The organism is Herminiimonas sp. CN (assembly GCF_000622895.1).
Lineage (GTDB): Bacteria > Pseudomonadota > Gammaproteobacteria > Burkholderiales > Burkholderiaceae_D > AVCC01.
Genome location: NZ_AVCC01000002.1, coordinates 1 through 54882, shown reverse-complemented (window position 1 = coordinate 54882; position 54882 = coordinate 1). Strand labels below are relative to the sequence as shown.

Annotated in this window: 62 protein-coding genes and 1 pseudogene (1 of these 63 only partly in view); 39 read left to right on the top strand and 24 right to left on the bottom strand. The window is 58.9% G+C overall.

Translation table 11 applies throughout. The features are described 5' to 3' along the window. On the bottom strand, nucleotides 1–755 hold the beginning of the coding sequence (gene mgtA, locus HMCN_RS0101015; protein ID WP_025915620.1) for a magnesium-translocating P-type ATPase. Its footprint begins 1957 nt before the window's first position; 755 of the gene's 2712 nt are visible here — the first part of the coding sequence; the start codon lies at nucleotides 753–755; its stop codon lies beyond the left edge, outside the window. 61 nt (nucleotides 756–816) lie between these two features. Here mgtA and HMCN_RS0101010 point away from each other — a divergent pair, with 61 nt between their 5' ends. The 7 genes from HMCN_RS0101010 to HMCN_RS0100980 all read left to right on the top strand — a co-directional run bounded on the left by HMCN_RS0101010 (nucleotide 817) and on the right by HMCN_RS0100980 (nucleotide 9155). Next, on the top strand, nucleotides 817–1407 hold the full coding sequence (locus HMCN_RS0101010; protein WP_025915619.1) for a hypothetical protein: 591 nt from the start codon (nucleotides 817–819) through the stop codon (nucleotides 1405–1407). Next, nucleotides 1404–1646 (top strand): response regulator, encoded by a 243-nt coding sequence (locus tag HMCN_RS0101005; protein ID WP_025915618.1) that lies wholly within the window; start codon nucleotides 1404–1406, stop codon nucleotides 1644–1646. Before HMCN_RS0101010 ends, HMCN_RS0101005 begins: the two co-directional genes overlap by 4 nt. Nucleotides 1647–1711: 65 nt before the next feature. Continuing rightward, on the top strand, nucleotides 1712–2803 hold the full coding sequence (gene ychF / locus HMCN_RS0101000; RefSeq protein ID WP_025915617.1) for a redox-regulated ATPase YchF: 1092 nt from the start codon (nucleotides 1712–1714) through the stop codon (nucleotides 2801–2803). A gap of 170 nt (nucleotides 2804–2973) precedes the next feature. Further along, nucleotides 2974–4251 (top strand): tyrosine-type recombinase/integrase, encoded by a 1278-nt coding sequence (locus HMCN_RS0100995; protein WP_238551895.1) that lies wholly within the window; start codon nucleotides 2974–2976, stop codon nucleotides 4249–4251. 71 nt (nucleotides 4252–4322) lie between these two features. Beyond that, a complete protein-coding gene (locus tag HMCN_RS0100990) occupies nucleotides 4323–5894 on the top strand; it encodes a site-specific DNA-methyltransferase (RefSeq protein ID WP_025915615.1) in 1572 nt (523 codons plus the stop codon). 10 nt (nucleotides 5895–5904) lie between these two features. Continuing rightward, nucleotides 5905–6459 carry a hypothetical protein gene (locus HMCN_RS0100985; RefSeq protein ID WP_155837301.1) on the top strand — a complete coding sequence of 185 codons (555 nt, stop codon included), beginning with the start codon at nucleotides 5905–5907 and terminating at the stop codon, nucleotides 6457–6459. After that, nucleotides 6453–9155: a DEAD/DEAH box helicase gene (locus HMCN_RS0100980; RefSeq protein WP_025915613.1), complete on the top strand. Its 2703-nt coding sequence runs from the start codon at nucleotides 6453–6455 to the stop codon at nucleotides 9153–9155. Before HMCN_RS0100985 ends, HMCN_RS0100980 begins: the two co-directional genes overlap by 7 nt. Nucleotides 9156–9317: 162 nt before the next feature. Here the strand turns inward: HMCN_RS0100980 and HMCN_RS0100975 are convergent, their stop codons facing one another. Beyond that, nucleotides 9318–9932: a hypothetical protein gene (locus HMCN_RS0100975; RefSeq protein ID WP_025915612.1), complete on the bottom strand. Its 615-nt coding sequence runs from the start codon at nucleotides 9930–9932 to the stop codon at nucleotides 9318–9320. Between the two features lie 164 nt (nucleotides 9933–10096). Here HMCN_RS0100975 and HMCN_RS0100970 point away from each other — a divergent pair, with 164 nt between their 5' ends. The 5 genes from HMCN_RS0100970 (at nucleotide 10097) to HMCN_RS0100940 (ending at nucleotide 14386) form a co-directional block, all read left to right on the top strand. Next, nucleotides 10097–10339, top strand: coding sequence for a helix-turn-helix domain-containing protein (locus HMCN_RS0100970; protein WP_025915611.1), 243 nt, complete (start codon nucleotides 10097–10099; stop codon nucleotides 10337–10339). A gap of 747 nt (nucleotides 10340–11086) precedes the next feature. After that, complete coding sequence (locus tag HMCN_RS0100955; RefSeq protein ID WP_025915610.1) at nucleotides 11087–11389, top strand: hypothetical protein; 303 nt, start codon at nucleotides 11087–11089, stop codon at nucleotides 11387–11389. Nucleotides 11390–11782: 393 nt separating this feature from the next. Further along, nucleotides 11783–12046 carry a type II toxin-antitoxin system HigB family toxin gene (locus tag HMCN_RS0100950; protein ID WP_025915609.1) on the top strand — a complete coding sequence of 88 codons (264 nt, stop codon included), beginning with the start codon at nucleotides 11783–11785 and terminating at the stop codon, nucleotides 12044–12046. 8 nt (nucleotides 12047–12054) lie between these two features. After that, nucleotides 12055–13269 carry an ImmA/IrrE family metallo-endopeptidase gene (locus HMCN_RS0100945; RefSeq protein ID WP_025915608.1) on the top strand — a complete coding sequence of 405 codons (1215 nt, stop codon included), beginning with the start codon at nucleotides 12055–12057 and terminating at the stop codon, nucleotides 13267–13269. 1 nt (nucleotide 13270) lies between these two features. Further along, the gene (locus tag HMCN_RS0100940) at nucleotides 13271–14386 is read left to right on the top strand and encodes a beta family protein (protein WP_025915607.1); all 1116 of its coding nucleotides are present in this window, start codon (nucleotides 13271–13273) and stop codon (nucleotides 14384–14386) included. 62 nt (nucleotides 14387–14448) lie between these two features. Here HMCN_RS0100940 and HMCN_RS0100935 read toward each other — a convergent pair whose 3' ends face one another. Further along, nucleotides 14449–15477 (bottom strand): hypothetical protein, encoded by a 1029-nt coding sequence (locus HMCN_RS0100935; protein ID WP_025915606.1) that lies wholly within the window; start codon nucleotides 15475–15477, stop codon nucleotides 14449–14451. A gap of 132 nt (nucleotides 15478–15609) precedes the next feature. On the opposite strand from HMCN_RS0100935, the gene HMCN_RS0100930 reads away from it, so the two are divergent. The 17 genes from HMCN_RS0100930 (at nucleotide 15610) to HMCN_RS17020 (ending at nucleotide 28570) form a co-directional block, all read left to right on the top strand. Continuing rightward, nucleotides 15610–16506 (top strand): ArdC family protein, encoded by an 897-nt coding sequence (locus HMCN_RS0100930; protein WP_025915605.1) that lies wholly within the window; start codon nucleotides 15610–15612, stop codon nucleotides 16504–16506. Between the two features lie 69 nt (nucleotides 16507–16575). Then, nucleotides 16576–17538, top strand: a complete 963-nt coding sequence (locus tag HMCN_RS0100925) for a hypothetical protein (RefSeq protein WP_025915604.1) — start codon at nucleotides 16576–16578, stop codon at nucleotides 17536–17538. 376 nt (nucleotides 17539–17914) lie between these two features. Beyond that, nucleotides 17915–18775, top strand: coding sequence for an integrase arm-type DNA-binding domain-containing protein (locus tag HMCN_RS17030; RefSeq protein WP_238551894.1), 861 nt, complete (start codon nucleotides 17915–17917; stop codon nucleotides 18773–18775). Further along, the gene (locus HMCN_RS19710; protein WP_369792127.1) at nucleotides 18772–19194 is read left to right on the top strand and encodes a tyrosine-type recombinase/integrase; all 423 of its coding nucleotides are present in this window, start codon (nucleotides 18772–18774) and stop codon (nucleotides 19192–19194) included. The genes HMCN_RS17030 and HMCN_RS19710 overlap by 4 nt, the downstream gene beginning before the upstream one ends. Next, the gene (locus HMCN_RS0100915) at nucleotides 19191–19766 is read left to right on the top strand and encodes a hypothetical protein (protein WP_025915603.1); all 576 of its coding nucleotides are present in this window, start codon (nucleotides 19191–19193) and stop codon (nucleotides 19764–19766) included. Before HMCN_RS19710 ends, HMCN_RS0100915 begins: the two co-directional genes overlap by 4 nt. A 115-nt stretch (nucleotides 19767–19881) precedes the next feature. Continuing rightward, entirely contained in the window at nucleotides 19882–20100 is a 219-nt protein-coding gene (locus HMCN_RS0100910) for an AlpA family transcriptional regulator (protein ID WP_155837298.1), read from the top strand. A gap of 11 nt (nucleotides 20101–20111) precedes the next feature. After that, complete coding sequence (locus HMCN_RS18105; RefSeq protein ID WP_025915601.1) at nucleotides 20112–20990, top strand: hypothetical protein; 879 nt, start codon at nucleotides 20112–20114, stop codon at nucleotides 20988–20990. Continuing rightward, nucleotides 20987–21784, top strand: a complete 798-nt coding sequence (locus HMCN_RS0100900; RefSeq protein WP_025915600.1) for an ATP-binding protein — start codon at nucleotides 20987–20989, stop codon at nucleotides 21782–21784. Before HMCN_RS18105 ends, HMCN_RS0100900 begins: the two co-directional genes overlap by 4 nt. Continuing rightward, nucleotides 21784–22566 (top strand): helix-turn-helix transcriptional regulator, encoded by a 783-nt coding sequence (locus HMCN_RS0100895; RefSeq protein ID WP_025915599.1) that lies wholly within the window; start codon nucleotides 21784–21786, stop codon nucleotides 22564–22566. Before HMCN_RS0100900 ends, HMCN_RS0100895 begins: the two co-directional genes overlap by 1 nt. Nucleotides 22567–22579: 13 nt before the next feature. After that, nucleotides 22580–22834, top strand: a complete 255-nt coding sequence (locus HMCN_RS0100890) for a hypothetical protein (RefSeq protein ID WP_025915598.1) — start codon at nucleotides 22580–22582, stop codon at nucleotides 22832–22834. 77 nt (nucleotides 22835–22911) lie between these two features. After that, nucleotides 22912–23565, top strand: a complete 654-nt coding sequence (locus tag HMCN_RS0100885) for a hypothetical protein (RefSeq protein ID WP_025915597.1) — start codon at nucleotides 22912–22914, stop codon at nucleotides 23563–23565. 125 nt (nucleotides 23566–23690) lie between these two features. Beyond that, nucleotides 23691–23885: a hypothetical protein gene (locus tag HMCN_RS0100880; protein WP_155837296.1), complete on the top strand. Its 195-nt coding sequence runs from the start codon at nucleotides 23691–23693 to the stop codon at nucleotides 23883–23885. Next, the gene (locus HMCN_RS0100875; protein WP_025915595.1) at nucleotides 23885–24673 is read left to right on the top strand and encodes a hypothetical protein; all 789 of its coding nucleotides are present in this window, start codon (nucleotides 23885–23887) and stop codon (nucleotides 24671–24673) included. The genes HMCN_RS0100880 and HMCN_RS0100875 overlap by 1 nt, the downstream gene beginning before the upstream one ends. Further along, a complete protein-coding gene (locus HMCN_RS0100870; protein WP_025915594.1) occupies nucleotides 24670–24984 on the top strand; it encodes a hypothetical protein in 315 nt (104 codons plus the stop codon). The genes HMCN_RS0100875 and HMCN_RS0100870 overlap by 4 nt, the downstream gene beginning before the upstream one ends. A 13-nt stretch (nucleotides 24985–24997) precedes the next feature. Beyond that, on the top strand, nucleotides 24998–27754 hold the full coding sequence (locus HMCN_RS0100865; protein ID WP_025915593.1) for a transglycosylase SLT domain-containing protein: 2757 nt from the start codon (nucleotides 24998–25000) through the stop codon (nucleotides 27752–27754). An 8-nt stretch (nucleotides 27755–27762) separates the two neighbouring features. Then, on the top strand, nucleotides 27763–27987 hold the full coding sequence (locus tag HMCN_RS0100860) for a hypothetical protein (RefSeq protein WP_155837294.1): 225 nt from the start codon (nucleotides 27763–27765) through the stop codon (nucleotides 27985–27987). Beyond that, nucleotides 27971–28570 carry a hypothetical protein gene (locus tag HMCN_RS17020; RefSeq protein ID WP_025915591.1) on the top strand — a complete coding sequence of 200 codons (600 nt, stop codon included), beginning with the start codon at nucleotides 27971–27973 and terminating at the stop codon, nucleotides 28568–28570. The genes HMCN_RS0100860 and HMCN_RS17020 overlap by 17 nt, the downstream gene beginning before the upstream one ends. A gap of 119 nt (nucleotides 28571–28689) precedes the next feature. Here the strand turns inward: HMCN_RS17020 and HMCN_RS0100850 are convergent, their stop codons facing one another. The 3 genes from HMCN_RS0100850 to HMCN_RS0100840 are packed head-to-tail and all read right to left on the bottom strand — an operon-like array spanning nucleotide 28690 to nucleotide 29983. After that, on the bottom strand, nucleotides 28690–29418 hold the full coding sequence (locus HMCN_RS0100850; protein WP_025915590.1) for a hypothetical protein: 729 nt from the start codon (nucleotides 29416–29418) through the stop codon (nucleotides 28690–28692). Then, nucleotides 29415–29780, bottom strand: a complete 366-nt coding sequence (locus tag HMCN_RS0100845) for a hypothetical protein (RefSeq protein WP_025915589.1) — start codon at nucleotides 29778–29780, stop codon at nucleotides 29415–29417. Before HMCN_RS0100845 ends, HMCN_RS0100850 begins: the two co-directional genes overlap by 4 nt. Further along, nucleotides 29777–29983, bottom strand: a complete 207-nt coding sequence (locus HMCN_RS0100840) for an AlpA family transcriptional regulator (protein ID WP_025915588.1) — start codon at nucleotides 29981–29983, stop codon at nucleotides 29777–29779. Before HMCN_RS0100840 ends, HMCN_RS0100845 begins: the two co-directional genes overlap by 4 nt. Before the next feature lie 111 nt (nucleotides 29984–30094). Here HMCN_RS0100840 and HMCN_RS0100835 point away from each other — a divergent pair, with 111 nt between their 5' ends. The 3 genes from HMCN_RS0100835 to HMCN_RS0100825 are packed head-to-tail and all read left to right on the top strand — an operon-like array spanning nucleotide 30095 to nucleotide 30993. Then, on the top strand, nucleotides 30095–30307 hold the full coding sequence (locus HMCN_RS0100835; protein ID WP_025915587.1) for a hypothetical protein: 213 nt from the start codon (nucleotides 30095–30097) through the stop codon (nucleotides 30305–30307). Between the two features lie 48 nt (nucleotides 30308–30355). After that, nucleotides 30356–30712 (top strand): type II toxin-antitoxin system RelE/ParE family toxin, encoded by a 357-nt coding sequence (locus HMCN_RS0100830; protein WP_035625222.1) that lies wholly within the window; start codon nucleotides 30356–30358, stop codon nucleotides 30710–30712. Then, the gene (locus HMCN_RS0100825; RefSeq protein WP_025915585.1) at nucleotides 30709–30993 is read left to right on the top strand and encodes a DNA-binding transcriptional regulator; all 285 of its coding nucleotides are present in this window, start codon (nucleotides 30709–30711) and stop codon (nucleotides 30991–30993) included. Before HMCN_RS0100830 ends, HMCN_RS0100825 begins: the two co-directional genes overlap by 4 nt. Nucleotides 30994–31170: 177 nt before the next feature. Here the strand turns inward: HMCN_RS0100825 and HMCN_RS18100 are convergent, their stop codons facing one another. Continuing rightward, nucleotides 31171–33681 carry an EAL domain-containing protein gene (locus HMCN_RS18100; RefSeq protein WP_162174108.1) on the bottom strand — a complete coding sequence of 837 codons (2511 nt, stop codon included), beginning with the start codon at nucleotides 33679–33681 and terminating at the stop codon, nucleotides 31171–31173. Nucleotides 33682–34685: 1004 nt separating this feature from the next. On the opposite strand from HMCN_RS18100, the gene HMCN_RS0100815 reads away from it, so the two are divergent. Continuing rightward, nucleotides 34686–35537, top strand: coding sequence for an MOSC domain-containing protein (locus HMCN_RS0100815; protein ID WP_025915583.1), 852 nt, complete (start codon nucleotides 34686–34688; stop codon nucleotides 35535–35537). 81 nt (nucleotides 35538–35618) lie between these two features. On the opposite strand, the gene HMCN_RS0100810 is transcribed toward HMCN_RS0100815, so the two are convergent. From HMCN_RS0100810 to HMCN_RS0100790, 5 genes and pseudogenes are all read right to left on the bottom strand, one after another. Next, nucleotides 35619–35879 carry a YfhL family 4Fe-4S dicluster ferredoxin gene (locus HMCN_RS0100810; RefSeq protein WP_025915582.1) on the bottom strand — a complete coding sequence of 87 codons (261 nt, stop codon included), beginning with the start codon at nucleotides 35877–35879 and terminating at the stop codon, nucleotides 35619–35621. A gap of 64 nt (nucleotides 35880–35943) precedes the next feature. After that, nucleotides 35944–36440 (bottom strand): annotated as a pseudogene (gene coaD / locus HMCN_RS17010) (pantetheine-phosphate adenylyltransferase). Between the two features lie 62 nt (nucleotides 36441–36502). After that, nucleotides 36503–37162 carry a 16S rRNA (guanine(966)-N(2))-methyltransferase RsmD gene (rsmD, locus tag HMCN_RS17005; protein ID WP_051566652.1) on the bottom strand — a complete coding sequence of 220 codons (660 nt, stop codon included), beginning with the start codon at nucleotides 37160–37162 and terminating at the stop codon, nucleotides 36503–36505. A 109-nt stretch (nucleotides 37163–37271) separates the two neighbouring features. Continuing rightward, nucleotides 37272–38597 (bottom strand): pitrilysin family protein, encoded by a 1326-nt coding sequence (locus HMCN_RS0100795; protein WP_025915581.1) that lies wholly within the window; start codon nucleotides 38595–38597, stop codon nucleotides 37272–37274. A gap of 41 nt (nucleotides 38598–38638) precedes the next feature. Then, nucleotides 38639–40000, bottom strand: a complete 1362-nt coding sequence (locus tag HMCN_RS0100790; protein WP_025915580.1) for a pitrilysin family protein — start codon at nucleotides 39998–40000, stop codon at nucleotides 38639–38641. A 71-nt stretch (nucleotides 40001–40071) separates the two neighbouring features. On the opposite strand from HMCN_RS0100790, the gene ftsY reads away from it, so the two are divergent. From ftsY to rpoH, 4 genes are all read left to right on the top strand, one after another. Then, a complete protein-coding gene (ftsY, locus tag HMCN_RS0100785; RefSeq protein ID WP_025915579.1) occupies nucleotides 40072–41130 on the top strand; it encodes a signal recognition particle-docking protein FtsY in 1059 nt (352 codons plus the stop codon). Nucleotides 41131–41159: 29 nt separating this feature from the next. Then, nucleotides 41160–41831 (top strand): cell division ATP-binding protein FtsE, encoded by a 672-nt coding sequence (locus HMCN_RS0100780; protein WP_025915578.1) that lies wholly within the window; start codon nucleotides 41160–41162, stop codon nucleotides 41829–41831. Beyond that, a complete protein-coding gene (ftsX, locus tag HMCN_RS0100775) occupies nucleotides 41828–42742 on the top strand; it encodes a permease-like cell division protein FtsX (protein ID WP_025915577.1) in 915 nt (304 codons plus the stop codon). The genes HMCN_RS0100780 and ftsX overlap by 4 nt, the downstream gene beginning before the upstream one ends. Nucleotides 42743–43024: 282 nt before the next feature. Further along, nucleotides 43025–43933 carry an RNA polymerase sigma factor RpoH gene (rpoH, locus tag HMCN_RS0100770; protein WP_051566650.1) on the top strand — a complete coding sequence of 303 codons (909 nt, stop codon included), beginning with the start codon at nucleotides 43025–43027 and terminating at the stop codon, nucleotides 43931–43933. A gap of 51 nt (nucleotides 43934–43984) precedes the next feature. On the opposite strand, the gene HMCN_RS0100765 is transcribed toward rpoH, so the two are convergent. From HMCN_RS0100765 to HMCN_RS0100745, 5 genes are read right to left on the bottom strand one after another with little or no spacing between them, the layout of a single operon-like run. After that, a complete protein-coding gene (locus HMCN_RS0100765; protein WP_025915575.1) occupies nucleotides 43985–44617 on the bottom strand; it encodes an SCO family protein in 633 nt (210 codons plus the stop codon). A gap of 4 nt (nucleotides 44618–44621) precedes the next feature. Next, complete coding sequence (cyoE, locus tag HMCN_RS0100760) at nucleotides 44622–45506, bottom strand: heme o synthase (RefSeq protein WP_025915574.1); 885 nt, start codon at nucleotides 45504–45506, stop codon at nucleotides 44622–44624. A 10-nt stretch (nucleotides 45507–45516) separates the two neighbouring features. Beyond that, entirely contained in the window at nucleotides 45517–46629 is a 1113-nt protein-coding gene (locus tag HMCN_RS0100755) for a heme A synthase (RefSeq protein WP_025915573.1), read from the bottom strand. A 9-nt stretch (nucleotides 46630–46638) separates the two neighbouring features. After that, nucleotides 46639–47247 carry a cytochrome c oxidase subunit I gene (locus HMCN_RS0100750; protein ID WP_025915572.1) on the bottom strand — a complete coding sequence of 203 codons (609 nt, stop codon included), beginning with the start codon at nucleotides 47245–47247 and terminating at the stop codon, nucleotides 46639–46641. Continuing rightward, entirely contained in the window at nucleotides 47222–47947 is a 726-nt protein-coding gene (locus tag HMCN_RS0100745; RefSeq protein ID WP_025915570.1) for an SURF1 family protein, read from the bottom strand. The genes HMCN_RS0100750 and HMCN_RS0100745 overlap by 26 nt, the downstream gene beginning before the upstream one ends. Before the next feature lie 80 nt (nucleotides 47948–48027). Between HMCN_RS0100745 and HMCN_RS0100740 the strand changes: the two genes are divergently transcribed. After that, on the top strand, nucleotides 48028–48228 hold the full coding sequence (locus tag HMCN_RS0100740) for a twin transmembrane helix small protein (protein ID WP_025915569.1): 201 nt from the start codon (nucleotides 48028–48030) through the stop codon (nucleotides 48226–48228). A gap of 85 nt (nucleotides 48229–48313) precedes the next feature. On the opposite strand, the gene HMCN_RS0100735 is transcribed toward HMCN_RS0100740, so the two are convergent. From HMCN_RS0100735 to HMCN_RS0100705, 7 genes are all read right to left on the bottom strand, one after another. Next, nucleotides 48314–49186 carry a cytochrome c oxidase subunit 3 gene (locus tag HMCN_RS0100735; protein ID WP_025915568.1) on the bottom strand — a complete coding sequence of 291 codons (873 nt, stop codon included), beginning with the start codon at nucleotides 49184–49186 and terminating at the stop codon, nucleotides 48314–48316. Nucleotides 49187–49215: 29 nt separating this feature from the next. Then, nucleotides 49216–49431, bottom strand: a complete 216-nt coding sequence (locus HMCN_RS0100730; protein WP_025915567.1) for a DUF2970 domain-containing protein — start codon at nucleotides 49429–49431, stop codon at nucleotides 49216–49218. Nucleotides 49432–49459: 28 nt separating this feature from the next. Next, complete coding sequence (locus HMCN_RS17000; RefSeq protein ID WP_035625213.1) at nucleotides 49460–50017, bottom strand: cytochrome c oxidase assembly protein; 558 nt, start codon at nucleotides 50015–50017, stop codon at nucleotides 49460–49462. 2 nt (nucleotides 50018–50019) lie between these two features. Beyond that, nucleotides 50020–50127 (bottom strand): cytochrome oxidase small assembly protein, encoded by a 108-nt coding sequence (locus HMCN_RS19705; protein WP_238551890.1) that lies wholly within the window; start codon nucleotides 50125–50127, stop codon nucleotides 50020–50022. A 38-nt stretch (nucleotides 50128–50165) separates the two neighbouring features. Continuing rightward, nucleotides 50166–51761 (bottom strand): cytochrome c oxidase subunit I, encoded by a 1596-nt coding sequence (gene ctaD / locus HMCN_RS0100715; protein WP_025915566.1) that lies wholly within the window; start codon nucleotides 51759–51761, stop codon nucleotides 50166–50168. Between the two features lie 22 nt (nucleotides 51762–51783). Next, the gene (gene coxB / locus HMCN_RS0100710) at nucleotides 51784–52941 is read right to left on the bottom strand and encodes a cytochrome c oxidase subunit II (protein WP_025915565.1); all 1158 of its coding nucleotides are present in this window, start codon (nucleotides 52939–52941) and stop codon (nucleotides 51784–51786) included. 349 nt (nucleotides 52942–53290) lie between these two features. Further along, nucleotides 53291–54241: a methyltransferase domain-containing protein gene (locus HMCN_RS0100705; RefSeq protein ID WP_081801354.1), complete on the bottom strand. Its 951-nt coding sequence runs from the start codon at nucleotides 54239–54241 to the stop codon at nucleotides 53291–53293. Between the two features lie 76 nt (nucleotides 54242–54317). Between HMCN_RS0100705 and HMCN_RS0100700 the strand changes: the two genes are divergently transcribed. Continuing rightward, nucleotides 54318–54882: ComF family protein (locus HMCN_RS0100700; protein ID WP_025915563.1), on the top strand; the 565-nt coding region annotated here is incomplete at its 3' end.

The window sequence follows — 54882 nt, the reverse complement described above, 5'->3', positions numbered from 1 at the left end:
ACCACATTGGTGCCCATGAAGCACAGGTTGTCGAGCTCCAGCGGATTGCTGGACAAGGCACCGCGCTGCTCCGGATACTTCTCCACCGGCAGCGATTCGCCGGTCAGCGCGGCCTGGCTGATGAACAGATCCTTGGCGCCGAGCAGACGCAGATCGGCCGGGATCATGTCGCCTGCCGACAGCACCACCAAGTCGCCCGGCACCAGCTGCTTGATCGGCACTTCCACCTTGCCGGAGGAGTCTGCAACGCGGCGCACTACGGTGGCGGTATTGCTGACCATTTCCTTGAGCTTGTCGGCCGCGCTGTTCGAGCGCTTTTCCTGCACGAAGCGCAGAATCGTCGACACCACCACCATGGTGCCGATCACCACCGCCGCCTTCATGTCTTCGGTCAGATAGGAAATCAGCGCCAGCAGGGTCAGCAGGATGTTAAACGGGTTGCGGTAGCACAGCCACAGATGGACCCACCACGGCATCGGCTTTTCGTGCTCGACTTCGTTCAGGCCGAGTTGTTCGCGCCTGACCTCGACCTGCTCCTCGCTCAAGCCGTCTTCGCCGGCCTCCAGCCGGCCCAGTACCGCCGCCGGTGCCATGCGCGACAGCGCCACCATCTGCTCGGCCAGCTGCTCCGGCATTTTCTTGCCGACAGCGGTGCCGCGCAGCAGGTCGAGCAGCGCGGTTTTTTGGTAGCGCCGGGCCGACAGCCCTTTTTGGATGAATGCCAACAGGCGCAGCTTGAAAAAATCGAAACCCATGCACTTCCCCCTGCAAGGCGCGCAGCAGCGCGCCAGTTCAAATTAGAATCAGTTGCGGCGCATGCCGCCGGCCAATACGATAGATCGCCACATCACGCTACACGCGGAATATGACAAGCGATCGCTGGATGCGACATGCATCGCAAAAAATGAGGAAAGAGGGAAAATGTCGAACCGAATGATCCGGCAAATGCCGCTCCCCGCCAAAACGGCAAGGGCAGCGGCTGAAAATGCGGGCGTTGACCTTACCGTGAAGAATCGATCACTGATCGACTACAAGAACCACTGTCCACGTAGGGACTCCACGAAAAAAAGATTGGCGAAAGATACGCCTATTCATATCGATTGTCCATTCCGATCGAAAATTTTCATGCATGGGCAGCCGGCCAGTCAGGGCGACGCTGGCGGCGCGCAGGGCCGCGGCGCTATCGATGCGGCAAATCGGGTAAAGCAGGCAAGAATGACAGCACTGCACATCATCCGGCAGGAACGCTTGCCTGAAGTCTTGCCAAATGACGCGAAACATATACTCCATGCAAAACGCACAAAATTCACATTTTTCCGCTTGCATTTGCTGCGGCAACAAAAATACTATATTAGAGTATTGCAGGAACACCGGATTTCTGCCCCCTGGGCACAGCGCAAGCCATGAAAATTTCACTGGCGGAAGACGGTTCCATGATCGGCGAGGCGGCCAGGCAAGGTCTGACCAATGCCGGCTTCAGCGTCGACAGGGCGCAGGACGGGCGCGCGGCGGATGCCCGCTGCTGCGCCGCCATGCCGGCATCGAACTGGCCGCCGGTTTGCCGAACCGGGAGGGCGGCGCGGGCCTGGCGGTGCGGGTCCGGTTCGCCAAATCTGCTTGAAGCTTCAGCAGTAATCACCCGATAAATCAGTTGGCCACCCGCATCCGGTAAAATAGCCGGTTAATTCAAATCCATTGCAAAGCACACACCATGAGTCTCCAATGCGGCATCGTCGGTCTGCCTAACGTCGGCAAATCCACCCTCTTCAACGCGCTTACCAAAGCCGGCATTCCGGCCGAGAACTATCCGTTTTGCACCATCGAACCGAACGTCGGCGTCGTCGAAGTGCCTGATCCGCGCCTGGCCGCGCTGTCGGCGATCGTCAAGCCGGAACGGGTGCAAAACGCGATCGTCGAGTTCGTCGACATCGCCGGCCTGGTGGCGGGCGCATCCAAGGGCGAAGGGCTGGGCAACCAGTTCCTCGCGCACATCCGCGAGACCGACGCGATCGTCAACGTGGTGCGCTGCTTCGAGGACGACAATGTGATCCACGTCGCCGGCAAGATCAGCCCGCTGGACGACATCGCAGTGATCCAGACCGAGCTGGCGCTGGCCGACATGGGCACGGTCGAGAAAGCCATCCATCGCGAAAACAAGAAAGCCCGCTCCGGCGACAAGGATGCCGCCAAACTGGTCGAACTGCTGGAACGCATCATGCCGCACCTGAACGAAGCCGAACCGGTGCGCGCCATGGGGCTGGACGCGGAGGAAATGCTGCTGATCAAGCCGCTGTGCCTGATTACCGCCAAGCCGGCGATGTATGTCGCCAACGTGTCCGACACCGGCTTCACCGACAACCCGCTGCTGGACCAGCTGACTGCCTATGCAGCATCGCAGAACGCGCCGATCGTCGCCATCTGCGCCTCGATCGAATCCGAGATCGCCGACCTGGACGAAGCCGACAAGGCCGAATTCCTGGCCGACATGGGGATGGAAGAGCCGGGCCTGGATCGCCTGATCCGCGCCGCCTACAAGCTGCTCGGCCTGCAGACCTACTTCACCGCCGGCGTCAAGGAAGTGCGCGCCTGGACCATCCACGTCGGCGACACTGCGCCGCAGGCAGCCGGCGTGATCCACACCGACTTCGAGCGCGGCTTCATCCGCGCCCAGACCATCGCGTTTGACGACTTCATCGGCTACAAGGGCGAGGCCGGCGCCAAGGAAGCCGGCAAGATGCGCGCCGAGGGCAAGGAATACGTGGTCAAGGATGGCGATGTGCTGAATTTCCTGTTTAACGTCTAAGTAGCAGTAGCTGTTTTCTGGTGTTCGCCGACGTTCGCTCGCTCGGCTAACTCATTGAAAGCAATAGGTTGATTGTCCGTAGATGTACTAGTGTGTACGTGGGCAATCTTCTTATATAGGGGCATGGAATGGGGCATGCACGGTGTATGCCCCTCCACCAAGGAGAATATATGCCCCTGCAATGCCCTGAAACCCGCATGGATGCTAGCGATAGCGTCAAAAATCATGCCCCAGAATCCTCCCAAAAACCTGCCCCGAAACGCGGGATTTCCGATTTAACCCTGCGTAACCTAAAGGTCAAAGACAAGCCTTTCAAGAAAGCCATTGAAAACGGGCTTTATCTTGAAGTGATGCCCAGCGGCTCCAAGCTCTGGCGGTTCAAATATCAGTTGTTTGGCAAGGAAAACCGCTTCGCATTGGGCAGCTATCCTGAAACCTCACTCAAGGTTGCAAGGGAGAAAGCAGAGGCCGCCCGCAAACAAGTCAAGCAAGGTTTGCACCCGGCGCGGGAGCAGCAACTTGTTCGTTTAAAGTCCGCCCACGAACAGACCAATACCTTCGAGGCCATTGCCAAAGAATGGATCGTCCGGAAAGACTGGGAAGAGATCACCAAGAAACGCAGGCTGGACATGCTTCAGCGCGTCGTATTCCCAGCCATCGGCAAAATGCCGTTGAAGGCAATTACACCGCCCATCGTGTTGTCAATTCTCCAAAAAGCTGCTGAGAAAAATGGGCCGACTGTCATGGCGGAGGCCAAACGCACCATGTTCGGCATCTTTGAATTGGCGACCGAAACCTTCCGTGTCGATGTCAACCCCGTGCATCGGTGGCGCGAAGCATTGCCGAAAAACAAGACCCAGCACAAAACACCCTTGGAAGTCGGGGAAATCGGGCAACTCTTGCGCGATGTCGATGGGCATGGCGGCAACCACCAAACGCAGTGCGCCTTTATGTTGATGTGGCTGACGCTCGCCCGCCCGTCTGAAGTGGTTGAGGCCGAATGGGCTGAGTTCGACCTTGACGCCGCCATTTGGCGTATTCCGGCAGCGCGCATGAAGAAGCGTAAGGAACACCATATTCCCTTACCCCGTCAGGCGTTGAAGTGGCTGCGCGGAATGGCAACGCTTACAGGCGACAGGAAACACCTATTCCCGCACCGTGACGATAGAGCCAGGCCGATGGTAACTGCCTCGTTCCGGCAAATGTTGAAGGTCTTGGGCTGGTCAGGCAAGTTCAGCCCTCACGCGACGAGGACGACGGGAAGCACGCGTCTCAATGAGCTGGAATATTCGTCGGACTGGATCGAGCGGCAATTAGCACATTCAGAACCCAACGGCGTACGGCGCGCATATAATCACGCTGACTATTTTGCGCACCGTGCCACGATGATGCAGGAGTGGGCGGACTGGCTGGACAAATGGAAGAGTGAAAAATCCAATAATGATTGACTGAGCCTTATCAGCCGCACACAGCCTGCCACAGGCTACAGGTCTGCCACTTCACTAACAGAAAAACGAACATGCCATTTTTAGACTGGGTAAATAAAAATCAAGCGAAGGAAGCCGTAAGAGAGGTGCCCTATCACTTGATTCAACATGAGTCGGTTCACGGCGATATCACTGGTGCCAACGCCGATAACCTGCTAATTCAGGGTGACAACCTATTGGCGCTTAAAGCCTTAATCCCGTTCTATGCGGGCCGGGTCAAATGCATCTTCATCGATCCGCCATACAATACCAAGACAGATTTCGGCCACTATGATGACAGGCTTGAGCATAGTCAGTGGCTTTCAATGATGTATCCACGGCTGGTACTGATGCGGGAGTTACTTGCCGACGATGGAAGTCTTTGGGTAACCTTGGACGACAACGAGGCTCATTATTTTCGGGTAATGGCGGATGAAATCTTTGGGCGAGACAGCTTCATCATTGATATTTCTTGGCGCAAGCGGGATGGCCCACCGAATGACCGTAAGGTAGGTCTGGTACATGACCATATACTAGTGTGGGCGCGCCGCAAGGATGCAAACACAAAAAAATCTCGGGCAGAACTTTCGTTCAACCTGATGGAGCGGACCGACAAGGCAAACGCTCAATATCAAGCGTTCACCGAACCTGGTGGACTTGATCCGCGCGGGGCCTTTCGTAAGATTGATACGACAGCCAATGGAAAAGGCGGGAGATTCGTTGAAAGTCTTTACTACGGAGTAGTCAATCCATATACGGGGGAAGAGGTATTTCCCAGACAGGGTACGTGTTGGCGTCATAACAAGGAAGAGATGGCGCGCCTCCAGGCAGACCGTCGGCTGTATTGGGGAGTCAAAGGCACTGCCAAAACGCCAATGCGCAAACTGTTTGAGTCCGAAGCAAAGCAAGGGATGTCGTCTCCGAGCATATGGGATGATCTCGCGTTAAATCAGCACGCAAGCGCGGAAATCGAAAAGCTGTTCGGCGCAAAGGCTGCGTTTGAGACACCCAAGCCAGAAAAACTGCTCGCCCGAATCATTCATATTGCCAGCAGCGAGGGCGATATCGTTTTGGACTCGTTTCTTGGCTCGGCGACCACCGTTGCAGTGGCGCATAAAATGGGGCGGCGTTACATTGGAATTGAAATGGGGGATCATGCCCGCACGCACTGTTTGCCGAGAATGCTAAAAGTCGTCGAAGGCGAACAGGGCGGTATAAGCAAAGACGTTGATTGGCGAGGCGGCGGGGGATTCCGATACTGCGTACTTGGCGCACCAGCTTTTGACGAGGATGGCCGCATCAGTGACGAAGTAAAATTCGCTACACTAGCTGCATATGTTTGGCACTTCGAAATCGGTGAGCCGGGCCACCAAACATTTGACAAGCCGCTACTGGGCCTTCATAACGGCACTGCCTACTATCTGCTATACAACGGCATCCTGGGCGACCGACGCCCGGCAGGTGGCAACGTCCTGACGCATGCCGTTCTGCAATCTATCAATGATATATTCCCACATGCTGGGCCAAAAGTAGTTTATGGGGAAACTACGCGACTTGGTGCTTCACGCCTTGCGGTAGAGGGTGTCACGTTCAAGCAGATTCCGTATGATGTGAAGATTCGATAGGGCCGATGGCATGACCGAATCAGCTGAATACCGCAAAGCACTTGCCGAACGTTCCTCATATGTTGAAAACGTGCTGGTGCACCGCATGGTGGCTGACCTTGCCGGAGAGTTGTGGCGGCGTGACCCCACTATGCCGCTGAACATCTTCAACTCGGAAGTGGACGACTCTGGCTTTGACTTGGTGCTCGGATGCGGTTCCAAGCTGCGATACATACAGGTCAAGCAAGTACACGCGAAGGGGGCCGCGAGCAAGTTTTCCGTGCGTCTCGACTTCACCCGCATGCATGGTAGCTGCGTAGTTGTCGTGGTGCACACCGAAGACGAGTTGCTGATAGATCATTTCCTATTCTATGGAGGCATGGCCCACGAGCCGATGCCCAGTGTAGAGGATAACAAGGCTTCTATTACGCCGGGCAGGCGAGACAGCGATGGCAACCGCAAGACCCGGCAGCATTACCGCGATGTGAAGCGTAACAAGTTTAAGGGGCCGCTTACTACGGCAGAATTGCTCGACACACTATTTGGCGTGGCGCACGAAGGACAGACAGAACAACAAGCATGCTGACACTCAAAACCTACCAACAGAGCGCCTTGACGGTGCTCACGCAATTCCTGACCGACACGCGCAGCAAGCCCGTAACCGAAGCATATAGGGCAACGCTGGCGACACAAAACCGCATCGGCGAAACCTACGCCCCGTTGTTTGGCGACATCCCGTGTGTCTGTCTGCGCGTGCCAACTGGCGGCGGGAAAACAATCATGGCCGCGCACGCCGTTGCCTTGGCTGGCAAGGCGGTGCTCGATAGCGATGCGCCGATTGCCTTGTGGCTTACGCCGTCGGATACGATTCGCACTCAGACCCTTGAAGCATTGGCGAATGCGCGCCATCCGTACCGTCAGGCATTGGCACATTATTTCGGTGATCGCGTCCAAGTGTGCGACTTGGAAAGCCTGCAAACCGTCAGCCCGCACGATGTCGGAAAAGCCGCCATCGTGATCGTCGCCACGATCCAGTCGTTCAACGTGACGGACACGGCTAAGCGAAACGTCTATTCATTCTTTGAAGAGCTGGCCCCCCACTTTGACAATCTGGCCCCGCACCTGACGACCGGGCTAGAGAAAGTGTCGGAGGCAGACTTGCAAACGCAACCCTACCTGACGGCCAAGGACTTGGGCCGAGTGAAGTATTCCGTCGCCAACTGGATGCACTTGCAACGCCCCATTGTGATCGTGGACGAGGCGCACAACAACCGCACTGACCGCTTCTTTAAATCGCTGGGGCGCGTGAATCCAAGTTGTGTGATCGAGATGACTGCCACGCCAGTGCCGGGCAATAACGTCCTTTATCACGTTGCAGCCGCCGAGCTGAAGGCCGAGCAAATGATCAAGCTGCCGATAGTGTTGGCTGAGCATCCACAAGGTTGGCGTGAATGCTTGCGCGATGCGGTGCTTACCCGCGACCGTCTGGAAATCGTCGCTCAGCGTGAGACTGATTATGTCCGTCCTATCGCGTTGGTGCAAGCCATGCCGATCAATGGGGAGGCAACGGTGGCTGTCGTTCGCCAGCACTTGATCGAACAGGAACAAATTCCCGAGAACCAGATTGCCGTAGCCACCGGCACGCAGAAGGAACTGGATGGCATCAACCTGTTCGACCGTGCGTGCCAAATCCGCTACGTCATCACCGTTGAAGCGCTTAAGGAAGGCTGGGACTGTTCATTTGCTTATGTGCTCGCCAGCTTGCAATCGGTGAACTCGGCGAAAGACGTAGAGCAATTGTTGGGTCGGGTGCTTCGCATGCCGTATGCAAAGAACCGCTCCCAGGACGACTTGAATAAGGCATACGCCCACATCGTTGCCGACAATTTCGCTCAGGCAGCTGCCACCCTCAAAGACCGCATGGTGCAAAACATGGGCTTTGAAAGGCTGGAAACGGCATCGCTCATTGTTCAGCAGCAGGCATTGCCGTTGGTTGGCGGTGAGGGTGGCACGGCACCGTTGGCCCGGACTGGTGGCGCAGTCGCCCCAGCAATACCAGACTGCCACATCGATCTGCCGCAAGTACCTGACATTCAGCATTGGCCGGATGAATTGAAGCAGGCTGTGCGAATTATGCCGACCACCCAAGGCGCAACCGTCTTGTTGAATGGTGAGGTCAGCAGCGAGATACTGACGCAAGCTGAGGCGTTTATCAGCAGTGCCATGCCCGCAAAGGTGCGTGACAAGGTCAAGGAACAATTCGACGCCCACCGAGCGGTGCGGCAGGCCATGCGAGCCCCGGCGCAGTTAGGGTTGGCCTTCGCGCCGATTCCTCAGCTTTGCCTGGACTTGGGCAATCATCTTGAAGTGGTGGAGCGTGAAACGCTGTCCAGTTTGGGCGACTGGAGTTTGTTGGATCATCAAGTGCAGCTAGCCGGGTTCAGTATCACCGAGACCGTCAACTCGTTCGAGATTGATGTCAATGGCGAGAAGGTTACTTATCGACATACCGATGTGCAGCAACTGCTGCTTAACGACACGGTAAGCCACACCAGCCAGCAGGACTTGATTCGCTGGTTGGACGTTGAGGCGCGCCAGTCCGATATTGGGCAGGCACAAATGCAGGCGTATCTGGTGAAGATGGTCACGCACCTTATCGCTGACCGCCACTTCACGCTTACCGCGCTGGTGCGCGCGCGCTTCCAGTTGGCGCGGGCTCTGACCAAGGAAATTGGACGACTGCGCCAGTTGGCAATGGCTAAGGGCTTTCAAGGGAGGCTCATGGACATGGCCGTTCCCGGCATTGAGCAGTTGGCGCATTACAGTTTTCACTACCAAGCAGGCCAATACCCTGCGCGTCAGATTTATCAAGGTAGCTACGAGTTCAGCAAGCACTTCTACCCGATGATCCATGACCTGCGCGAGAAGACGCAGGCGGGCCAAGTGGCTGAGGAATTCCGCTGCGCGCAAGCCATCGATGCCCATGCCAAGGTCAAGCAGTGGGTGCGCAACATTGAACGGCAAGAGCGGTTTTCGTTCTGGTTGCCGACATCCACGGATTACTTCTACCCGGACTTTGTGGCCGAGTTGGTTGATGGCCGCGTTCTGGCCGTCGAATACAAGGGCGAGCCTTATAAGACCAACGACGACTCACGCGAAAAGCAGCAGGTCGGCCACCAGTGGCAACAGTCCAGCGGCGGGCGCTGCGTGTTTCTGTTTGCCGTCGAACGCGACGATCAAGGGCGGAACGTTTTCCAGCAAATCGCCGACAAGTTGGCATGATTTCCTGTTTGTAATGTTGTTTTTCCTCATGGGTAACGAGTCTCCATAGCCCGGACTCGTTACGCTGGAATTCGTGCCGCCCTTAATTGCTCATGACGGAAAATGGGGGGCGTGGTACGCACGGAGCAGGCCGCTGTGCCTCGAAGTGAATCACCCAATACGCTATTGGATGACCCAACCCTTTTCCGATTTAATCATTGTGAAATTGGCTGACACGTCAATGACATCGCCCTTTGCCAGCGCGTAGGGGTTCTTTCCATTTTTCCGGGCAAAGTTGAACAATGGCATCGCCAGCTGCATGCAATTTTTTTCGTAGAACTCTTTCGCCTGCTGATGGGCTGCAAGATATGGAGCTTTGCGTGCTTCCATCCTCTTTTCTATCGATGCGCGATTAGCCACCGCTTGCTGTGTCTTTGCATATTCAGCCTTCAGCTCTGGAGTTGCATCGTCTGACGGGGCTGCTGCTGGAGAAATGCTGGACATTGATTGCAGCTCGGCGTAGTCGGCGTCATTCAATCCGGCAGGGACTTCTGGCTGCAAAGGGTTTCCCTTCGGGATTTCTTTAACGACTTCTATCTTGTATGTTGCGGCAATTTCGTAGCTATTCCCGTTATCGACCCCGTTTGTCTTCTGGAAGTCAGTGGGTTTGACAATATCACACGATTTCCATGCCTCGACAACTTGATCCTGTACGTCACCAATTCCTGGCTTGCTGGAGCAACCTGCTAGCAAGCTCACGCTGAAACACAGGGAAATAGCTAAATTCGTTTTGTTCATACGTACGTTCCTCACTGATGGATTGGTTGGTTGCTGGTAGGGTAGGTCATTGACTTGGACGCCACATCTCAAGGCCCAGAACATTCTATCTGTGAATGAGATTCAAAGCCAGTAGAGTCATGCGCTGTAGATTGATAGACAGTAGAAGTGCACTCTCCTGCCTCATGAAAGCTAGAAAAAATCAGCCAGGTGATGCCCGTGTGCGAATCGCTACAAATTTGAAGCGGTTGCGAGCCGAGCGGCAATGGAGCCAGGAATACATGGCAGAGCTTGCGGACTTTCACCGCACATATGTCTCCCAACTTGAGCGTTGCGTGACCAACATCTCGATCGATGGGCTTGAGAAATTGGCTATGGCCCTCGGGGTGGATGTTGTGGAATTGCTCACGATCGTGGAAGAAGCTTAGCCGTCAGAAATCGCTTCGCCCGGACTCGTTTGCCCTTTTTGCGCAGGCAGGATTGGCCCATTTGTTTAGAGTTTCAGCCCAGTACCGCGCTGGGTCTGACGAGCTTTTTGCGCCATTCTTGATGTACGCCTGAGCCATCCGAGGCCTGCGGAATGAATCTATCTAGCAGACGATGCGCTATTTCCATATATCACTGCACCATCAACTTGCAGGGAGCGAAATATGGATCAACAGCAATCAGTACCAAGCGCAGGCGGCGCATTTTCAGTCGATGACTTTTGCCGATGGGCAGGCGTTGGGCGCACAGCGGCCTACGCCGAAATGAGTGCCGGGAAACTGGCGGCGAAGAAGCTGGGGCGTCGTACCATTATTCTTCGGACTGAGGCCGAGCGTTGGCTTGCGTCACTGCCACCCCAACGGCGCTGTTGACGACGGCACTGCCTCCGCCATTCAATTGCGAGGATCAAATTTCAGCGGCATTGACCAATTGGCGATGCCGCTTTTTCTTTGGCGCACGATTAGTCCAAAGAATTTTCAAGTTGAACTAAGAAGCCGGAATCGTTGCCGGGATATCGAACTGCCCACCCACCCACCCACCCCCTCGCTTCCCCAGTGCCCCGGCCTTCCCTCCCGGCCTGCTTTGCCTCCCGCTCTGCCTTGCCGCTCTCCTGAGGCCGCATCCCCATACCACCAGCGCGGGAAATGGATTGAGCTATCGATCTTGATTGACCAACCAAAGGAAACGAAATGACGCTATTTACAAGAGGGAAGCACGATACGTGCGCGGCGGCGATGCAGGGCGCTCGCGCATGGCTTGAAGGGCGCGGCATCCACTATCTTTATCTGCCACCGCACCAGCTTAAGATCGGCCCGCTGAATTTCTGGCCCGGAACCGGAACCATCACCGTTGATGGCGAGGGCGGGCGACGGTCAGAAAAAGGGCTGGAAGGATTGAAGGGCATTCTATCCGCCGATTGTGAAGAGGGTAGCGGCGTCGCTGCCGCCGCTTCGCGCAGCAGTGCCGGTGCGGTTTTCCGTTTGATGAAGTAGCCGCCAGAAAGCGGGTTCAAATGCTAGTCACGTCCCCTTGCTGAGATTACTCGGTAAGGGCATGATTTTTAAGGGAATTTCCATCTGGCTGACGATTCAAATCTGGGGTTTAGACGGACGAGTGTGGGAGCTGAAACACTTCGGACGAGGCCGTCGGGACTTAAGCAGCGTCCACGCGGCGGTGCTGATAGAACGTCGCCTTACACCCATAGTCTGGATATTTCTCTTTATGGTATCAATAGGTTGCTTATTTGCAATTCCAGCAAACAACCACGAATCAGCTTGTGTGCTGGGTATTTGTACAGTAAAATTCATCCTGTGTTCTCGATTTGGGAACTTGACAGTTTATGTTGGTGGTCGTATATTGCTCCCATAACGTGAACTGTTGAGAATATGAAACTACTTGGAAGGGGTAGGCTGCAAGCGTTGTACGGGCTGGACGACCAGACCGACAAGTGGCTTCGTAGCTGGATTTCGGAAATGTCGCAAGCTAATTGGAAGCAGGCTAAGGATGTGCTTCGTCAGTTCCCGCAGGCGCGGAATGTGACGGATTGCATCTTTCAGTTCCGTGTCGGGCTTCATCCTCAGTGCATTGAAGTGTCAATGACATTCCCGCAAGCTGTAGCGCTCGTAACCGATCTGAAACGCATAAATTGATGATGCTAATGGAAGCCAAAGTAATTCGCTCTGAAGAGCAGCATCAAGAGTATCTCCTTGAGATGCAGAACTTGATTGCAAGCAATCCTGGGCCGGGGAGCCCGGAGGCGGAGCGACTAGAGTTGTTATCCGTATTGATTGAAGCATATGAGAATAAGAAGTATCCAATCGAAGTCCCAGACCCGATTGATGCAATCCACTTTCGTATGCAGGAGCAGGGATTAAAACAAGCAGACCTCGTACCGTACTTTGGAACAAGGAGTCGTGTGTCGGAGGTGCTTGGCAGAAAACGTCCTCTAACGGTCCACATGATTCGGGCCCTAGCTAGTGGTCTTGGCATTTCAACCGAAACGTTGGTGGGCGTCGATCCGGTGGAGTCTATGAAACCCCGGAAGGAAGAAATCGATTGGAGCGGCTTTCCGGTCAAGGAAATGCTTGCAAGAGGCTGGTTGCAGAAATTGACTAATAAGGCCGCTGAGACGACGGAAGACCTTGTAAGGGGCTTTATTGCTAATGCTGGGATGCAGTTTGGAACTGCGGCCTTTAGACGCTCGCTGCACGGGGACGCTTGCTCGCCAGCTACAACGTATGCCTTGTTTGCGTGGCTGGCACGTGTAATTCAAAAAGCGAGGGAGAAGAGGCCAAGCTTAGGGACATTTGACCAAAACGCCTTTTCACCGGCATTCTTGCGTGAGCTAGTACAACTTAGTTGGTCAGATCAAGGGCCGGCTATCGCGGTCGAGTTTTTGGAAAAGCACGGGATTGTTGTTGTTATAGAACCGGCTCTCAAGGGAACTTTGTTGGACGGCGCTGCTTTGCAGGATTTGGATGGGATGATGATTATCGGGCTAACTTTGCGGTTTGATCGGTTGGATAATTTCTGGTTTACCTTACTGCATGAAGTCGCTCATTTGTGGAAGCACGTCAATCAGGAGGCGACATTCTTAGATAATTTGGATTCGTCGTCGGAGGATCGCAGGGAACTCGAAGCGAACCGTATTGCAAAAGAGGCACTGATTCCAAGGGTAGCGTGGAAGCGTAGTGAGGCCCACTTAAATCCCAGCAATGAGACGATAGATAGACTGTCCAGAGAGCTAAAGATTCACCCTGCCATCATTGCTGGTAGGCTTAGGAAAGAGCGAGAAAATTATACTTTGTTCAACGATTTAGTTGGCCATGGCCAGGTGCGGAAGCACTTTAATTTGACAGGGGTAGAGGTCTAAGATGAGTCTTCAATACGTTCCGGTGATGCCTGCTAAGCGCGGTGAATTTACTGCAATCACCAATCTCCAGCCGTTGGTTTCTGCAAATATTCTGCCACTCTTCGAATTGCCGAGGAAGGCTGACGCGACAGTATTTGAGCCTTCGATTACCCGGACGGCGAAAAGCGCAGGGAAGGCATGGGCTAACCGTGCTGCCTTCCTGGATATCTCGAAGTGGACTCCAAACGCGCGTACTGAGAGCGGTATCCATGTATTGGAATATGCTTTCTCGCAGTTTCGATCCATGGGCGTAATGATGCACCCTGTTGTTGGCTATGACCGTTGGGACGATCCAGATTACAGCCAAGCGTTGAAGAACGTTAGGAAACTGTACTCGGTCACGCCATGCCTCCGACTTGATCGAGAGGCAATCAAGGAAGATATGCGCGATCTTCCGTACTTCACGGGCAAGATGAATGACATCATGGATGCCCTTGATGTAGGCGTGAACAACTGCTATGTAATGGTGGACTTTGGCGATGTTTCTAAGAGCGCCGTCCCGGACATTATTGAAGATACCGAAGTGGCCATTGAAGCCCTGCGCTCAATGGGCTTTGGAACTGTAATTGTGGTTGGCGGTTCAATGCCTTCTGGAGTGAATAAAGCTGTTAATGCTCCGGATGCAGAGGGCTGTATCCCCAGAATCGAAATGATGGCGTGGAAGGCCGTGTTTTCAAAACTGAAGGATCGCGGCATCGTTTTCGGTGACTATCTGATTAGGAATGCAGACGCGGTAGACGGCGTGATTGCGCCAGATGCGAACGCAAAAATTCGCTATACGATTGAAAATCAGTCCTTTATCGTTCGTGGTCATACCAAGCGGCTGGATTCATTGACGGCGCAGCATAAAGTCCTTGCTCAGAAATTGGTGGCATCAGCCCACTACATGAATCCATCGTTCAGCTGGGGCGATGCTGAGATTTTTAATTGCAGCGTGGGCATCAAGGAATTGCGGGATGCTACGAGCATGATCTCAGTTGATAGCAATCATCATATCCATGCCGTCATGGCAGAGGTATTCGAGCATCAACGCCAAGTGACAGCAATCGGCGTTGTTATTCCTGAGAGTGCGGAATAGTTTAGCGCGAGAAAAAGCGGCGATCCTGGTCGCCGCTGCTATTTGTCAACACAGAGCAGACCTTACAGACTCAAGGCTCGCAGTGCCAGCCAAACCTCGTAATCGCTACTGGGCATTGGTGTAGCTTTGTTTCCATACAGTGTAGAAACGTTGAACAGGCCGCGTTCCATTTGCGATCTATAGCCATCGCGGCATCTGGCCTTGCTGTCGATGTTGTGAGATATCCCGCATCTACGCTTGCAGGTAACGTCGCCTGGGCTCTCATAGCCGAAGCGGATCAGGTCCGCCACAAACACTTTATCGCTACCGTTGGCATGTTGAAGTTGTGCATTCGGATCGACGCCCTTGCAGAGGTATTGAACCCGCACCCACTGCCGCTGGATATTTTGCCCACGCGGCGCGGACACTTTGAACGCATGCGGCGGCGGCGTGGCATTGCGATTGATCTTCCGCATGCGCTTCCCAACAAACTTCTTGAACTGCTCTAGCCACGCGTCGGGAATCGATGTCAAAAAGTGTGTATGCAGTCCCACCGTGCTACTCGACTCATTTGAATAAATCCAAATGCAGTCGATGTCTTTATGGCGACACCATTCTGTATATTGCTGGATGAACTTACGATACAGGCGGGACTCGGCAGCAGCATCAGCCGTTTGCCCCAGATCGCGCCAGTTGATCGTCAGGTGCGCGTTGAATACCGCGCCCTTTGTGTTCGCGTAGGCGACGCCGCTGTACAGGTTGACGAAATCAGCGGGTTTCATGTGGCGGGGAAGTACATCCGGGTCGGCAAGCGTAATCTCAGAAACACCGTACTTACGAGCATCAAGTTCGCGCATGCGGCGGCGCTTTCTGGCCGCCCGAATCTTGTTCTCATAGATGCGAACTCGCCATGGGTCGGTGGCGGAATGTGCCCCGGCCTCTTCGTGAATCCTGCGGGTGCTGCCCATTGCGGCTAACCAAATTTGCCCAGCCAGAGTGCAGCCGCCCACACTTGGATAGTGCTCACCATAGCGATATCCCATATCGCCGCTCTCCATCAAAGCACGAACTTTATCGCATTCGGCGTTGAAGTTGTCGTCATCATTTTTCATCAGGTACTTCCAATCGTTGGTCGGACTACATATAACGATTTGACCGGGAATCTTCTACGGAACCTTGCAACAAATTGGATGAAGTTCGCCACGAGATCATTGAACCCCGGCAATTACAGCCGGGAGAGACCAATGCAGACCGAACAGAAGGGCGACCTTCACCAGCGCATCACCGATCAAATCATCGCCGCCATCGAATCTGGGGCGGGTGACTGCCAGATGCCGTGGAACCCGAAGCTGTGCACCGGTGCCGTCATCGGCCTGCCGCATAATCCTGTCGGGAGGTATGGCTATCGAGGCGTCAACATCCTGTCTTTATGGGCCAGCCAGCAGAGCAACGCCTATCCCACGGCCACATGGGCGACGTTCAAGCAATGGCAGTCCGCTGGCGCGCAAGTGCGCAAAGGTGAAAAGGGAACCGTCACCGTATTCTATAAGGCGACCGAATCCCGCGACGACGCCACGCATGACGACTCGGGCCAGCCGAAGCGCCATTTAGTCGCCAGGGCCGCATACGTTTTCAACGCGGCGCAGGTCGATGGATATGAACCCCTGGCCTCGCCAATGTTGCCGCCGATTGAACGACACGCTGCCGCCGATGCGCTGATCCATGCCTGCGGCGCACGCATTTATCATGATGGAGAGCATGCCTGCTACATTCCAAGTCGTGACGAAATCCACCTTCCTCCCGCTGGGGCATTCTACGAGCCGCAGGGCTACTACAGCGTGGCCTTGCATGAGTTAGTTCACTGGACAGCGCATGCCGACCGTTGCGACCGTGATCTACATGGACGTTTTGGCAGCGACTGTTATGCCGCCGAGGAATTGGTCGCCGAACTGGGGGCGGCATTTCTCTGTGCCGAAACGGGCATCTCCGCTGAGCCCCGGATCGACCATGCCCGCTATATCGAATCGTGGCTCAAGATATTGAAGGGAGACAAGCGCGCCATCTTCACTGCCGCCGCGAAGGCAAGCCAAGCTGCCGCATTCCTTTCCCAGCGCCCCGGCACACCCATCATCTCGGGATAAATTCAACGCAGCCTTCGTTGAATCTGTATGCGAAGGCCACCCCGGCCTTCACCATACAAGGAGTAGACTATGCTGCAAAACCGATTGCCCGTCGTGCCGTCGCACATCTTGAAGGCCCACAAAGTCGATGAACCGAACGACAGCCGTTTCATGTGCGCAGCACGCTTGCTGCAAGCACTGTGGCGGGAAGAGAAGGGCTTGCCGATTGGGACGCACCGCGACATCAAGGGAAAGTGCCGTAAACTCGGCAGCCGACTCGACCCGCAGAGCGCCAAGAACGGCAACAACTTCCTCTCGCCAGAGATTGCCAAGCTTACCTATCGTGAATGCGTTTATCGAGAGATCGGCGCGCTGATCGATGAAGAACGGCTGTGGACAAATATGCTTTCCAGCCAGCCCCTATGCTTCAATCTGTTCGGCCCGTTGAAGCTGGACATCGAGCAAGCCAATCGGTACTTCCGGCATCTTTTCCCGGACTATGTGGAGTCCGTCGATGGCATCTACTTCGAGCATTCGCCCGGACGCGGAAAGCCTGACTTCACCGATGACTACACCGCGTTCGATGTGTTCGTGGTGGTCCAAACCGTGGATGGTCAGAAAGGCTTTATCGCTATCGAAGTCAAGTACACGGAATCGATGAGCGAGCCACCGGCTACGCTTCGCCCCCGGTACGACGAACTGTCAGGCCGCATGGGCGTTTACAACGTGCCGGGCGCAGCCGCTTTGCGCCGCAATCCGCTCCAGCAATTGTGGCGCGAACACATGCTCAGCCGGACGATGATTGAAAACGGGCTGTATCAATCCGGGCGCTTCCTCGTCATCTACCCAAGGCAGAACAATCAGTGCGCCGGAGCGATGCATGCCTACCAGTCGCATCTGGTGTCAGACGATCCTGCTGTCTCCGGTTTTCAGGCCGTCACGCTGGACCACTGCATTGAAGCATTCCGTGCCATTGGCGATGCGGACATGGCGACGGCACTGCATAGCCGCTACCTTGATTTTGAGCGTGTGGAGCGCGTGATATTTGAGTAGAATGATGGGGGCCGGAACAAGCGTTCTGGCCTTGATTTAATCTGAGACCATGCCCCAGTGTTCGCAGACGTTCACCAGCAGTCGCGCCGTTTCGGGGCATAAAAAGGGGCAAGTTATGAGCAGTACAGATACCTTGCCCATTAGAATCAAGACCTTATGCCCCCAATTGCTGTTTAACGTCTAGCCAGACAGTAGATTGTCAGGAGTTCCAAGGAATTCCACAACGCCCCGTATATCCACAGATTACGGGGCGTTTTTGTTCCCATTAGTTCCACCGGATTCCATTGTCTTGCCAGTGAAAAGCGGGTATTTTTGCGGGTATGACCTCGAAACCCGCCTTCTGAAAAGCGGGTATGGAAGAAAGTGAGACGTACCCGTGCTTACCGATACCAAGTGCAGAACCGCGAAAGCTCAAGAGCAACCCTACAAACTGACCGACGGCAAGGGCCTGTACCTGGAAGTCAAACCCAGTGGCGTGAAGGCATGGCGCTATCGCTTCAAGCTCGCCAGGGAGGGCGCCGTCAAGGAGAGCGTGTTCGCCATCGGTGAGTACACTACGGCCCCGAATGGGGAGATGCCGGAGGCAGCCCAGGCTCGGCGCGCTGGTGGCCGCCTCACCTTGGCCGAAGCGCGCGACGAGCGGGCCAAGGCGCGCGCCCTAGTCAAGCAAGGCATCAACCCCGCCCACAATCGACAACTGGAGCGGGTGAGGCGGGAGCAGGACAGCGCTAACACCTTCGAGGCCGTGGCCCGTGAGTGGGTGGCACTGAAGACGTGGGAGCCGATCACCAAGAAGCGCCGGCTCGACATGCTGACCCGTGTGGTCTTCCCGAAAATCGGAGCGCTGCCAGTTAAGCAGATCACGCCGGCGCACATCCTCGACGTGCTGAAGACCGCCGCCAAGAAGAACGGGCCGAGCGTGGCCGCCGAGGCCAAGCGCACCATGTCCGGCGTGTTCGAGCTGGCCGTTTCCACCCTGCGCGCCGACACGGATCCCACCTATCCAGTGCGCAAGGCACTTCCAGCCAACAAGACCCAGCACAAGCGCCCCCTCACGCCGGATGAAGTCGGGAAACTGCTACGCGATTTCGACGGACACGGCGGCAAGTTCGAGACGGCGTGCGCGTTCCGCCTCATGTGGTGGACGCTGTGCCGCCCCATCGAAATTGCCGAAGCCAGGTGGGAAGAGTTCGAGACTTGGACACCTCCGTGTGGCGTATCCCTGAAGGTAGGATGAAGATGCGTCGGGAGCACGCCGTACCACTTCCCACGCAAGCGGTTGAAATGCTGCGCGTCCTGCACGGCGTGACGGGCCGCCATGCGTTGCTCTTCCCCAATCGTGACGACCGCACCAAAGCAATGGCGACTGCCTCTTTCCGGCAAGCCTTGCTGGTGCTGGGCTGGGCCGGCAAGTTCAGCCCCCACGCGACCCGCACCACGGGCAGCACGCTACTGAACGGCATGGGATACACGGCAGACTGGATTGAGCGCCAACTCGCGCACGCGGAACCCAATGCCGTGCGCCGCACCTACAACCATGCGGACTACCTGGCCGACCGGGCTAAGATGATGCAGCAGTGGGCCGATACGCTCGATGCGTGGCAGAAGAGCGAGCCGGGGAAGGTAGTGCCGTTGCGCGCGGGGGTGGCAGCATGAGTGCGTTGGTGGATAAGGCCGCCCGCCTGGCCGCAATGGCGAATCTGGCAAAGCATTTTTTGTCGCAAACCTATGAAGGTGGGAACACCGCTGCGGAGCGTGAGGCGCGCCATGAAGCGATAAAACGTGAAGTGTCCCCATGCGGCCTATTTGATGCGCACGATGTCGTGTGGCTCTTCTACCTTCTCGAAGAGCGCGCGCTCACAGAGATAAACAAGTTCGCCGCTTTGGCCCAGACGACAGACCCAGACGCGGTGCTGAAGTATGGGGTTCCGAGCGAGATCGTGGAGAACGCCAAGCTGCTGAAAGAGCACCATGTCAAGGCGACCAAGCGCGCAGGAACCGCGTCGGCGCGTGCCGCAGCCCCCGGCGGAGATAAGGATAAGGAAGAATGTCGGGGATGGTTGAAGACTGCAATCAGCATGGAAGATTCAGGGGTGATTAATTCCGTGGACATAACGGGCATGAAAGGCTTCAATTGGGGAGGGCGCGACAACAAATGGTTGAAGGCCCGAGTGAAAGAAGTCTTCCCCAAGTTTGAGTTCAGGCGGGGGCGAACAAAAGAAAAATAGGCATTGCTGTCAGCAAATACTATTTCCTGACAAGGGCGGGAATTTTCATCCCGTCAGCAACAATTCAAAGTTCAGTCATCCGGCAACTAGCTGGAATTCCTTGGAAGGAATGAATATGACTGAACAAACGAAACCCGCGCCGCGCATCCTCCGGCGCCCCGAAGTCGAAACCAAGACGGGTCTCGGAACGTCCGCGTTATACAAGCGGGTGAAAGATGGCTTGTTCCCCGCACCCATTCGCTTGGGTAACGGCGCGCGTTCCGTCGGCTGGGTTGAGGCCGACGTGGATGCCTGGATCGAAGAACAGATCAGCCGTAGCCGCGTGGCTGCGTAACCAGGCTGGCCGTGCAACTCCCTCCCTACCCCGCGACCACCAAGGCCGGCGGCTTCAAGTTCGAGCTGGATTGCGAGCGCATCGCCCAGTCCGACACCTGGGCTCTCGCCGCCACGCGCCAGCGCCCGCTCTTGCTGATGCTGTGGTTCATCGCGTGGCAGCAAACGCCTTGCGGCTCTTTGCCGGCTGGCGACACGCTGATCGCGGCCCGCTTGGGCATGGATGCCGAGGCGTTCCAATGTGACAAAGCGATCCTGCTGCGCGGCTGGTGGGAAGCCAGCGACGGGCGCCTGTATCACCCCGTGCTCACCGAGCTGGTGCTGGAAATGATGAGCCGCAAGGCAGGCAACGCCCAGCGTCAGGCCGCCTATCGCCAGCGTCGGCAAGATGCAAGCCGTGACGGACAAGCCAATGGCAAACGCGAGACTGACGAGGTAGTAACGCGTTACTCCGGCGTGAGCGACAACACCACCACTACCACCATCACCACCATCACCACCATCACCACCATCACCACCACTATCAATGAATCTATCCCTGACGGGATAGATACCGTAAACACGCGCAAACCCGCAAAGACCTTGAGCGTGAGCGACTTGATAGCCGAAGGCGTTGAGCAGCAACACGCTGAAGACTGGCTGACCGTCCGCAAAGCCAAGCGTGCCCCGCTGACACGCGCCGCATGGAACGACTTGAAGGCCGAGGCCACGAAGGCCGGTGTTACCCCTGACGAGGCTGTGCGCATCGCTGCTACGCGCTCATGGCAGGGTTTCAAAGCCGAGTGGCTATCTCCTGCGAAAAATGAACACGCATCTACTTCCCGCCGTCCGACCAATGGCACGCATGGCGGCTACGACAAACGTGACTACGGACAAGGGGGCGCGCTATGAGCCATATCGCCAACATTGAGCTGCACAGCCCGCCCCTGACCAAGTCCGCTGTGTGTGAAACGCATGGCGACTACGAAAGCCGCTGCTATCTGGGCAAGATATGGACGGCCTGCCCGGCCTGTGCTGATGACCAGTCCAAGAAGGAACGCACCGAAGCCGAGGCTAAGGAACAGGCCGCCCGCGTGGAATCCTGGCGCCGCAAGATCGGCGAAGCCGGCATCCCCGAGCGGTTCCGTGACCGTCGAATTTCCACCTACGCGGCGACACTGCCAGGACAGCAACGCGCGCTGGACTTCGCTAAAGCCTACGCCGCCCAATTCGGCGAGATCCGCAAGACGGGACGTTCCGCACTCTTCATCGGCCTGCCCGGCACCGGCAAGACGCACCTGGCCGTCGGCATCGGTCTGGAAGTCATGGAGCACCACGGTGCCGCTGTGCTCTTCACCACGGTCATGCGCGCGGTACGCCGCGTCAAGGACACCTGGGGGCGCGGCAGCCGCGAGAGCGAAAGCGAGGCCATCGCCGCGCTGGTGTTCCCCGACCTACTGATCCTCGATGAAGTTGGCGTGCAGTTCGGCTCCGACACCGAAAAACTACTGCTGTTCGACATCCTGAACGAGCGGTACGAAAAGCGGCGCCCGACCATTCTCATGTCCAACCTGCCCATTGACGAGGTGGTCACGTACTTGGGCGCGCGGGTGTTCGACCGATTGCGCGAGGGTGGTGGCGAGTTCATCTCGTTCACCTGGGAAAGCTACAGAAAAACCGGCACGCACGGGGCGGAGGGTATTTGATGGCTGATTACGTTCCGCAACTCATCCCGATGGCGCAAGCCCTGGCCGCCATTGACCCGGCGGAATGGTTCACGGCGCCCCAACGCCCACAAACCATGCAAGAACCCGCCCGAATGCAGCAAAACAATCAGCGAAAGGACGCGCCCATGCTCGACACCGCCCCCGCGCCCGTAGTGGTTTCCGCCACGGAGGGAGAAACCGCCGCACCTCAAACCGAGCAACGACGCCAGCAGTCTGTGCTTGTGAAAACCATCGGCGCTCGCATGGCAGAGGCGCGCGACCTGTGCAACCTCTCTCAAAGCGAAGCCGCCCGCCGCTTCGGCTACGCGAACCCCTCGAAGCTGTCCAAGGTAGAGCTGGCGACGGACACCAACAGCGTGCCCCTGTGGCTCATCGTGCGCGCAGCGCTCCTGTACGAGGTATCTCTGGACTGGCTATTTGGTATCACGGATGACTGGGAAACCGGCGTGCCGCGTGGGGTGCAAGGCTGGATGTACGACGCCTGGCAGAAAGCCCGTGAGCGCGACTTGGCCTCCCTCAAACACCTGCACGCGGAGATTGCCGCCGTCTCCACGCACCTCACCGCAATGGCGGCGGGCGCGCACGAAGTCACCCAAGCTCTGGACACACTGCGCGCACGTAACCCGGCTTTCGACGACATGCCCGCATCGGGCACTCTAGCTGGACGGCTTGAGCGTCTTCAAGAACGCGCCCGCGCCGGCGAGCTGGCGCTGAAGCGGTTTCACTTGAACCTGCGGCCCGGCGCCGCTTCCACCACCTGAAAGGATCCCAACCATGAGCCACGATGACACCACCAAGGAATCCACCTACGCACTGGAAACCGATGGCCTTGTTCACGGCGTCGCCCTCATTTGTGCCAACACCCTGACCGAAGCCGCCGCCGCTGCCACGCCGGAGCGATTCATTCACCTTGCCGTCCGCCAGTTGGTTGCGGCAGGCCAGGAACCCACTGCCGAGCGCGTGGCCGCGTATCTGCACACGACGTGCCAAGCCTTCGATGCGACCGTGAAAGAACTGACCGCGCTTTGATGAAAAACCCGGAAAGTCGCGCAGAAACCCCCGATATGTCGGGCAGACAATCCCTACAACCACCTTTGGAGAAAGCAATGTTCACCACGCACCCGCCGCTCCCCACCCCCGAGGCTATCCGCGACCTGCACCGCGACCAGGAAACCATGCACCTGCTGACCAAGCTGCGTGCCGACGTGGCCACCGCTGTCCGCAAGCTCGAACCCGAAAGCCTGCTGGCGCTGGCCCGCCAACACCACCCCGAAGCCGAGACGGACTACCAGGCCGCCGCCATGCTCGGCCTCGAAATCATGGACGCCCTGCGCGCCCTGTCCCAGCATGGTGAAGACGTACGTAACCTGGACAAGGCCGAAACCGCGCGCCTGGCGCCGATGGTTGCCGAGGCCGGACGCCGCTCCATCGAAATCGCGCACAAGCTCGAAGGCGCGGCCCGTTCCCTGCGTTTCGCGGAAGGTACCGCCGCAGAGCGCGAAGCCAACCTGCGCAAGGCCGGCGTTATAGGTGACAACTTGCAACGCCTGATGGCCGACGGCGAAGACGAGCGGGCCGAATGCCGCTCCACGCTGAACGCCGAGCGCACGGCCATGCTTGCCGAGCAGGAAGCCTTGAGCAAGTTCCTGAAGTCCGGCAACGAGCGACATTTGCCGGAAGGTTTCCACATCGTGGAGGTGCCGCGTATCAGCGGGCGTGATGCTCACCACAACCACGTTGGCGCCGCGCGCGCGGCGTAGCACGGCAGATCAATGGCCGGGCGTAGAGGGGCAAATGTAATACCGCTCATGGTTGCGGAAATAGCCCTCACCACCAACAAAGGGTAATGGGCATTGAGGCCCGGCCACCACTACAGGAGATCATCATGCAACCGATTCCGCACCACCGCACGGGCCGCGCGCCCAGCATCGTCGGCATCCGTGCCAAGGCCGCCCAGCACGCCAAGGCTGCCGTGGAAGCCCTGGCCGAAGTGGCGCAGGATGCGGCTGCGCCCGCCGACGCGCGCGTGAGGGCCGCCGAAGCCTTGCTGGCCTATTCGACTGTGCCGAAGGTGGTGTGATGGCGGAAACCTTTCCCGTCAGCCTGGGTGATCCCGCGCTGTCCTCGATGTGGGATGGCCTTTCGCCGCACCTGATCGCCAGCTTCTACCCCGTGGAGCGCGACGGCTCTTCACGCTTCTGGAAGCGTGTGCAAGGTATGCCGGTGGTGCGCGCGCCGCTGACTGACTGCAATCTCGATATTTCCCTTGGCTGGCAAAGCCCGTTCGAGAATGCCGGCCAGAGTGCGATGCCTTCGCTGAAAGCCATGCTTTCGTCTGGGGCGCTGCAACCGTGGGTAGGCGACGATGGCAAGGCATCCCAATTCATCGGCTCCTTCGAGGGCCGCACAGGCATCACGAAGCTGAACTCCCAGCAAGTGTTCAGCGGTATGCCGCCGCTCAAGTTCCAGATGACGGCGCTCTTCCGCGCCTGGCGTGATCCCGTGAGTGAGGTGGCCGCGCCCTTGAACCAACTGGTTAAGTGGGCGCTGCCGGATGCGCTGGCCGATGATGGGCCGCTCCTGGCGCTGCTCGAAGGCATCAAGAAGGCCGCACAAGGCCAACCGCTGGACAAGGCGATGGCGCCATCCCTGCTGCCTTCGACAGCCCCCACCAAGATCGCCATGAAATACAAGGGCCGTACCTACATGCCTTTGGTGATCGAATCTATCACCCTGCCGCTTGGTTCGCCCATCGACGCCAATGGGAATTTTGTCGATATAGCCGTACCCATGACGATCTGCTCCCTGGCCGCTATCGACGGCAAGGACTGGGACAGGACGACGAACGGCAAGGGGTTTTCGGCATGAACCGAAACAACGTCCTGATGGCGCTTGATGATGCCGAGGTGCTGGTAATCGCCGATCAGTGCCGTGCGGCCATGATGGAGTTTGCCAACGTGCTTTGCGCGCGCACCTTCATTCTGACCGCCGTAACGCGCGCCGAGGCAGAGAGCGATTTCACTCTTGCCAGCGTTGCCACTCATCTGAACCGGCAGCTTGCCGCATTCGTGCTGTCCACCCGCGATGTTCATGACTACAACGAGGCATTCGCGCAATGGCTGGAAACGGAAGGCAATGACCTGGGCGAAGTGCGCGCGCCATCGGTCAACTTTCAATAAGGGGATTCAAGAAATGGCACTTCGGCACGACGCGCAAGGGTTCCTGATAGGCAACCCTATCGAACTGGAAACGGCCCTGAAGGACTGGGCGGCGATTCGTGAAGACGTGCGTGCTATTCGCCACGCGCTGACCTCTGGCGCGCCAACATCGCCGGCGCGTTCTGGCCGTGCCCCCGGTGCGCCCGGTGCGGTAGCTCGCCCGACGGCGCCCGCTTCGAGCGGCAGCGACCACCAAATTCCGGCCCTACTGCGCCCGCCCGCGACGCCGCAGACCGGCGGGACTGGCGCGCAAAAGCGCGATTCGCAGGCCGTGGCCGCAGTCGGCCAGGCGGTGATTGCTGCTCAGGCATCCCAGAAAGCCTCCGCGCGCGCCGCTGCCAAGCCTGCATCCCGTGACGGGCGCGGGCGTTTCGTTGGCCGTGGCGGCAGCGGTGGTGATGGCCGTGCCCCCGGTGCGCCTGGTGGCGGGGATGAGCGCGACGAGGTGGGCGGGCTGCGCGGCGTCGCCGACCGCATTGCTGGTGCCATCAAGGAATCCGGCAGCGGCATGGAAGAGGCAGACCCGACCATCAAGGCATTCAATGAGGTTGCACAGCCGATGGCGCGCGGCTACGAACTGCTGACCGGCGGCAACAAGGACAAGCGGCAAGAAGGCTGGCTGCGCCGAATCTGGACTTCGCTTACCGGGTTCCGCAATGACGAAACTACCTTCAGCAAGGCGGCAAACAAGAGCCTGAAGGCCATCGAAGAAAAGTCGAAAGACGGCGGCAAGGGCGACTCCGGCATGCTTGGCGGGTTGATGGGCGGCCTGGGCGGGATGCTGACGCGCATTCCCGTCATCGGCCCCTTGTTCAAGGGCGCCGGGCGAATGCTGGGCTTTGGTGGCAAGGAAGTTGCTGCCGTTGCCGGCGGCGCTGGCGCGGCCACGAAGGAAGCTGGGCTGCTGGGAAAGGCCGGCGGATTGCTCAAAGAAGGCAGCGTCCTGTCCAAGGCCGGCGGATTGCTCAAGCGGATCCCGCTCTTGGGCACGTTACTGTCCGTAGGCGGTGCTGCTGCCGACCTTTACGATTCCGAGAGCGACGATTCTCTCACGCGACGCGACAAGGACAAGCGCGCCGGCAAGGCCGTAGGCGGTGCCGCTGGAAGCCTTGGCGGCATGGCCGCAGGCGCGGCGGCGGGAGCAGCCATCGGCAGCGTTGTTCCCATCATCGGCACAGCCATTGGCGGCATCATCGGCGGTGCCGTCGGGATGTTCTTCGGCGATCAGGCAGGCCAGATTCTTGGGGACAAGGTAGGGGGTTGGGTCAATGACCTGCGCGAAGCGGACATCCCCGGAAAGATCACCAGCGCATGGGCGGCTACGACGAGCGCTATTTCCTCCGGTTGGGATGCGACCACCAAGTTACTGCGCGATGGTTGGGATAGCACCATCGGTGCGCTGAAACAAGGATTGGATACCGCCAAGGGTGCCGCAAAGGCTGTCACTCAATGGGCTTCCGAAAAGGCCAATGCCGCCAATGAATTCATCAAGGACAAGACCGGCGTTGACATCAAGGCCGGTGCCGAGGCCGTCAAAGACAAAGCCGTGGATCTGGGCGGGAAGGCAGTTGAGGGCGCAAAAGCGGGCGTCGAGTACCTTGGCAACAATACGACCGTCGGCAAGGGCCTCAAGGCTGCCGGGCAAGGCGCGATGGTTGTTGCCGAGAAAATCCCGGCGGTAGCAGAGCGCGCCTATAACGTCACGGCAGCGACGGCAGGATCCGCACTGGAAACAGTCATGCCCAAGGGCTACCGCCACAAGGCGCTGTTCGACGGCATCAAGGGCGGCGACAGCCTGACCAAGTACGGCAGTTACACCGACGAGGAAGCGACCAAGATTCAGGAACTCAAAACCAGCGGCGCTAACACGTCAGCCAACGTCAAGGGCGGCATGTCGCTGGAAGTTCAGGACAAGATTTCAGGGCAAGCCAAGAAGGCAGGCCTCGACCCGGTGATGATGCAGAAGATCGCCGCGATGGAGAGCGGCGGCAACGCCAATGCAATCAGCAGTACGGGCGCGGCAGGCATCTATCAGTTCACCGGCCAGACGGCATCTGGTGTCGGCATCAAAAACCGCTTCGACGTGGATCAGAACATCGAGGGCGGGATGAAGCTGACCAAGCAGAATTCTGCTGCTCTGGAAAAGTCCGGCCTTCCGGTATCCGCAGAAAATCTCTACATGATGCACCAGCTAGGCCCGAAGGCTGCGCAAGAGGTGATTCGCGGGGCGGGAGAAGGGAAGTCGAAGGCGGATATGTCGCCTGAAACCCAGAAGGCGATGAACCTGAACTACGGGGCGAACAGCAAGACGGCAGCCGACTACATTGCCACCAACAAAAAGGCGCTGGATGACCGATACGCTGCTGTGACCAAAGACACCGGCGGCGCTCCCACGGCTATCGCCAAGGCGAATAGCTCCACGCCAGCAGCGCCACCTACCGCCCCTGATAGTTCGTCTGTCCCGCATGCCGTGGCCCAAGTCGCACCCCCGGCGGTTCCGCCAAACGTTGCCGCGCCGGCCATGCCGTCGGTTGTTGCCAGTGCAAGTATGCCGTCTGTCCCGGCGATGCCCAGCGCGCAGCCAGTGCCGTCCAGCCCACCCATGACCGTGCCGATGACCGGGGGCGACTCCGACCGGCCCATTCAGGTATCCATACCGACGCCCGATGTTGTGCAAGACATCCGCGATCGCCAGCTTGCGCACATTGTGACCGGCGGCTTTTCTGCATGAGCGAAGACATGACCACTGCTGACCAATACCCCTTCATTCCGCCCGATCAGGCGCCCCGCATCCTCTACACCCTGGAAATCATCGGGCGGGCGCATCTGCTCGGCGGCCTGCACGTTTCCGACGCGCTGCCGTTCGGGCAACAATGCGAAGTTGGGGCCGCGCTGGATCACCTGGCCCAGTTCGCCAGCCTGATCGACATCAACCGACCGAAACGCCATGAACACCCAGAATAAGCCCCAGCGCCCCCGCAAGTCCGCCAGCAAGGCCAAGACCGCGCCGGCGCGCACGCGCAAGGACGCCCCCGCAAAGCGCGCCGTAGGCCGCCCCAGCACCTTCCAGCCAGGCTACGTGGAGCAGGCGTACAAGCTGGCCCTGTTGGGTGCGACGGACACGCAGATGGCCGATTTTTTCGGGGTGGCGGAACGCACGATCCACTACTGGAAATCGCATCGCCCCGAATTTTTGCAGTCCATAAAAAGGGGAAAGGACGATGCCGACGCGAACGTGGCGGAGGCCCTATACAAGCGTGCCGTCGGCTACTCGCACCCGGAAGCGCATATCAGCAACTACCAGGGCGTCATTACCATCACCGACACCGTGAAGCACTACCCGCCGGATACTGGAGCGATTGCCTTCTGGCTGAAGAACCGCCAGCCGGACAAGTGGCGCGACCGCGTGGAAACTGACGTGACAGTGAACGGCGAAGGAATAGGCGAGCTTGCCCGCGTCTATGAGGCCGCCATGCAACGTGCGCGGGAACGGCAAGCGGCAGTATTGGCCGAGCGTGGGCTTTCTCCGGGGGCGGACGGGGAATAGAATCCCCACGTCAGCCGCACCCAGCGCACCCCCTTTCTACCTCTGAGCGAAAACTGTCAGCGTCCAGGCGTGAAAAAGCCCGGCGCGCGGCCAAGCTGGTGAGAAAGCAGCCGTCAGAGCTATGCAGCAGACCAAACAAGGCGAAGGTGGCCGCGTGCGGATTGAGTAGCTAACGCTGGTGGTGTGGCCTCTCCCAGGCGAGGGGGGCGAGGCAGTGCCCGGACTTCGTGTTCCCATGCCGCGATGGCTGCCTGCCAATCAGTCAAGCGCCGGCACCGTTCTTCTTCTGGCACGTTGATCTGAACACTGTATTTTCGCGTGCCGACACGTTCGATACGTCGGGCGCCGGGCAATCTGGCCTCACTGTGGTTTGTTGTTGGCGCCCCACTCGGTATGGTTCCGTCGGGGAAAATAGTGACGCGCATTCTTCTCATACCTGGCTGTCCGGGTAATTGTTCTTCGCGCACAAGGCCGGCAGCGGCCAATGCTTCAGCGCTGCCAACATATTCATCAAACCTGTAGTGCTCCCGCTTTCTGATACCTGGAAGAGCTGGCAGAAGCTCGGGGTATGGCCTTCCGGGGCGCTCGGGGAACTCGATACGGGCTGTGAATGTGCCGTCTTCGTGATCGCTGCATGAAATCTCGGCGACATAGCCCCGTGGGTCGCGCGCTTTTAGCTTCTTCTTGCCACCAGGTTCGCCTGGATAAGCCAAACCCACCCCTAAACCCAGTTCCTGTAGCTGTTCTTTGGTGCCAGTGATCCAGTCGCCCCAGTCGTACTCTCTGTACTCAATGCCCTGGCTACTACTGGTGGCCGTCGTGCCCTTCAGTTCTGTGTTGATGCTCATACTTCCCCCTGAACCAGCTTGAGGCCATTTCTGGCCGGCCTGCTCTTCTTCGCTGCGCGCGTCTTGCGCTGGGCCTGGATATATTCGTCGGCACGCTCCTTGAGCAACCTGATGAGCTTCATGCCCGTGTCGTCCAACCACGGAGGCGCCGCCGAACCCTTGGGAAGCAGCGCGGCTTCGACCAAGGCCACTGTCCCATCGTCGGTTTCGAGGTTCCAAACCATTGCGCCGGCGCATATCTTTGCCCAATGGCGATTTTCTTCATCCTCGATCAAGACGGATGGCTGGTCTTTGGCAGGGGTAAGGCCGCGTGGCCGCTCTTCTTCTAGCTTGCCGCCCTGTTCATTTTCAGGCGTCGTCATGCGCGGGCCTTCCGGCTCCGCTCAATCATGGCGTTGATGCTGTCGGCGGTGATACCGCTGGATCGCTTGCCAATCTTCACCAGATCAAGCTGCCCATCCTTCACGAGCCGGTAGATCGTCGAGCGCGAAACACCCAGCTTCGCCTCGGCGACATTGATCCGGTACAGGATGGCGCCGCCGGCTTCGGTGGTCTGTTGTTTCATGGTGTTTCCTTTCGAGTCGTGCTGTGTTGATACGTATCATATATGTCTGTGCAGTATTGTCAATACATCTGTGCAGTATATGATTCGGTATCCGAGTGACGCGAGGTCAGCATGGCAAAGAGCAAGACGCAGCAAGCCTTAGAGCTGCTTAAGGAGAACCCTGGCATGACGCCATACGAAGCCGCCGCAAAGGTTGGTGTCGGAAATGCCGCTGTCTATCAGGCGTTACGGCGTACCAAGGACAAGGAGGTATGCCCCTGCTGCGGCCAGGTTGTACGCGAGGGGTTCGAGATTGACCGGGCCGTACTGAAAGCGGGGAAGTAAGGCCATGACCGGTCTTGAACTATCTAATCCAATGGATTAGAATTGGTCATGCACGAAGTCCTGCAAGGCATCGCCGAACTGCCCACCTATATCCGCTTGGCCGACAAGCTCTTGAGCGCGGAAGAGCGTCAAGACCTGATCGGCTACCTAGCCGAGCATCCCAAGGCCGGGGACATCATGGAAGGCACGGGCGGAGTGCGCAAGCTGCGCTGGCGCCGTGGCGTGCAAGGCAAGAGCGGCGGTGTGCGGGTCATCTACTATTACCACGATGACCTCATGCCTCTGTACCTGCTGACGCTCTTTGCCAAGGGCGACAAGGCCAATCTGACCAAGGCCGAGCGTAACGAGCTGGCCGGTCTGGTGGACGTGTTGGTGGGCATCTGGAAAGGACGGGCAAAATCATGAGTACCGCATTTGAAAGCATCAAGCAGGGTCTGCAAGAGGCCATCGCCCATGCCAAGGGTGACGCGCGCGGCGTGCGCGTGCATCGTCCCCGCGAAATCGATGTGAAGGCCGTGCGCGCCAAGGTGGGCATGACCCAAGAGCAATTCGCCGCCCGCTTCGGCTTTTCCACGGCGACCCTGCGGCACTGGGAGCGTGGCGACCGTACCCCGCACGGCCCGGCGCTGGTGCTGCTCAACGTGATCGAGCGCAACCCGCAGGCTGTCATCGAGGCCTTGGTTTGACCTGGGATGGATTTTCAAAAGCGGGTATGAAAGCGGGTACAAAATGACAATCAAAGCAGCGGCATCAAGCAACCATGCGGCCAGTAGGCCGCAATTCCCGTTCAACGTCTGACCGATGAAAAAGCGGCTTCGGGCCGCTTTTTCATTTCGGCGCACACGCGGTCGCGCCGCGTCTTCTTATCGGTTGACGGAGGGACCCCGCATCCTCGCCCCGGAGGAACTGCCAGAGCGCCGCAAGGCCTTGGCGGGCGGCAATTTGTGCAGATGTCCGTCGAGATCCGACCGCGAGTGGAAGTTCTCAGTGAACCAGCGCGGATTCTGCCGGTGCTCCTGCGCCAGTTTGGCAAAGGCATCGGCGGGCAGGGGTGGGCTGACGATGTAACCCTGGATAACGTCGCAACCGTTATGCTGGAGAAATGCCAACTGCGCATCGTTCTCCACCCCTTCGGCAATCACACGGAGTTTGAGGCTGTGCGCCAGTGCGATCACGGCGCGGGAGATGGCGACATCATCTTCGTCGTGAGGCAGACCATCCACGAACGATTTGTCGAGTTTCAGGGCGTCGATCGGAAAGCGCTTCAGATAGCTCAGGGACGAATAGCCGGTGCCGAAATCGTCCACGTCGATGTGCACCACGCCCTTGGCCCGGATCTGCAGCAGCATATCAACCGCATATTGAGGGTCGTTCATCAGCATGCTCTCGGTAACTTCCAACTCCAGGAAACTGGGATCGAGCCCGGTTTCTTCAAGAATCCCGGCGATGGTGGTGGATAGGTTGTTGCGCTGCAACTGCCTGCCTGAAAGATTGACAGCAACTTTCAAGGGCGGCATGGCTGCGTCCTGCCACGCGCGGATCTGCGCGCAAACGACTTTCAGCACCCATTCGCCTACCTGTTCGATCTGGCCTGTCTCTTCCAGGATCGGAATAAATTCGCCCGGCGAAACGATGCCCCGGTCCGGGTGTATCCAGCGCAACAGGGCCTCGGCGCCGATGATCGCCCCGGTGGCCAGATCGAGCTTGGGCTGGTAATAGACGGCGAATTCTTCGCGCTCCATGGCGCGGCGCAGGCCGCTTTCCATTTCCAGCCGGCCTACCGCCAGCGTGTTCATTTCCGGGGTGAAGAAGCGGTAGCCGTTGCCCCCATCCTGCTTGACCCGATACATCGCGGTATCGGCGTTCTTCAGGAGGTTTTCGGCGTTATCGCTATCCCAAGGGTAAATGGTGACGCCGATGCTGGGCGTGACGAAAGTCTCCTGCCCGCCCAACATGATCGGCGGCACCAGGGCTTCGACGATCTTGCCGGCGACGAGGGCGGCGTCTTCCGGCTTGCTGACCCGCTCCAGAATCACTGTGAACTCGTCACCTCCCAGGCGGGCCACGGTATCCTCTTCCCGCACGCAGCGCCGCAGCCGTGCCGACACTTCACGCAGCAGGATATCTCCCGCATCGTGGCCCAAGGTGTCATTGATGGTCTTGAAGCGGTCCAGGTCCAGAAACATGACCGCCACCAGGCCCTTATGCCGTTCCGCGTGGGCCAGGGCTTGGCTGAGGCGATCGCGAAACAGGTCCCGATTGGGCAAAAAGGTCAGGGCATCATAATGGGCCAGGACCTGCAGCCGGGCCTCCGCCTGGCGGCGCTCGATGGCGATGCTGGTCAGGTGGGCGGCGACCCAGGTCAGCTCCCGGTCATGCGGCGGCTGGTCGGACGACTTGCGGTAATGCGCGACGATCAGCCCCAGCAGTTGCCCGGAGGATTGGATCGACACCGCAAAACAGGCCTGTATGCCCTGCCTGCATATCAAGTCCCGGTATTCCGCCCAGGCCGGATTGATCTCGATGTCTTCGATCACGCCGCTGAATTCGTCCGACAAGCCATGCTGCTGCAGGTCCTTCCGCTTTCTGACGTCCGCGAATATCTCGCCCAGTGCTGCCTGCCCCTGATCGAGGATGGCCCCGGTCACGGCATGTGGCAGGCCGGGGCCGGCGGCGCACATCAGATCGCTATCCTCACTGCTTTCCCGGAACAGAATGGCGCAGAACATCTGCCCGGAAAGCACCTCTACATGGCGCGCCAGGACATCCAGCGCTGCCTTCAGTGGCATTCCGCAAACGACCATTTCAAGCACCTCCTTCTCTGCCGCCAAAAGCGACTCGGCCCGTTTGCGCTCGCTGATGTCGCGGAAGCTGGAAACCCGTCCGACTACGTCTCCGTCCACGTACTGGGGCCGGGAATTCCACTCGAACAGGCGCCCGTCCCGCAATTCGAGAACGGCGCCGTGATCGACGTCGATGTGCCTGGTCAGATCCTTCTGGGCGGCAAAGAACGCCCCCGGATCCCGCAATTGCTCCGCCAGCGTGAACAGGGTTTCGCTGTCGAGCACGCCGATACCGGCCGACTTGGGCAAGTTCCACAAATCGACGAAGCGCTGATTGGCAACGACTGCCCGACCGTGGACATCGGTGACGAAGATGCCGTCGGCGGTGGATTCCAGAGTCGCGGAGAAGATCGACAAGGATTTTGCCAGCCGTTCCTCGGTAATCTTGCGCACGGCGATTTCCTGCAAGGCAAGATGGAAGGCGCGCATCGGCACGACCCTGAGAGCAACGAAGGCCACCAAGCCGAGCAGCAGTCCCGGGATGCACATCAGGATCGCGTAAGTAAGGAGCGGCAGTAAAGGGCGGCTCAATTCGAGCTGCCAGATAATTCCCCGGTCCTGATTCAAAGTCGCGCTTCGAATCATGAATGGGGGGCTCAGCTGGCGACTCTTTTCGAACAGTAGTTGCCGCCCCTCGCCGGTGATGCGGATATTCGTTTTGCTTCCGACCCAGGCCAGTGAATCGGCGACATCCTGTGGGGAGCGCGGTTCGGCCCTCGCGCTTCCGGGACGCGTCCGGGGTCGTTTGGAAACGTCCTGGACGCTAACCTGAAGCGCAGCCTCCAGCGCGGCGGCCTCGCTCTGGTAACCGATAACGAGAAAAATCATCGGCACCAGCATTGTGACAATCATTCCACCTACCCATGCCAGGCGGGCAATCGCACCCGGCAGTTCGGGGTATGCCCCCGATGGCTGCGAAGGAGGTGCGAAAGTCATGACTTGGACGGAAATCGGATCGTGCTACGAAAACCCGGTGCGGCAATAACCGGGCCTTGCGGGCCTGCGCATTTGCCATTGACGATTCCGGCACAACCCCCTTCTCCAATGCGTCTCAGAATCCGATAAAACAGGATTCCCGCAGGCCTGCCCGATACCCGTTTCCCCATGCCTGGCTCCCTTCATGCAATGATGTTTGCGCAGAAAGTAACGGCAAGCGTCACTATTGATCTGTCGCAATGAAGCATTGATGCTATTGCGCCCCCCGTTCTCTCCCGCATGGAAAGCGCCGGGATGAGTGGATACGGATTCTTGTTTTTCATGCTGCCTCAGCAGGCTACCGCATATTTTTCAAATATCTGGCTAAATATGCATTGATATTGCGTTATAGCAAGCGATCCGATGTCAATATCCCCGCCAAGCTGCAGCAACACGGCGCCGCAGGCAAGCATGGAGAGTGAAAATCCCGGCGCGCCAGCGCCGTAAAGACAGTATATTGTCGGCTGCACACGCCCCCTAAAAATTATGAAAACGGCGGGCGGGAAATATCATGCCCCCCGTTCAACGCGAAAAATACTCACCGGCCATTTGGCGAAATCATGGCGACACTGACCGAACTCAACTTTTATCCGATCAAGTCCTGCGCTGCGATTGCGTTGCGCGAGGCGACCCTGACCCCTGCCGGCCTGATGCATGACCTGATCTGCGACCGCGAGTGGATGGTGGTCGACATGCAGGGCAACTTCATGACGCAACGCGAATATCCGGCGCTGGCGCGGATTGTGCCGCGCATCTGTGCCGAGCACCTGAAACTGCGCGCGCCCGGAATGCCGGAACTGCAGATTGCGCTCGACCTGCCCGACGCGGCGCAGGTGCCGGCACTGCAGGTGCGGGTTTGGGACGATACATTGATGGCATACGATTGCGATGCCACCACTGCACGCTGGTTTTCGCAGGCAGTGGGCGTGCAGTGCCGGCTGGTGCGTTTTGACCCCAGTGCCAGCCGCGTCACCAACACCCGTTGGACTGCGCACGCCGATGTGCCGGCGCTGTTCTCGGACGGCTATCCGTTCCTGCTGATTTCGCAAGCGTCTCTGGCCGACCTGAACCAGAAGTTGGCAGCGCAGGGTCGGGCGCCGCTGCCGATGAACCGTTTTCGGCCGAATCTGGTGATCGACGGCGTGGCAGCGTTCGAGGAGGATTACATCGAAAGCCTGCGCATCGGTGCGGCCACCCTGAAGCCGGTCAAACCCTGCGCGCGCTGCCCGATACCGTCAGTCGATCAGGCCACCGGCATCGTCGGCCCCGACCCGCTGGACATCCTGCGCAGCTACCGCGCCAACCCGAAGCTCGATGGCGGCATCACGTTCGGCATGAATGCGATACTGGAATCGGGTGCGACACAAGTGGTGCGGGTTGGGCAGGAAATCGATATCACGCTGGCGTTCTGATAATTCCGCGGCCTGTAAATGCAAACAGGACAGTCGAACTGTCCTGTTTTTACGCTTATATTTACAAATTGCGGTGACGACTTACTGCGTTTTCAGTTCAGCCTGCAACCGCTCATATTTTGCCTGCAGCTGTTCCTTGGTTTCGCGCCAGGCCGGATTGAACGGGATACAGCTCACCGGGCAGACTTGCTGGCATTGCGGTTCTTTGTAATGACCAACGCACTCGGTGCATTTTTCAGGGTCGATCTCGTAAATCTCCGGTCCCATCGAAATTGCTTCGTTCGGGCACTCGGGCTCGCATACGTCGCAGTTGATGCAGTCATCCGTTATCAGTAAAGCCATAAAACACCTCTATTTGCTGCCGTAAACCGGCCCTCGCCGCCGCGACACGGATTCAGACCCGGATTCAATCAGATCCTTGCTCCCGCGCCGCCATTTTGGATTGTAGCCATTTCTCGACCGAAGGAAAGACGAACTTGGAAACATCACCGCCAAACATGGCAATTTCACGCACGATGGTGCCGGAAATGAACTGGTACTGGTCGGATGGCGTCAGGAACAGGGTTTCGACATCCGGCAGCAGGTAACGGTTCATGCCGGCCATCTGGAATTCGTATTCGAAGTCAGACACTGCGCGCAGACCGCGCACGATGACACGGGCGTCGTGACGTCGCACAAAATCCTTGAGCAGGCCGGAAAAGCTCTCGACCTGCACGTTCGGATAGTGGCCCAGCACTTCATTGGCAATCGCCAGTCGCTCATCCAGCGCAAAAAACGGCTTTTGTTTTTGCTGTCGGCAACGCCAACGATCAATTTTTCGAACAGGCCAGATGCACGCCGCACCAGATCCTCGTGACCGCGCGTGATCGGGTCGAATGTTCCCGGATATACAGCAATGGCCATCGATTTTTCCTCAAAATATTATTCAAATTGAACGCGCATTATGCCTGATAAAACAGGCCGGATTAGCTCTTGCGTTGCAACAAATGATAGAACACCACTCCAGCATTTCCATAGCGCAACACTTGCCACGGTTCCAGCCATTCGGGCGGGTCGTCGTGCGCCAGCGCGCTTTCGGATTCAACGTAAATAATACCGTTTTCAGACAACAAGCTGGCACAAAGCGGCAAGATGCGCGCCAGCCATCCCTGCTGATAGGGCGGATCGAGGAAGATCAGGTCGAAGCGCTGCCGGGCGCTGTCCGGCGCGCTGCCGGGCAGCTTGTGCGCCACGGAAAACGCATCGCCGCGCAGGATGCTCACTTGCGCGGCATGCAGCTTGTCCTTGGTGGCTTGGAGCTGAAGCACGGCCGGGGTATGCTCCTCCACCATCAGGACGCTGGCCGCGCCGCGGCTGGCAGCTTCGAAACCGAGCGCGCCGGTGCCGGCGAACAAATCCAGACAGGCCAGCTGGCTCCATCCGCCGTCGAGCAGGAAATGCAGCCAGTTGAACACCGTTTCGCGCACCCGGTCCGGCGTCGGACGCAGGCCCGCCGCATCCGGCACCGGCAGCGGCGTACGCTTCCACTGGCCGCCGATGATGCGCACCTGCTGCGCCGGGCCGCTGCGGGGCCGGCCGGGCGCAGTCAGCTTGGTCTTGCCGGAATATTTTTTCTGTGGCGACATGTATTAGATATATTTAGGAGTATGCGAATAAATAGCGCTCTTTCCGCAATAATTTATTGCGGGAAGAATAAATACGGCATTGAGTATATTGACTGAAACAAACACCACCTCACTGATCCACGCCGACCACCACCGTGACCAGCTTGTCCTGCGCCACCTTGCGCGCAAATGCGGCGCGGATGTCGGCGAGCGTGACCCGCTCGACCTTGGCAGTCCAGGTATCGAGGTAGTCCAGCGGCAGCTGGTAATAGCCGATGGCGGCCAGATTGTCGAGAATCTTGCGGTTGTTGTCGATCCGCAGCGCAAAGCCGCCGACCAGATTATCCTTGGCCGCCTTCAGTTCGGCTGCGCTCGGGCCGTCCTTGAGAAAGGCTTCCAGCGTGCTGCGCACCACCTTCAGCGCGTCGTCGGCCTGCGTCTTGCTGGTTTGCAAGCCGATCTGGAACGGTCCCGGCTGCGCCATCGGGCTGAAGTAGCTGTAAATGCTGTACGACAAACCGCGCTTCTCGCGCACTTCGTGCGTCAGGCGCGAGACGAAGCCGCCGCCGCCCAGAATGTAATTGCCGACGGTTAGCGCGAAGTAGTCCGGATCGCTGCGCGGCAGCGCCGGCGCGCCGATCAGGATGTGCGCCTGCGAAGCCGGGTGCGGGATGCGCAACTCTTCCGCGTGCGCGGGCGGCACCGGCGGCAACACCGGCAGCGCCGCGCTGCCCGACGGGAGGCGCTGCGTCAATTGCCGCGCAATCGCATCCGCCTCGGGCCGGGAAATGTCGCCGATCAGGGCGATCACTGCGCGGTCGGCAACGTAATGGCTGCGATGGAATTCCAGCAGATCGGCGCGGCTGATGGCCGCGACCGATTCGACACTGGCTTGCTGGCCGTACGGATGATTGCCGTACAGCGCCTTCCAGAATGCCTTGTCGGCGATCGCTTCCGGCTTGGTCAGCGCTTCCTTCAGGTTGGCAATGGTGCGCGCCTTGTCGCGCGCGATGATGTCGTCCGGAAAGCTCGGCTGCGCCAGCACGCGCGCCAGCAACGCCAGCGCGGCATCGCGCTCGGCCGGGCTGGACAGGGTGCGCAGGCTGACGCCGGCGCGATCGCTGCCGGCCGCGCCGCCGCGCTGGGCGGCGGTGTCGGCGAAGGCATCGGACACCTGCGCCTCCGACAATGCCGGTTCGGCTCCCACCGCCAGCACGCCGCGCGCCAGCATGCCGCTGGTGAAGGCGGCCAGGCCGGCCAGGCCGGGCGGGTCGCGCCGGGCGCCGGCATCGAACTCGACGCTGACATCGAGCATCGGGATGGTGTGGTTTTCGACAAACAGCACGCGCGCGCCGTTTGCCAGCGTCCAGTTCTGGATTTGCAGCGCCGCGTGGGCCGGAACGGCGCCGATTGCGCAGCCGATGACGACCACCAGCGTGGATAAAATACGTTTCATATTTCTCTCAGTTTTTTTGCAGATGGATGGTATATCGCCGCTTAATGCCGCAAGCCCTTGGCCGCTGCCGCCGGCTTGTCCGACAGCGGCAGCGGCTCCAGCGTCGCCACCGTCAGCGCATCGTCGCCGAAGTAGCGCTGCGCGACCGCCTGCACCTGCTGCGAAGTAACCGCACGCAGCTTGTCGATGATGCGGTCGATCTGCTTGTACGACACGCCACTCATTTCCATCGTGCCGATTTCCATCGCCTGGCCGAACACCGAATCGCGCTTGTAGATCTGGCCCGCCACCAGCTGCGCCTTGACCCGCTTGAGCTCCGCCTCCGGCACGCCGTCGCGGGCGATGCGCTCGACTTCGGCGCGCAAGCGGGTTTCCAGTTGCGCCGTGCTGGTGCCGGCAGCCGGCGTGCCTTCCAGCGTAAACAATACCGGGCCGCGTGCCATGCCGGAATAACTGGCACCGACCGCGTTGGCAACCTTGTCGGCCCGCACCAGTTGCGCGTTCAGGCGCGCATTGTCATAGCCGTCGAGCACCGCCGACAGCACATCGAGCGCATGCACATCGTCGTCTTTCTCGACGTCATGCAAGGCCGGCACCTTGAAGGCCAGTACCACGAAAGGGTTTTCGGCCGGCGCCTTGACGGTGACGCGCTTGATGCCGCGCTGCTGCGGTTCCTGTTGCGGCTTGCGCACCGGCAACGCCTTGGCCGGAATCTTGCCGAAATACTTCTCCGCCAGCTTGAGTACCCTGGCCGCATCGACGTCGCCCGCGACCACCAGCGTCGCATTGTTCGGCGCATACCAGCGGTCGTGCCAGGTCTTGGCATCCTGCACCGTCATCTGCTGCAAATCGTCCATCCAGCCGACAATCGGATGATGGTAAGGGTGCGCGACAAAAGCCGCGGCATCCAGCGCTTCGCTCACCAGCGCCATCGGCTGATCGTCGGTGCGCAAGCGGCGCTCCTCCATCACGACCCGGATTTCCTGCGCGAACTCCTTCTTGTCGAACACCAGATTGGCCATGCGGTCGGCCTCCAGCGCCATCACCGCCTCCAGCTTCGATTGCCCGATCTGCTGGAAATACGCGGTGTAATCCTTGCTGGTGAAAGCGTTTTCGCGCCCGCCCAGCGCCGCCACCCGGGCGCTGAATTCACCCGGCTTGAGCTTCTTGGTGCCCTTGAACATCATGTGCTCGAGCGCATGGGCAACGCCGGTGGTGCCGTTGAACTCATCCATCGCGCCGATCTTGTACCACACCATCTGGGCCGCAGTCGGGGCCCGGTGGTCTTCCTTGACGATGATTTTCATGCCGTTTTTCAGCATGAATTCCTGCGCCGGCTGCGCCAGTGCAAAAACCGGCGCCAGCGCCAGCAGTCCGGTTGCAACGAGAAGTCGAAATTTCATAGTGTCTGCTCTGTTAGAATGCGGGTGATTGTATCCCCTTGCATGCGCCATCGCTACAGACCTCATTCCCCATGTTTAGTTTCTTCAAGAAAAAACCCAAGCCAGAACCCGCCGCCCAGCTGCCGCCGGCAGCCGAAATGCCGGCGCCGGTGCTGACGCCGCCGCAGCCGGCACTGGCGCCTGAACCGGTAGCCGAGCCGGAAGCACCGTCGGCAGCGCCGCCGGAAACCACCAAGCGCAACTGGCTGGCGCGCCTGAAAGCCGGCCTGTCGAAAACCTCCAGCAATCTGACCACGCTGTTCGTCGGCGCCAAGATCGACGACGACCTGTACGAAGAACTGGAAGCGGCACTGCTGATGGCCGACGCCGGCATGGAAGCGACCGTGTTCCTGCTGGAAGCGCTGAAAAAAAAGGTCAAATCCGAAAAGCTGACCGAGGCCGCGCAGGTCAAGAGCGCCTTGCGCGCACTCCTGATCGAGATGCTGACGCCGCTGCAAAAACCGTTCGAACTCGGCCGCCACCAGCCGCTGGTAATGATGATTGCCGGCGTCAACGGCGCCGGCAAGACCACCACCATCGGCAAGCTGGCCAAGCATTTGCAGGCGCACGGCCAGTCGGTGTTGCTGGCCGCCGGCGACACCTTCCGCGCCGCCGCGCGTGAGCAACTGACGGTCTGGGGCGAGCGCAACAATGTCACCGTGATTTCGCAGGAATCCGGCGACCCGGCCGCTGTCGCATTCGATGCGGTGCAATCGGCGCGCGCCCGCGGCATCAACGTAGTGATGGTCGATACCGCCGGGCGGCTGCCGACCCAGCTGCACCTGATGGAAGAACTGAAAAAAATCAAGCGCGTGATCGGCAAGGGCTTCGAGGGCGCGCCGCACGAGGTATTGCTGGTAATCGACGGCAACACCGGCCAGAACGCGCTGACCCAGGTCAAGGCTTTCGACGATGCGCTGGGCCTGACCGGCCTGGTGGTGACCAAGCTGGACGGCACCGCCAAGGGCGGCATCATCGCCGCGGTGGCCAGAAACCGCCCGGTTCCGATCTATTTCATCGGCGTCGGCGAAAAGATCGAAGACCTGCAGCCGTTCGATGCGCGCGAATTCGTCGATGCGATCTTCGACTGAACATTGCCCTAATCATCAAACCCCAATCCATGATCGAGTTCCAGCATGTTTCGAAACGCTATGCGCACGATGTCGCGGCGCTGGCTGACATCAACCTGACTGTCGCAAAGGGCGAACTGGTGTTTCTGGCCGGCCCGTCCGGCGCCGGCAAATCGACCCTCCTCAAGCTGATCGCCGCGATCGAACGCCCGAGCAGCGGCAAGGTCAGCCTGAACGGCCAGGATATCGGTCAACTCAGGCGCGCCGCGCTGCCGTATCTGCGCCGCAATCTGGGCCTGATTTTTCAGCAGCAGCGGCTGTTGCAAGACCGCCACGTGCTGGCCAACGTGATGCTGCCGCTGATCGTCACCGGTGCCTCAAGCGCAGAAGCGGAGCGCCGCGCGCTGGCGGCGCTGGACAAGGTCGGGCTGCTGGAGCGCGCCAAGGCGGAGCCGCAAGCGCTGTCCGGCGGCGAACAGCAGCGGGCGGCAATTGCGCGTGCGATCGTCAACCGGCCGCAGCTGATTCTAGCCGACGAGCCGACCGCCAATCTCGATCGCGACAGCGCCAATCAGGTACTGGAAGCGCTGCAGGCGTTTCACGGCGCCGGGGTGACCTGCCTGATTTCGACCCACGATGAACAATTTCTCGATAGCGCCACGCGCGTGATTTACCTGCGCCAGGGCCGGCTGATCGAAACCTGGCGCAAGGAGGCCGCATGAAAATCTGGCTCAGGGAGCATCGCTTCGCCTTGACTGACGCGCTGCGCAAACTCATCAAGACGCCCGGCAGCTTCAGCTTCAACGTGCTGGTGGTGGCGATTGCGCTGGCCTTGCCGATCGCCGGACTGACTCTGCTGGAAAACATCCGCCCGATCACCCAGCAACTGGCGGTGGAACCCGAAATCAGCCTGTTCCTGAAGGCAGACACTCCCAACGAACAGGCGCGCGCACTGGCGTACGACATTCGCAGCGTGCTGCCACTTGCCAGCAAGAAATCCCGGATCGAATTCATCCCGCGCGAGCAGGCGCTGGAAACGCTGAAGGCAAAAACCGGCCTGGCCGATGCGCTCGCCACGCTGGGCCAGAACCCATTGCCGGATGCCTACATTATCCGGCTGTCGAACATCGATGCAGTCGCAGTCGATGCGCTGGCCGAGCGCCTGCAACTGCTGCCGAGGGTCGAGGCGGTGCAGGTAGATTCGGCTTGGGTCAAGCGGCTGACCGCGATGCTGCAAGTAATGCGGCTGGCCCTGCTGCTGCTGGCGACGACGCTGGGCGTGGTGGTGATGGCGGTGGTGTTCAACACGGTGCGCCTGCAAGTGCTCACGCAGCGCGAAGAAATCGCGGTATCGCGCCTGATCGGCGCCACCGACGCCTTCATCCATCGGCCGTTCTACTATACCGGCGCATTGCTCGGCTTGTGCGCGGGCGCGGTGGCGCTGGCCGCGGTGACACTGGCCCTGCAACCGCTCAACGATGCGATTGCAGAATTTGCCCGGCTCTACGCGTCGGAGTTCCGCCTTGCTGCGCTGGCCCCATCCATCATGCTGACACTGCTGGCCGTCAGCGCCGCACTGGGCCTGCTCGGCGCCGCGCTGTCGGTGCGCCGGCATCTGGCCCGTTTGCCCTGACTCATAAAAAATATACCGCATAGTGTATTTTTAAAACACCCAATCAAAATTGATAAAATTGCATTGAAATGTAATACTACCCCATACAAATGTTTTTTTAGCGGGGCAGCCCGGACATGAAATCTTGATTAATCGCAATTCGACGAACTAATTAGCGACGACACTCTCTAATGATACTGTTATCCGCCTTTAGCACTCGCTCACGGAGAGTGCTAATATACCGACGGGGATGGTCAAAAATACCGTCAGGCAAGCTCTAGATCAGTAAAGCAAGGAGAAAAAATGCAATTACCATCCGCTCAATCTGTCGCACCGGCATTGGCTACCAATGGCAATAATGCGCTTGCGCTGGGATTTACGGGTAGTTTGGGCAATATCGACGCTTACATTTCGGCCGTGAATCGTCTGCCGCTGTTGAGCCATGAAGAAGAAGTATCGCTGGCGCGCCGCCTGCGCGAGCAAAACGATCTGGCTGCAGCACAAGGCTTGGTGCTGTCGCATTTGCGTCTGGTGGTATCGATTGCACGCGGCTATCTGGGTTACGGCCTGCCGCACGCCGACCTGATCCAGGAAGGCAACATCGGCCTGATGAAAGCGGTCAAGCGTTTCGACCCCGACCAGGGCGTGCGCCTGGTGTCGTACGCGATGCACTGGATCAAGGCCGAGATGCACGAATACATCCTGAAAAACTGGCGGCTGGTCAAGGTGGCCACCACCAAGGCCCAGCGCAAGCTGTTTTTCAACCTGCGCAGCCACAAGGAAGGCCTGGACGCGATGACGCCGACCCAGGTCGATACGCTGGCCAAGACCCTGAACGTCAAGCCCGAAGAAGTCATCGAGATGGAAACCCGCCTGACCGGACGCGACATCGCGCTGGAAGCGCCGACCGACGATGAAGACGACAAGTTCGCGCCGATCGCCTACCTGTCGTCCGACACCAGCGAGCCGACCAGGGTGCTGGAAGCGCAGCAAACCGACCGCCTGCACTCCGAGGGCTTGGAAACCGCACTGGGCAAACTCGATCCCCGTTCGCGCCGGATCGTCGAAGCGCGCTGGCTGGCCAACGACGACGGCTCGGGCGCTACGCTGCACGCGCTGGCCGACGAATTCGGTGTCTCGGCCGAGCGCATCCGTCAGATTGAAGCGGTTGCGCTGAAGAAGATGAAAGGCGCGCTGGCCGCCTACGTCTGATCACCGGCACTGCTTCACCCATGAAAAAAGCGCTCCTCCGAGCGCTTTTTCTTATTTGAGCAGCAGCTTCAAGTCGCTGGCAATCGGCGCCGCTCCCTGCCCGTGCCGGATGAACAGGCGAATCCGGCCCTGCGGATCGAACACGTAACTGCCGGCGGTGTGATCCATCGTGTAGCTGCCCGGCTCCTTGCCCGGCACCTTCTGATAAAAAATGCGGAACTCCCTGGCCACTTTTTCGGTGGCCGCCCGGTCGCCGACCAGACCCAGGAAGCGCGGATCGAACGCCGGCACATATTGCGACAGCAACGCCTGCGTGTCGCGCTCCGGATCAATCGTCACGAACAGCACCTGCACCCGGTCCGACAACGGACCCAGCTCCTGCATCACGCTGGCCATTTCCGCCATGGTGGTCGGGCATACGTCCGGACACTGGGTATAGCCAAAGAACATCACCACTGCCTTGCCCTTGAAATCGGCCAGCGTGCGAGCCTTGCCGTGATGGTCGGTCAATGCAAAATCTTTGGCGTAATCAATGCCGGTGACGTCGGTGTTCTGAAACGCAGGCTTGCCCGAAGCAACCATGCGCTGCAAGCGTTCCGGCAGCGGCTTGTCGCCGCAGGCGGTCAATCCAAGGGTGGCGGCAAAAAGAGTAATCAGGGTACATAAGGTAAAGGATAAACGCATGGATTCAGAATAAAAAATAGTGATCGAGCAACAAGGCGGCAAAGAGCAGCGACAGGTAAATAATCGAATAGGCAAAAGTCTTGCGCGCCAGCAGGTCATTGTAATGACGGTGCATGCGCCACGCGTACCGCAGAAAGATCGCGCCTAATATCAGTGCGCAGAACAGATAAATCAGGCCGCTCATGCGCACTGCATACGGCATGGTGGAGGTGGCGACCAGCACGATCGTATACAGCCAGACGTGAAAGCCGGTGAATTCCAGACCGTGCGTGATCGGCAGCATCGGCAGGCCCGACTTTGCGTAATCGTCGCGCCGGTACATCGCCAGCGCCCAGAAATGCGGCGGCGTCCAGACGAAAATAATCAACACCAGCAACCATGCCTGCATCGGCACGTCGTTGGCGATCGCGGCCCAGCCGAGCGCCGGCGGCATCGCGCCGGACAAGCCGCCGATCACGATGTTTTGCGGCGTGGCCGGCTTCAGGATGATGGTGTAGATCACCGCATAACCGACGAAGGTGGCGAAAGTCAGCCACATCGTCAGCGGGTTGACCAGGCTATATAGCACCAGCATGCCGATGCCGCCCAGAACGCCGGCGAACACCAGCGTTTGCGGCGCCGTGATGCTGCCGTTGGCCATCGGTCGGCGCGCGGTGCGCGCCATGCGCGAATCGATTTCGCGCTCGACCAGGCAGTTGACCGCGAACGCCGCGCCTGCCAGCAGCCAGATGCCGGCTGTCGCAGCGATCACGACTTTCCAGTCCGGCAAATCCGGGGTGGCGAGAAACATCCCGATCACCGAGCAAAACACCGCCAGCTGCGTCACCCGCGGCTTGGTCAGCGCCAGATATTGCGCAAGGCGGTTGTGAGCAGCGATAAGGGTTGCCATGAGTCTGATTTCAAAAGGATGATGACCGCATAAGCGCCGCGCCGGTCAAGGCCGAAGAAGCACCCGACGTCTGGCAGTTTAGCATCACCAGCAATATCACGAGCAGCGCCGCGCCGCCGTTATGCAGCACTGCAATCGCCAGCGGCCAGTTCAGGAATATGGTCGCAATGCCGGTGACGCATTGCAGACCTACGGCAATCAGCAGCCAGCGTGCGCTGCGGCGCAAGGCGGTAATTTGCACAGCCCGATATCCGACCCAGGCAATGCAGGCGACGACGATGAAGGCAAAACTGCGATGCACCCAATGGACCGCGGTCAGGGCTGGGAACGGCAAGTAGTCGCCGACGGCAGTCTTGCCCAGATGTCGCCACAGCGTGAAGCCGTGCCTGAAATCCATCTGTGGCATCAGCACGCCGTGGCACAGCGGAAAGTCGGCGCAGGCCAGCGCCGCGTAGTTGGTGCTGACCCAGCCGCCCAGCGCAATCTGCAAGAACAGCAGCGCCAGCGCAGCGCCGGCCGGCCGGCGCAGTGCAGCCGCGCGCGCATCCGGCGCGATCGGCGTACTGTGTCGCGTTGCCAGCCAGGTCAGCAAGGCCAGCAGAGTCATGCCGAGCAACAGATGGGTGGTGACGATCACCGGCTGCAGCTTCAAAGTCACGGTCCAGGCGCCAAACGCACCCTGCAGGCAGACGAAAAACAGCAGCCAGGTCGGCAGGCCGGGACGCGCAGCAGCCGGCCTGCGCCCGGATGTGAACCACCAGCGCCAGGCAATCGCCATCAGCGCAATGATCAGAACCCCGACACCCATCGCCAGGTAACGGTGCACCATTTCGATCCAGGCTTTTAGCACGGTCACCGGACCACCCGGCATCAAAACCTGGGCCGCATGGATATCGGCATGCGCCAGGAATGGATTGGCCTCGCCATAACAGCCCGGCCAGTCGGGACAGCCCAGGCCGGAATCGGTCAGGCGCGTAAAGGCGCCGAACATGATCAGGTCGAATGTCAGGAAAACCGTCGTCCAGGCCAGTTTGCGGTATTTGTTCGCGTCAACCGAAACCCAGACCAGCGTCAGCGGCAGCAACGCCGCCAGCAGCCCCATGATCGCAAGTTGAATCAGCATAATTCCGGGCTAACCTATGGCCGACGCCTTCAGCAGCTTGGCCAGATCCTTCTTGATCCTGCTCGGGTCGGCATCTTTCGGATAGCGCATCATCAGATTGCCCAACGGATCGATCAGGTAGATATGATCGGAAACCAGCGCACCCTGCTCTACCGGCAGCCAGGCTTGCAGGGCTTGCGGCGGCACGCGCAAATAGCGCATGCCGTCGTATTCGTGCAGCAGCATGGTTTCGGGCGGCTGGTCGTCGGTAATCAGCCAGACGCGCTCGATGCGATCCATTTCCTTGCCTTGCGCCAGCCGCAACTGGCGCATGTCATTCAGACGTTTCCGGCAATCCGTCCGGCAGTCGGCGTCGTTGACCTGCACCATCAGCCACTTGCCCTGATAGTCCTGCAGGGAAAGCCGGGAGCCATCGAGCCCGGTGCTGGCCAGCGCCGGTATCGGATACTTGCGCGGGTCCAGCAACGTGCCATAGTTGGTGCGGCTGGATGGCTTGATCACGTAATACGTGAAGTAGGATGCGACCAGCGGCGCAGCGCACACTGCCAGCACCAGGAATAATTTGCCGCGTCCCGCGCGTTTTTGCTGCTGCTCACGCTTTTGCTGATTTTGTTCCACGTCGAAATCCTGTCGCCACAAAAAATAGAAATGCCATCGCGCTCAAAGCAAACCACTGAAACGCATAACCCCGATGCCTGTCGATGCCGCTTGACGGCTGCGGCCAGTTCCGCACCAAGCCATCCGGCAGCGCGCTCGACTGCTCCAGCACGAACGGCTGCAGCTGCAAGCCGCTGGCTTGCGCAAAGCCGGCAACCTCCAGATTCTGCAGGATGGCGCCCGGGCGCACCGCATCCTGTTGTCCGAGCTGCAATAGCCGGCCCGGATTGCCCCGGGCCACGCCCTGCACCGTAATCATGCCGGCGGGTGTCGGTATTGCCGGTAATTTTTTCCGGTCGGCCGGATTGCGCGGCAGCCAGCCGCGCGCAATCAATACGTGCATCTTCGAACCGGCGATCCTGAATGGCATCAAGACATACAAGCCGGCCACGCCTTGGTAAGGGCGGTTGTCCAGATACACCGGCCAATTGGGGAGAAATTCTCCGCTGACGCTGATTCTGCGGTATTCAACCTCATCTATCCTGAGCGGGCGCGCATCGACGAGCAGCAGCGGCGAAGCCGCGCGCTGCGCCAACTGGGCGGCGATCGCCTGCTTTTCCGCCGCGCGCCGGGTTTGCCACTGCCCGGCCGCAATCCCGACCGCCATCAGGAGCAAGGTTGCAACGAATGGAACCGGCCGGAAGCGAAACCATATAGACATTACAATGTCACCTTACAGCAGGCCGCGCCAGAGGCTGCCTGCCTCCCGCAATTCGGAGTCTGTTTCATCTTTTCCCCATCATGAAAACAATCATCGCCATCGGATTCATCCTGATTATCGCGAGCCTCGCATCTGCGCTGGCATTCCTGATGAAGGACAAGGGAAAAAGCAATCGCACTGTGACTGCACTGGCACTGCGGGTCGGACTCTCGATCGCGTTATTTGCGCTTTTATTGACAGCCCATTACTTCGGTCTGATACAACCGACCGGAATTCGCTAGCACTCCTGCTGCAGCAAGAAAAGTCACACCGAAGTACGGCCGTGTTCCAGGTTGCGCTACGTAGCCGCAATACAAGCAGCAAACCTTATAACCAGTAGATCACCACATACAGGCCAAGCCAGACCACATCCACGAAGTGCCAGTACCAGGCGGCGCCCTCAAAGGCAAAATGCTGCTGCGGCGTAAAGTGCCCTTTCAGGACGCGGTACAGCACAACCGACAGCATAATGGCACCCACCGTGACATGGAAGCCGTGAAAACCGGTAAGCAGGAAGAAGGTCGAGCCATAAATTCCGGAAGTCAGCTTCAGGTTCAGCTCGCTGTATGCATGCATGTATTCATAGGCCTGGAAACCGATGAACGTGGCGCCCAGCAGAATGGTCGCAAACAGCCACAACGCGGTCTTGGTGCGCTCGCCGGCGCGAATCGCATGATGCGCGATCGTGATTGTCACACCGGAGGTGAGAAGCAGTGCGGTGTTGATGGTCGGGATCGGGAACGGCCCCATGGCCTGGAATGGCTCGACTGTGCCGGCAGGGCCGGTATTGCCCCAGTGGGCACTGAAGTCCGGCCACAGCAGCTTGTGGTCCAGGTCACCGAGCCAGGGCATCGTGATGCTGCGCGCATAGAAAAGAGCGCCGAAAAATGCCGCGAAAAACATCACTTCCGAGAAAATGAACCAGCTCATGCTCCAGCGGAAGGAAGTATCGATGCGCTGGCTGTACAAGCCGCCTTCCGACTCGGCGATGGTGTCGCCGAACCATTTGTACAGGACCGCGATCACCATCAGGACGCCAGCGATGTTGACGTATGCCCCCCAAGGCAGATCATTGACCCAGGCTGAAGCACCGGCCATCGTGACCAAGAGCGCCACGCTTGCCAATAGCGGCCATCTTGATGGCCCCGGAACGAAATAATATGGAGCGCCGGACTGCACTTTAGCGTATTGAGAACTCATTTGCCTCTCCCGAACGAATATTGCAATTGCTATTTCGACACAACCACGTTAATGATAACGAGCAGCGTTGCTATGAAAATCAAGGCTCCGATAAGGCCGGCAATAATCACGTGCACAGGGTTCAGATGTGCCGCATCCTGTTCGTAATCGCTCTTTTTGCGTATCCCCAAAAACGACCAGAAGATCGCTTTCATGGTGGCAAGAAACGATGGCTTGCGCGATTTTTCCTGCTTTAGGTCCTGCATCGGCATCCTCTCAGATTGCTCTTCGTAACTAGCCGTTAACCTCGAAAAAGGTATAAGAGAGAGTAATTGTCTTCACGTTTTCGGGCAGTCCCGGGTCGATATAAAACACCACCGGCATTTGCCTTGCCTCATTCGGGCCCAGCGTTTGCTGCTGAAAGCAAAAACACTCCACCTTCTTGAAATGTGCTGCGGCCTGTTGCGGCGCATAACTCGGGATCGCCTGCGCATTGATGCTGCGGGCCCGGGTATTGACCACTTCATAAACGACTTGGGCCATTTCGCCCGGATGTACCTGCAAACTATTCACGACCGGCCGGAAGCGCCACGGTCCCTGCGCATTGGCATCGAACTCCACCGTGATGGTTCTGGTTGTATCCACTTGCGTGTTGCCGACCGCCTCCAGCCCGGCCTCTTTCGTGGTCAGGATGTTGATGCCGGTTACTTCGCAAATCTTTTTGTAAACCGGAATCAGCGCATAACCGAAGCCAAACATCAGGCCGGCAATCACCAGCAACTTGCCCAGCATTTGCCGGTTCAAGGATTTGTCAGGTGCTGGCTCGGCGTCGCCGCGGGTGCGCTTATCCATTTTCAGCGCAGCCAGAGCTGCCGGATGATCACACCGACGAAAAACACCAGGGCGACGGTTCCAAGTATCAATGCCGTTTTCAGGTTGTTCGGTTTTTTTGATTCTGACATCGAGCGCATCTGGCGGGCCTGTTCAGCCTGCCACCCATTTATTTAACGACCGGCGGCACTTCGAAGGTATGGAATGGCGCCGGACTAGGCACAGTCCATTCCAGGCCTTCTGCACCATCCCACGGCTTATCTGGCGCTTGCTTGCCGCCCCGGATAGTGGGAATCACGATTGCCAGCAGGAAGTACACCTGCATCAGGCCAAAGCCAAGGCCACCGATCGACACCACCATGTTGAAGTCGGTGAATTGCGCCGGATAATCTGCGTAACGACGCGGCATGCCAGCCAAGCCCAGGAAGTGCATCGGAAAGAAAGTGATATTGAACAGGATCAGCGAACCCCAGAAATGGATCTTGCCGCGCGTTTCGTTGTACATGAAGCCGGTCCATTTCGGGCTCCAGAAATAATAGCCGGCGAACATGGCAAACAGCGAACCGGCCACCAGCACATAGTGGAAGTGTGCCACCACGTAATAGGTATCCTGCAGCTGGATGTCGATCGGCGTCACTGCCAGAATCAGGCCGGTGAATCCGCCCATCGTGAACACGAAGATGAAGCCGATCGCAAACAGCATCGGCGTCTCGAAACTCATCGAGCCGCGCCACATGGTGGCAACCCAGTTGAACACCTTGACGCCGGTAGGCACCGAAATCAGCATCGTCGCGTACATGAAGAACAGTTGCGCGGTTACCGGCATGCCGGTGGTAAACATGTGATGGGCCCAGACCAGGAAGGACAGGATCGCAATCGATGCGGTCGCATATACCATCGATGCATAACCGAACAACGGCTTGCGGGCGAAGGCGGGGATGATGTGCGAAATGATCCCGAATGCCGGCAAAATCATGATGTAGACCTCGGGATGGCCGAAGAACCAGAAAATATGCTGGAACATTACCGGATCGCCGCCGCCGGCCGCATTGAAGAATGAAGTGCCGAAGTGGCGATCGGTCAGCGTCATCGTGACCGCACCCGCCAGCACCGGCATCACTGCAATCAGCAGATAGGCGGTAATCAGCCAGGTCCAGCAGAACATCGGCATTTTCATCAGCGTCATGCCGGGAGCGCGCATGTTCAGCACCGTGGTGATGATGTTGATCGCCCCCATGATCGACGATGCGCCCATGATATGCACGGCAAAAATCGCCATGTCCATGCCGGGGCCCATTTGCGTCGACAGCGGCGCATACATGGTCCAGCCGCCTGCGCTGGCGCCGCCCGGCACCAGGAATGACGTTACCAGCAGGATCGCTGCCGGCGGCAGCAGCCAGAACGAGAAATTGTTCATGCGCGCAAAAGCCATGTCGGAAGCGCCGATTTGCAGCGGAATCATCCAGTTGGCGAAGCCCACGAAGGCAGGCATGATGGCGCCGAAGATCATGATCAGGCCGTGCATCGTGGTCAGCTGGTTAAAGAATTCCGGCTTCATCAATTGCAGGCCCGGCTGGAACAGTTCGGCCCGGATGCCCATTGCCAGCACCCCGCCCACCATCAGCATGGTGAGCGAGAAAAACAGGTACAAAGTACCGATATCCTTGTGGTTGGTGGCATACAGCCAGCGACGCCAGCCGTGCGGATGGTTGTGCGCGTGCTCGTGAGAATGATCGGGTGCGCGATCGATTGCAGTTGTACTCATCTCAATATCCTAACGATTCCCGTTACTTGCGCGCAGCAAGAACTTCGGCTGGTTGAACAATGTTCTCATGGGCCTTGTTGGACCAGTTATTGCGCGTGTAAGTGATGGCCGCCGCAATGTCGGTGTCCGACAGCATCTTCCAGGATGGCATCACCTTCCCGCCATTCAGGACCAGTCTGATTTGATCAATTTTAGGCCCGGCCACCACTGCCGAACCATCCAGCGCAGGAAACGCCCCCGGCACGCCCTTGCCGGTAGCCTGATGGCAGCCGACGCAATTGGCGGCATACACCTGGGCGCCGCGCTGTTTGAGCTCATCCACGGTCCAGACCTTGTTCGGATCATCCGCCATGGCTGACTGCTCCTTGATCTTGGCGCCAGCCCACCTGGTGTATTCCTCGCCCGTCACGACTTTCACGACGATCGGCATGAAGGCGTGTTCCTTGCCGCACAATTCGGAGCACTGGCCGCGGTAGATGCCGGTTTTTTCCGCCTTGAACCAGGTATCGCGCACGAAGCCGGGAATCGCATCTTGCTTGACGCCGAACGCCGGCATCGCCCAGGAATGGATCACATCGTTGGCAGTGACGATGAGGCGAACCTTCTTGTTGACCGGAATCACCACTGCGTTATCGACTTCCAGCAGGTAATTGTCGTTCTTGATCCTGAGCGGATCGACGATTTGCACGCGTGGCGTGGACAAGCTGGAAAGAAAAGAAACGCCCTCGCCTTCGCCCTTGATGTAATCGTAGCCCCACTTCCATTGCATGCCGGTAGCCTTGATGGTGAGATCGGCGTTGGAAGTGTCCTTCATCGCCACCACGGTTTTGGTAGCCGGTAATGCCATGCCGATCACGATCAGGAACGGGATCACGGTCCAGGCGATTTCAACCGTTGTGCTCTCATGGAAACTGGCCGATTTGTGGCCCTTGGATTTGCGATGCTTGACGATGGAGTAGAGCATCACCGCGAACACTGCAAGGAAGATTGCCAGACAGATATACAGCATCAGGCTGTGCAGCGAGTATATCTCGCGTGCGATCTGCGTCACCGGCGGCTGCAAACCCAATTGCAGCACGGCCGGGCCACCTGGGCTATCGACTACCGCCCAGGACGGCAATCCTGCGGCCAGCAGCGTAGTGCCGACCACGAACGATTGCAGTCGCTTTGCATTTTTCATATGTCCCCCCGCCAACCTTAAATTGGAATTCTTATGATTATCGGACGCCAGAAAGCACCATTGTTACGCAAACTCAAGACTCTTGCATTCCGTCAAAAAACGGCCGGGTTCGAATTGCGCAGGGCGGTGCGTCATCGGCCGTTGCGCTGCACATGTTGGCCTGTGCGTTCCGGCTTCAGGACCCGAACCGAATACACCCCGGAGCCGCTTTATATTGGTAGAAGTATAAGTTGTAAAGCAAAAAATTATCAAGCGCTGACGCACGCAGGTGGGGTCGCGGACGCGCGATCAAGAAATTGGCAACGGTGCGTCTTGAGCGCCTGCGGTTTTGAAGTCGAAAAACACCGTCTTATTTCCGGTTCGGATTGGGTGAGATCCTGATGATGGATTCGCCGCTGCTGAGCGCGCTGGGAGCCGGCCTGAAGGCGTGGCCGTAAATGATCTCGAAGGTCAGCGGAATTTTGCCATCCGCCTGGCGCTGCGATTCCAGATGACCGACGATGCTGGACCAGTCGCCTTTGCCCAGCAGGCCGCGGCGCCGGGTTGACAACGGGTTGCCGCCCAGCGCGCGCACATCCGCCATCAGTTTTTCCACGTTGGCGTAGGTGACCGTGATGTGCTCCATGTCCATCACCGGGGTCGAGAATCCGGCCTCCACCAGCATGTCGCCCAAATCGTGCATATCGACGAACGGCAGTACGTGCGGCGCTGCATCGACGGCGGCGAACGCGGTGCGCAGCTCCTTGCAGGTGTCGGGACCGAAACAGGAAAACATCAGCAAGCCGTCCTGGCGCAGCACCCGGCGCCATTCGCTAAATACCCGATCCGGTTGCGGATGCCAATGCAGGGCCAGATTCGACCAGACCAGGTCGACTGCGCTCTGCGCCAGCGGCAGCCGGGCGAAGTCGGCGCACAGCAGCGATGCATCCAGTCCGGCGCCGGAGCCGCCCTTGCCGGGCAGGTATTTTGCCAGCAGCCGATTGACCGAAGACAGCGCGGCGGACAGCCGGCTCCTGGCTTCCAGCAGCATCGCGGCAGAGGCGTCCGCTCCCAGCACTTGCGCCTGGGCGAATTGTTTTTGCAGCAGCGCCAGATCACCGCCCGCGCCGCAGCCGGCGTCCAGCAGCCGTCGCGGCGTGATTTTTACCAGTTCCAGGCGCTCGAACATTCTGGCCGAAACTTCGCGGCGCAGGAAATCTGCATCGGCGACACGTTTTACTGAAGAAAACAGATGGCGCACCCGCTCCAGGTCTATCGGCGCGCTCAAACGGGGTTCGGAAGAGGAAGGTGTGGTCGTCACGGAAATATCGCTTCAGCAATGAGATAATCGGCGCTAGTTTACACGCTTGCAACATGCTTGAGGAACGCTGCGCCGCATGCAATCACGAATCCAACACTGGTCCCATCTGTTGCGCAGCCGCATGCTGTCGCTGCTGCCGTCCTGTTGCGCGCTGTGCGGTGCAGCGGCACCGGATGCGCTGTGCCGCGCCTGCCTGCTGCAGCATGGCGGCCGCCAGCAGCGGCGCTGCCTGCAATGCGCGTTGCTGCTGGCAAGCGGCGCGGCCGATACTGCGACCTGCGGCGCCTGCCTGAAAAGCCCTCCGGCGTTCGACGCCACAGTGGTGGCAGTGGATTACACGGCGCCGCTGGATCAGCTGGTGCTGGCGCTGAAATTCGGCAGCCGGCTGGCGCTGGCGCCGCTGTTTTCGGATATGCTGCGCGATGCGATGCTAAAGCAGCAGCGCAACTGCGCGCTTCCCGCGCTATTGACGGCGGTACCGCTGAGCCGGCAACGACTGACTGAGCGCGGCTTCAATCAGGCGCTGGAAATCGCCAAACCGCTGTCGCGCGCGCTGGGAATCGATCTGCTGCCGCAACTCGCATGCCGCCTGCACGATACCCGGGCGCAATCCATGCTGCATCTGCAAGAGCGCAAAAAAA

Bases quoted from the DNA above. Each gene is read 5' to 3' on its own strand.
- HMCN_RS0100745 (WP_025915570.1), bottom strand. From the start codon at position 47,947: ATGTCTATATGGTTTCGCTTCCGGCCGGTTCCATTCGTTGCAACCTTG.
- cyoE (WP_025915574.1), bottom strand. From the start codon at position 45,506: ATGGCAACCCTTATCGCTGCTCACAACCGCCTTGCGCAATATCTGGCG.
- HMCN_RS0100935 (WP_025915606.1), bottom strand. From the start codon at position 15,477: ATGAAAAATGATGACGACAACTTCAACGCCGAATGCGATAAAGTTCGT.
- HMCN_RS0100790 (WP_025915580.1), bottom strand. From the start codon at position 40,000: ATGAAATTTCGACTTCTCGTTGCAACCGGACTGCTGGCGCTGGCGCCG.
- HMCN_RS0100830 (WP_035625222.1), top strand. From the start codon at position 30,356: ATGCACGAAGTCCTGCAAGGCATCGCCGAACTGCCCACCTATATCCGC.
- HMCN_RS0100735 (WP_025915568.1), bottom strand. From the start codon at position 49,186: ATGAGTTCTCAATACGCTAAAGTGCAGTCCGGCGCTCCATATTATTTC.
- ftsY (WP_025915579.1), top strand. From the start codon at position 40,072: ATGTTTAGTTTCTTCAAGAAAAAACCCAAGCCAGAACCCGCCGCCCAG.
- HMCN_RS0100865 (WP_025915593.1), top strand. From the start codon at position 24,998: ATGGCACTTCGGCACGACGCGCAAGGGTTCCTGATAGGCAACCCTATC.
- rsmD (WP_051566652.1), bottom strand. From the start codon at position 37,162: ATGTCGCCACAGAAAAAATATTCCGGCAAGACCAAGCTGACTGCGCCC.
- rpoH (WP_051566650.1), top strand. From the start codon at position 43,025: ATGCAATTACCATCCGCTCAATCTGTCGCACCGGCATTGGCTACCAAT.
- HMCN_RS0100900 (WP_025915600.1), top strand. From the start codon at position 20,987: ATGAGCCATATCGCCAACATTGAGCTGCACAGCCCGCCCCTGACCAAG.
- HMCN_RS0100825 (WP_025915585.1), top strand. From the start codon at position 30,709: ATGAGTACCGCATTTGAAAGCATCAAGCAGGGTCTGCAAGAGGCCATC.
- HMCN_RS0100755 (WP_025915573.1), bottom strand. From the start codon at position 46,629: ATGCTGATTCAACTTGCGATCATGGGGCTGCTGGCGGCGTTGCTGCCG.
- HMCN_RS0100980 (WP_025915613.1), top strand. From the start codon at position 6,453: ATGCTGACACTCAAAACCTACCAACAGAGCGCCTTGACGGTGCTCACG.
- HMCN_RS17000 (WP_035625213.1), bottom strand. From the start codon at position 50,017: ATGGATAAGCGCACCCGCGGCGACGCCGAGCCAGCACCTGACAAATCC.
- HMCN_RS0100915 (WP_025915603.1), top strand. From the start codon at position 19,191: ATGAGTGCGTTGGTGGATAAGGCCGCCCGCCTGGCCGCAATGGCGAAT.
- HMCN_RS0100765 (WP_025915575.1), bottom strand. From the start codon at position 44,617: ATGCGTTTATCCTTTACCTTATGTACCCTGATTACTCTTTTTGCCGCC.
- HMCN_RS0101010 (WP_025915619.1), top strand. From the start codon at position 817: ATGCCGCCGGCCAATACGATAGATCGCCACATCACGCTACACGCGGAA.
- HMCN_RS0100885 (WP_025915597.1), top strand. From the start codon at position 22,912: ATGTTCACCACGCACCCGCCGCTCCCCACCCCCGAGGCTATCCGCGAC.
- HMCN_RS0100815 (WP_025915583.1), top strand. From the start codon at position 34,686: ATGGCGACACTGACCGAACTCAACTTTTATCCGATCAAGTCCTGCGCT.
- HMCN_RS0100845 (WP_025915589.1), bottom strand. From the start codon at position 29,780: ATGACGACGCCTGAAAATGAACAGGGCGGCAAGCTAGAAGAAGAGCGG.
- HMCN_RS0100810 (WP_025915582.1), bottom strand. From the start codon at position 35,879: ATGGCTTTACTGATAACGGATGACTGCATCAACTGCGACGTATGCGAG.
- HMCN_RS0100850 (WP_025915590.1), bottom strand. From the start codon at position 29,418: ATGAGCATCAACACAGAACTGAAGGGCACGACGGCCACCAGTAGTAGC.
- HMCN_RS0100930 (WP_025915605.1), top strand. From the start codon at position 15,610: ATGCAGACCGAACAGAAGGGCGACCTTCACCAGCGCATCACCGATCAA.
- HMCN_RS0100730 (WP_025915567.1), bottom strand. From the start codon at position 49,431: ATGCAGGACCTAAAGCAGGAAAAATCGCGCAAGCCATCGTTTCTTGCC.
- HMCN_RS0100970 (WP_025915611.1), top strand. From the start codon at position 10,097: ATGAAAGCTAGAAAAAATCAGCCAGGTGATGCCCGTGTGCGAATCGCT.
- HMCN_RS0100835 (WP_025915587.1), top strand. From the start codon at position 30,095: ATGGCAAAGAGCAAGACGCAGCAAGCCTTAGAGCTGCTTAAGGAGAAC.
- HMCN_RS0100950 (WP_025915609.1), top strand. From the start codon at position 11,783: ATGAAACTACTTGGAAGGGGTAGGCTGCAAGCGTTGTACGGGCTGGAC.
- HMCN_RS0100925 (WP_025915604.1), top strand. From the start codon at position 16,576: ATGCTGCAAAACCGATTGCCCGTCGTGCCGTCGCACATCTTGAAGGCC.
- HMCN_RS0100945 (WP_025915608.1), top strand. From the start codon at position 12,055: ATGGAAGCCAAAGTAATTCGCTCTGAAGAGCAGCATCAAGAGTATCTC.
- HMCN_RS0101005 (WP_025915618.1), top strand. From the start codon at position 1,404: ATGAAAATTTCACTGGCGGAAGACGGTTCCATGATCGGCGAGGCGGCC.
- ftsX (WP_025915577.1), top strand. From the start codon at position 41,828: ATGAAAATCTGGCTCAGGGAGCATCGCTTCGCCTTGACTGACGCGCTG.
- ychF (WP_025915617.1), top strand. From the start codon at position 1,712: ATGAGTCTCCAATGCGGCATCGTCGGTCTGCCTAACGTCGGCAAATCC.
- HMCN_RS0100795 (WP_025915581.1), bottom strand. From the start codon at position 38,597: ATGAAACGTATTTTATCCACGCTGGTGGTCGTCATCGGCTGCGCAATC.
- HMCN_RS19710 (WP_369792127.1), top strand. From the start codon at position 18,772: ATGAAGATGCGTCGGGAGCACGCCGTACCACTTCCCACGCAAGCGGTT.
- HMCN_RS0100860 (WP_155837294.1), top strand. From the start codon at position 27,763: ATGACCACTGCTGACCAATACCCCTTCATTCCGCCCGATCAGGCGCCC.
- coxB (WP_025915565.1), bottom strand. From the start codon at position 52,941: ATGAAAAATGCAAAGCGACTGCAATCGTTCGTGGTCGGCACTACGCTG.
- HMCN_RS0100870 (WP_025915594.1), top strand. From the start codon at position 24,670: ATGAACCGAAACAACGTCCTGATGGCGCTTGATGATGCCGAGGTGCTG.
- HMCN_RS0100880 (WP_155837296.1), top strand. From the start codon at position 23,691: ATGCAACCGATTCCGCACCACCGCACGGGCCGCGCGCCCAGCATCGTC.
- HMCN_RS19705 (WP_238551890.1), bottom strand. From the start codon at position 50,127: ATGTCAGAATCAAAAAAACCGAACAACCTGAAAACGGCATTGATACTT.
- HMCN_RS0100985 (WP_155837301.1), top strand. From the start codon at position 5,905: ATGACCGAATCAGCTGAATACCGCAAAGCACTTGCCGAACGTTCCTCA.
- HMCN_RS0100940 (WP_025915607.1), top strand. From the start codon at position 13,271: ATGAGTCTTCAATACGTTCCGGTGATGCCTGCTAAGCGCGGTGAATTT.
- HMCN_RS0100975 (WP_025915612.1), bottom strand. From the start codon at position 9,932: ATGAACAAAACGAATTTAGCTATTTCCCTGTGTTTCAGCGTGAGCTTG.
- HMCN_RS0100910 (WP_155837298.1), top strand. From the start codon at position 19,882: ATGACTGAACAAACGAAACCCGCGCCGCGCATCCTCCGGCGCCCCGAA.
- ctaD (WP_025915566.1), bottom strand. From the start codon at position 51,761: ATGAGTACAACTGCAATCGATCGCGCACCCGATCATTCTCACGAGCAC.
- HMCN_RS0100875 (WP_025915595.1), top strand. From the start codon at position 23,885: ATGGCGGAAACCTTTCCCGTCAGCCTGGGTGATCCCGCGCTGTCCTCG.
- HMCN_RS0100955 (WP_025915610.1), top strand. From the start codon at position 11,087: ATGACGCTATTTACAAGAGGGAAGCACGATACGTGCGCGGCGGCGATG.
- HMCN_RS0100740 (WP_025915569.1), top strand. From the start codon at position 48,028: ATGAAAACAATCATCGCCATCGGATTCATCCTGATTATCGCGAGCCTC.
- HMCN_RS0100840 (WP_025915588.1), bottom strand. From the start codon at position 29,983: ATGAAACAACAGACCACCGAAGCCGGCGGCGCCATCCTGTACCGGATC.
- HMCN_RS0100990 (WP_025915615.1), top strand. From the start codon at position 4,323: ATGCCATTTTTAGACTGGGTAAATAAAAATCAAGCGAAGGAAGCCGTA.
- HMCN_RS0100995 (WP_238551895.1), top strand. From the start codon at position 2,974: ATGCCCCTGCAATGCCCTGAAACCCGCATGGATGCTAGCGATAGCGTC.
- HMCN_RS0100890 (WP_025915598.1), top strand. From the start codon at position 22,580: ATGAGCCACGATGACACCACCAAGGAATCCACCTACGCACTGGAAACC.
- HMCN_RS17020 (WP_025915591.1), top strand. From the start codon at position 27,971: ATGAACACCCAGAATAAGCCCCAGCGCCCCCGCAAGTCCGCCAGCAAG.
- HMCN_RS0100780 (WP_025915578.1), top strand. From the start codon at position 41,160: ATGATCGAGTTCCAGCATGTTTCGAAACGCTATGCGCACGATGTCGCG.
- HMCN_RS0100895 (WP_025915599.1), top strand. From the start codon at position 21,784: ATGGCTGATTACGTTCCGCAACTCATCCCGATGGCGCAAGCCCTGGCC.